This is a genomic window from Mycobacterium sp. PO1, assembly GCF_017312405.1.
In the GTDB taxonomy this organism is placed as follows: domain Bacteria; phylum Actinomycetota; class Actinomycetes; order Mycobacteriales; family Mycobacteriaceae; genus Mycobacterium.
On sequence record NZ_BLTG01000046.1, the window covers coordinates 57,165 to 114,648 of the forward strand.

At 68.3% G+C, this 57,484-nt stretch carries 57 protein-coding genes (2 of these 57 only partly in view); 50 read left to right on the plus strand and 7 right to left on the minus strand.

All coding sequences use genetic code 11. The features are described from left to right. The 10 genes from J3476_RS16460 to smc form a co-directional block, all read left to right on the plus strand. On the plus strand, positions 1-2,688 hold the 3' portion of the coding sequence (locus J3476_RS16460; protein WP_207067567.1) for a pyruvate carboxylase. It extends 741 nt beyond the left edge of the window; the window shows 2,688 of its 3,429 coding nt (coding positions 742-3,429); the start codon falls outside the window, past its left edge; the stop codon is at positions 2,686-2,688. Further along, positions 2,685-3,296, plus strand: a complete 612-nt coding sequence (gene rsmD / locus J3476_RS16465; protein WP_207067568.1) for a 16S rRNA (guanine(966)-N(2))-methyltransferase RsmD — start codon at positions 2,685-2,687, stop codon at positions 3,294-3,296. The genes J3476_RS16460 and rsmD overlap by 4 nt, the downstream gene beginning before the upstream one ends. Positions 3,297-3,307: 11 nt before the next feature. Then, positions 3,308-3,790 carry a pantetheine-phosphate adenylyltransferase gene (coaD, locus tag J3476_RS16470; protein WP_207067478.1) on the plus strand — a complete coding sequence of 161 codons (483 nt, stop codon included), beginning with the start codon at positions 3,308-3,310 and terminating at the stop codon, positions 3,788-3,790. Positions 3,791-3,943: 153 nt separating this feature from the next. After that, positions 3,944-4,681, plus strand: a complete 738-nt coding sequence (gene sepIVA, locus J3476_RS16475) for a cell division protein SepIVA (protein ID WP_152516608.1) — start codon at positions 3,944-3,946, stop codon at positions 4,679-4,681. A 65-nt stretch (positions 4,682-4,746) separates the two neighbouring features. Further along, on the plus strand, positions 4,747-5,361 hold the full coding sequence (locus tag J3476_RS16480; protein WP_207067479.1) for a DUF177 domain-containing protein: 615 nt from the start codon (positions 4,747-4,749) through the stop codon (positions 5,359-5,361). Continuing rightward, entirely contained in the window at positions 5,358-6,053 is a 696-nt protein-coding gene (gene rnc, locus J3476_RS16485) for a ribonuclease III (protein WP_152516610.1), read from the plus strand. The genes J3476_RS16480 and rnc overlap by 4 nt, the downstream gene beginning before the upstream one ends. Further along, complete coding sequence (mutM, locus tag J3476_RS16490) at positions 6,046-7,023, plus strand: bifunctional DNA-formamidopyrimidine glycosylase/DNA-(apurinic or apyrimidinic site) lyase (RefSeq protein WP_207067480.1); 978 nt, start codon at positions 6,046-6,048, stop codon at positions 7,021-7,023. Before rnc ends, mutM begins: the two co-directional genes overlap by 8 nt. Positions 7,024-7,119: 96 nt before the next feature. Further along, positions 7,120-7,536 (plus strand): OsmC family protein, encoded by a 417-nt coding sequence (locus J3476_RS16495; RefSeq protein WP_207067481.1) that lies wholly within the window; start codon positions 7,120-7,122, stop codon positions 7,534-7,536. After that, entirely contained in the window at positions 7,520-7,804 is a 285-nt protein-coding gene (locus tag J3476_RS16500; RefSeq protein WP_207067482.1) for an acylphosphatase, read from the plus strand. The genes J3476_RS16495 and J3476_RS16500 overlap by 17 nt, the downstream gene beginning before the upstream one ends. 26 nt (positions 7,805-7,830) lie before the next feature. Beyond that, on the plus strand, positions 7,831-11,418 hold the full coding sequence (smc, locus tag J3476_RS16505) for a chromosome segregation protein SMC (RefSeq protein WP_207067483.1): 3,588 nt from the start codon (positions 7,831-7,833) through the stop codon (positions 11,416-11,418). A 2-nt stretch (positions 11,419-11,420) separates the two neighbouring features. Here the strand turns inward: smc and fni are convergent, their stop codons facing one another. Beyond that, positions 11,421-12,449, minus strand: coding sequence for a type 2 isopentenyl-diphosphate Delta-isomerase (gene fni / locus J3476_RS16510; protein WP_207067484.1), 1,029 nt, complete (start codon positions 12,447-12,449; stop codon positions 11,421-11,423). A 28-nt stretch (positions 12,450-12,477) separates the two neighbouring features. On the opposite strand from fni, the gene ftsY reads away from it, so the two are divergent. The 6 genes from ftsY to J3476_RS16540 all read left to right on the plus strand — a co-directional run bounded on the left by ftsY (position 12,478) and on the right by J3476_RS16540 (position 21,282). After that, positions 12,478-13,962: a signal recognition particle-docking protein FtsY gene (ftsY, locus tag J3476_RS16515; RefSeq protein WP_286183229.1), complete on the plus strand. Its 1,485-nt coding sequence runs from the start codon at positions 12,478-12,480 to the stop codon at positions 13,960-13,962. A 342-nt stretch (positions 13,963-14,304) separates the two neighbouring features. Continuing rightward, complete coding sequence (locus tag J3476_RS16520) at positions 14,305-15,657, plus strand: ammonium transporter (protein WP_207067486.1); 1,353 nt, start codon at positions 14,305-14,307, stop codon at positions 15,655-15,657. Positions 15,658-15,690: 33 nt separating this feature from the next. After that, positions 15,691-16,029 carry a P-II family nitrogen regulator gene (locus J3476_RS16525; RefSeq protein WP_011779408.1) on the plus strand — a complete coding sequence of 113 codons (339 nt, stop codon included), beginning with the start codon at positions 15,691-15,693 and terminating at the stop codon, positions 16,027-16,029. Between the two features lie 82 nt (positions 16,030-16,111). Continuing rightward, positions 16,112-18,589, plus strand: a complete 2,478-nt coding sequence (locus tag J3476_RS16530; protein WP_207067487.1) for a [protein-PII] uridylyltransferase — start codon at positions 16,112-16,114, stop codon at positions 18,587-18,589. A 45-nt stretch (positions 18,590-18,634) separates the two neighbouring features. Next, positions 18,635-20,203, plus strand: a complete 1,569-nt coding sequence (ffh, locus tag J3476_RS16535) for a signal recognition particle protein (RefSeq protein ID WP_207067488.1) — start codon at positions 18,635-18,637, stop codon at positions 20,201-20,203. Then, entirely contained in the window at positions 20,203-21,282 is a 1,080-nt protein-coding gene (locus J3476_RS16540) for an amidohydrolase family protein (protein WP_207067489.1), read from the plus strand. The genes ffh and J3476_RS16540 overlap by 1 nt, the downstream gene beginning before the upstream one ends. A 72-nt stretch (positions 21,283-21,354) precedes the next feature. On the opposite strand, the gene J3476_RS16545 is transcribed toward J3476_RS16540, so the two are convergent. Together J3476_RS16545 and J3476_RS16550 are read right to left on the minus strand one after the other, a co-directional pair. After that, positions 21,355-22,185 carry a D-alanyl-D-alanine carboxypeptidase family protein gene (locus J3476_RS16545; protein WP_207067490.1) on the minus strand — a complete coding sequence of 277 codons (831 nt, stop codon included), beginning with the start codon at positions 22,183-22,185 and terminating at the stop codon, positions 21,355-21,357. 74 nt (positions 22,186-22,259) lie between these two features. Further along, the gene (locus J3476_RS16550) at positions 22,260-23,156 is read right to left on the minus strand and encodes a D-alanyl-D-alanine carboxypeptidase family protein (protein WP_207067491.1); all 897 of its coding nucleotides are present in this window, start codon (positions 23,154-23,156) and stop codon (positions 22,260-22,262) included. Between the two features lie 45 nt (positions 23,157-23,201). Between J3476_RS16550 and J3476_RS16555 the strand changes: the two genes are divergently transcribed. From J3476_RS16555 to trmD, 6 genes are all read left to right on the plus strand, one after another. Next, entirely contained in the window at positions 23,202-23,621 is a 420-nt protein-coding gene (locus tag J3476_RS16555; RefSeq protein ID WP_207067492.1) for a nuclear transport factor 2 family protein, read from the plus strand. Between the two features lie 51 nt (positions 23,622-23,672). After that, positions 23,673-24,986, plus strand: coding sequence for a magnesium transporter (gene mgtE / locus J3476_RS16560; protein ID WP_283633569.1), 1,314 nt, complete (start codon positions 23,673-23,675; stop codon positions 24,984-24,986). A gap of 175 nt (positions 24,987-25,161) precedes the next feature. Further along, positions 25,162-25,656: a 30S ribosomal protein S16 gene (gene rpsP / locus J3476_RS16565; protein WP_207067494.1), complete on the plus strand. Its 495-nt coding sequence runs from the start codon at positions 25,162-25,164 to the stop codon at positions 25,654-25,656. Positions 25,657-25,663: 7 nt separating this feature from the next. Further along, entirely contained in the window at positions 25,664-25,906 is a 243-nt protein-coding gene (locus J3476_RS16570) for an RNA-binding protein (RefSeq protein ID WP_003881089.1), read from the plus strand. A 6-nt stretch (positions 25,907-25,912) separates the two neighbouring features. Then, a complete protein-coding gene (gene rimM, locus J3476_RS16575) occupies positions 25,913-26,431 on the plus strand; it encodes a ribosome maturation factor RimM (protein WP_207067495.1) in 519 nt (172 codons plus the stop codon). A gap of 12 nt (positions 26,432-26,443) precedes the next feature. Beyond that, entirely contained in the window at positions 26,444-27,130 is a 687-nt protein-coding gene (gene trmD / locus J3476_RS16580; RefSeq protein WP_207067496.1) for a tRNA (guanosine(37)-N1)-methyltransferase TrmD, read from the plus strand. 1 nt (position 27,131) lies between these two features. Here the strand turns inward: trmD and J3476_RS16585 are convergent, their stop codons facing one another. After that, positions 27,132-28,070, minus strand: coding sequence for a hypothetical protein (locus J3476_RS16585; RefSeq protein ID WP_207067497.1), 939 nt, complete (start codon positions 28,068-28,070; stop codon positions 27,132-27,134). Positions 28,071-28,432: 362 nt separating this feature from the next. On the opposite strand from J3476_RS16585, the gene rplS reads away from it, so the two are divergent. The 8 genes from rplS to J3476_RS16625 all read left to right on the plus strand — a co-directional run bounded on the left by rplS (position 28,433) and on the right by J3476_RS16625 (position 34,531). Next, positions 28,433-28,774 carry a 50S ribosomal protein L19 gene (gene rplS, locus J3476_RS16590; RefSeq protein ID WP_043407602.1) on the plus strand — a complete coding sequence of 114 codons (342 nt, stop codon included), beginning with the start codon at positions 28,433-28,435 and terminating at the stop codon, positions 28,772-28,774. Between the two features lie 91 nt (positions 28,775-28,865). Next, the gene (lepB, locus tag J3476_RS16595) at positions 28,866-29,669 is read left to right on the plus strand and encodes a signal peptidase I (protein WP_373889083.1); all 804 of its coding nucleotides are present in this window, start codon (positions 28,866-28,868) and stop codon (positions 29,667-29,669) included. A 37-nt stretch (positions 29,670-29,706) separates the two neighbouring features. Next, the gene (locus J3476_RS16600) at positions 29,707-30,432 is read left to right on the plus strand and encodes a ribonuclease HII (RefSeq protein ID WP_373889084.1); all 726 of its coding nucleotides are present in this window, start codon (positions 29,707-29,709) and stop codon (positions 30,430-30,432) included. Then, positions 30,429-30,734: a DUF2469 domain-containing protein gene (locus J3476_RS16605; protein ID WP_152516630.1), complete on the plus strand. Its 306-nt coding sequence runs from the start codon at positions 30,429-30,431 to the stop codon at positions 30,732-30,734. The genes J3476_RS16600 and J3476_RS16605 overlap by 4 nt, the downstream gene beginning before the upstream one ends. 20 nt (positions 30,735-30,754) lie before the next feature. Then, entirely contained in the window at positions 30,755-31,528 is a 774-nt protein-coding gene (locus tag J3476_RS16610) for an HAD-IIA family hydrolase (protein WP_207067500.1), read from the plus strand. A 43-nt stretch (positions 31,529-31,571) separates the two neighbouring features. Further along, entirely contained in the window at positions 31,572-32,465 is an 894-nt protein-coding gene (locus tag J3476_RS16615; RefSeq protein ID WP_207067501.1) for an aldo/keto reductase, read from the plus strand. 45 nt (positions 32,466-32,510) lie between these two features. After that, positions 32,511-33,728: a CoA transferase gene (locus tag J3476_RS16620; protein ID WP_207067502.1), complete on the plus strand. Its 1,218-nt coding sequence runs from the start codon at positions 32,511-32,513 to the stop codon at positions 33,726-33,728. Next, positions 33,725-34,531, plus strand: coding sequence for an acyl-CoA thioesterase II (locus J3476_RS16625; protein WP_207067503.1), 807 nt, complete (start codon positions 33,725-33,727; stop codon positions 34,529-34,531). Before J3476_RS16620 ends, J3476_RS16625 begins: the two co-directional genes overlap by 4 nt. Here the strand turns inward: J3476_RS16625 and J3476_RS16630 are convergent, their stop codons facing one another. Together J3476_RS16630 and J3476_RS16635 are read right to left on the minus strand one after the other, a co-directional pair. Next, complete coding sequence (locus J3476_RS16630; RefSeq protein ID WP_207067504.1) at positions 34,532-35,359, minus strand: DUF1206 domain-containing protein; 828 nt, start codon at positions 35,357-35,359, stop codon at positions 34,532-34,534. Positions 35,360-35,423: 64 nt separating this feature from the next. Next, complete coding sequence (locus tag J3476_RS16635; RefSeq protein WP_207067505.1) at positions 35,424-35,801, minus strand: VOC family protein; 378 nt, start codon at positions 35,799-35,801, stop codon at positions 35,424-35,426. A 78-nt stretch (positions 35,802-35,879) separates the two neighbouring features. Between J3476_RS16635 and J3476_RS16640 the strand changes: the two genes are divergently transcribed. The 8 genes from J3476_RS16640 to J3476_RS16675 all read left to right on the plus strand — a co-directional run bounded on the left by J3476_RS16640 (position 35,880) and on the right by J3476_RS16675 (position 43,936). After that, positions 35,880-36,620, plus strand: coding sequence for a TetR/AcrR family transcriptional regulator C-terminal domain-containing protein (locus J3476_RS16640; protein WP_207067506.1), 741 nt, complete (start codon positions 35,880-35,882; stop codon positions 36,618-36,620). A 90-nt stretch (positions 36,621-36,710) separates the two neighbouring features. After that, positions 36,711-37,082 carry a YraN family protein gene (locus tag J3476_RS16645; protein ID WP_207067507.1) on the plus strand — a complete coding sequence of 124 codons (372 nt, stop codon included), beginning with the start codon at positions 36,711-36,713 and terminating at the stop codon, positions 37,080-37,082. Beyond that, positions 37,082-38,590: a YifB family Mg chelatase-like AAA ATPase gene (locus J3476_RS16650; protein WP_207067508.1), complete on the plus strand. Its 1,509-nt coding sequence runs from the start codon at positions 37,082-37,084 to the stop codon at positions 38,588-38,590. The genes J3476_RS16645 and J3476_RS16650 overlap by 1 nt, the downstream gene beginning before the upstream one ends. Then, positions 38,590-39,723 carry a DNA-processing protein DprA gene (dprA, locus tag J3476_RS16655; protein WP_207067509.1) on the plus strand — a complete coding sequence of 378 codons (1,134 nt, stop codon included), beginning with the start codon at positions 38,590-38,592 and terminating at the stop codon, positions 39,721-39,723. Before J3476_RS16650 ends, dprA begins: the two co-directional genes overlap by 1 nt. Positions 39,724-39,792: 69 nt before the next feature. After that, positions 39,793-40,650: a siderophore-interacting protein gene (locus tag J3476_RS16660; protein WP_207067510.1), complete on the plus strand. Its 858-nt coding sequence runs from the start codon at positions 39,793-39,795 to the stop codon at positions 40,648-40,650. Between the two features lie 36 nt (positions 40,651-40,686). Continuing rightward, positions 40,687-41,847 carry a lactate 2-monooxygenase gene (locus J3476_RS16665; RefSeq protein WP_207067511.1) on the plus strand — a complete coding sequence of 387 codons (1,161 nt, stop codon included), beginning with the start codon at positions 40,687-40,689 and terminating at the stop codon, positions 41,845-41,847. Then, complete coding sequence (locus tag J3476_RS16670) at positions 41,844-42,782, plus strand: tyrosine recombinase XerC (RefSeq protein WP_373889077.1); 939 nt, start codon at positions 41,844-41,846, stop codon at positions 42,780-42,782. Before J3476_RS16665 ends, J3476_RS16670 begins: the two co-directional genes overlap by 4 nt. Before the next feature lie 71 nt (positions 42,783-42,853). Beyond that, positions 42,854-43,936, plus strand: a complete 1,083-nt coding sequence (locus J3476_RS16675; RefSeq protein ID WP_207067513.1) for a beta-mannosidase — start codon at positions 42,854-42,856, stop codon at positions 43,934-43,936. 7 nt (positions 43,937-43,943) lie between these two features. On the opposite strand, the gene J3476_RS16680 is transcribed toward J3476_RS16675, so the two are convergent. After that, a complete protein-coding gene (locus J3476_RS16680; RefSeq protein WP_207067514.1) occupies positions 43,944-44,432 on the minus strand; it encodes a M23 family metallopeptidase in 489 nt (162 codons plus the stop codon). Between the two features lie 295 nt (positions 44,433-44,727). Here J3476_RS16680 and rpsB point away from each other — a divergent pair, with 295 nt between their 5' ends. The 12 genes from rpsB to J3476_RS16740 form a co-directional block, all read left to right on the plus strand. Continuing rightward, positions 44,728-45,555, plus strand: coding sequence for a 30S ribosomal protein S2 (gene rpsB, locus J3476_RS16685; protein WP_207067515.1), 828 nt, complete (start codon positions 44,728-44,730; stop codon positions 45,553-45,555). A 27-nt stretch (positions 45,556-45,582) separates the two neighbouring features. Continuing rightward, positions 45,583-46,398, plus strand: a complete 816-nt coding sequence (gene tsf, locus J3476_RS16690; protein WP_207067516.1) for a translation elongation factor Ts — start codon at positions 45,583-45,585, stop codon at positions 46,396-46,398. A gap of 430 nt (positions 46,399-46,828) precedes the next feature. Next, positions 46,829-48,289 carry a sugar transferase gene (locus J3476_RS16695; RefSeq protein ID WP_373889085.1) on the plus strand — a complete coding sequence of 487 codons (1,461 nt, stop codon included), beginning with the start codon at positions 46,829-46,831 and terminating at the stop codon, positions 48,287-48,289. A gap of 36 nt (positions 48,290-48,325) precedes the next feature. Further along, a complete protein-coding gene (locus tag J3476_RS16700) occupies positions 48,326-49,732 on the plus strand; it encodes an amidase (RefSeq protein ID WP_207067518.1) in 1,407 nt (468 codons plus the stop codon). A gap of 129 nt (positions 49,733-49,861) precedes the next feature. Next, positions 49,862-51,037, plus strand: a complete 1,176-nt coding sequence (locus J3476_RS16705; protein ID WP_207067519.1) for an FtsX-like permease family protein — start codon at positions 49,862-49,864, stop codon at positions 51,035-51,037. Next, positions 51,037-51,600, plus strand: a complete 564-nt coding sequence (locus tag J3476_RS16710) for an ABC transporter permease (RefSeq protein ID WP_207067520.1) — start codon at positions 51,037-51,039, stop codon at positions 51,598-51,600. Before J3476_RS16705 ends, J3476_RS16710 begins: the two co-directional genes overlap by 1 nt. A gap of 3 nt (positions 51,601-51,603) precedes the next feature. Then, positions 51,604-52,332: an ABC transporter ATP-binding protein gene (locus tag J3476_RS16715; RefSeq protein ID WP_207067521.1), complete on the plus strand. Its 729-nt coding sequence runs from the start codon at positions 51,604-51,606 to the stop codon at positions 52,330-52,332. A 24-nt stretch (positions 52,333-52,356) separates the two neighbouring features. Beyond that, positions 52,357-53,898, plus strand: a complete 1,542-nt coding sequence (locus J3476_RS16720; RefSeq protein ID WP_207067522.1) for an APC family permease — start codon at positions 52,357-52,359, stop codon at positions 53,896-53,898. Next, positions 53,895-55,910: a primary-amine oxidase gene (locus J3476_RS16725; RefSeq protein ID WP_207067523.1), complete on the plus strand. Its 2,016-nt coding sequence runs from the start codon at positions 53,895-53,897 to the stop codon at positions 55,908-55,910. Before J3476_RS16720 ends, J3476_RS16725 begins: the two co-directional genes overlap by 4 nt. Before the next feature lie 162 nt (positions 55,911-56,072). Continuing rightward, the gene (gene pyrH / locus J3476_RS16730; protein WP_221360774.1) at positions 56,073-56,828 is read left to right on the plus strand and encodes a UMP kinase; all 756 of its coding nucleotides are present in this window, start codon (positions 56,073-56,075) and stop codon (positions 56,826-56,828) included. Positions 56,829-56,904: 76 nt separating this feature from the next. Beyond that, positions 56,905-57,462, plus strand: a complete 558-nt coding sequence (gene frr / locus J3476_RS16735; protein ID WP_163674123.1) for a ribosome recycling factor — start codon at positions 56,905-56,907, stop codon at positions 57,460-57,462. 2 nt (positions 57,463-57,464) lie between these two features. Beyond that, positions 57,465-57,484, plus strand: the beginning of a protein-coding gene (locus J3476_RS16740) for a phosphatidate cytidylyltransferase (RefSeq protein ID WP_207067524.1). 859 nt of this gene lie beyond the right edge of the window; the window shows 20 of its 879 coding nt (coding positions 1-20); its start codon is at positions 57,465-57,467; its stop codon lies beyond the right edge, outside the window.

The following is a 57,484-nucleotide window of genomic DNA, read 5'->3' on the forward strand; positions in this document are numbered from 1 at the left end:
GAGGAACTGCGCACCAGGATCTGCCAGGACGCGGTGGCGTTCGCCCGCCAGATCGACTACACCTGCGCGGGCACGGTCGAGTTCCTGCTCGACGAGCGCGGGCATCACGTGTTCATCGAGTGCAATCCGCGGATCCAGGTGGAGCACACCGTCACCGAGGAGATCACCGACGTCGACCTGGTCTCCAGCCAGCTGCGTCTGGCATCGGGGGAGACGCTGGCGGATCTGGGCCTGTCCCAGGAGGGGATGCGGATCCGCGGGGCGGCCATGCAGTGCCGCATCACCACCGAGGACCCGACGAACGGGTTCCGTCCCGACACCGGCCGGATCACCGCCTACCGGTCGCCGGGAGGCGCCGGTATCCGCCTGGACGGCGGGGCGGTGCTGGGCGGGGAGATCGGCGCCCACTTCGACTCGATGCTGGTCAAACTCACCTGCCGGGGCCGCGACTTCGGCACTGCGGTCGCGCGTGCGCACCGCGCGCTGGCCGAGTTCCGCATCCGCGGGGTCTCGACGAACATCCCGTTCCTGCAGGCCGTCATCGACGACCCCGACTTCCGGGCCGGACGGGTGACCACGTCGTTCATCGACGAACGGCCCTACCTGCTGACGGCGCGCTCCCCGGCAGACCGCGGCACCAGGATACTGAACTACCTGGCCGATGTGACCGTCAACCAGCCGCACGGGCCGCGGCCGTCGACGGTCTATCCGCACGACAAGCTGCCCCAGATCGATCTGGACGCGATGCCGCCGCGGGGCAGCAAGCATCTGCTGACCGAGGTGGGTCCTGAGGCGTTCGCGCGCTGGATGCGGGAATCCAAGGCGATCGGGGTGACCGACACGACGTTCCGAGATGCGCACCAGTCGCTGCTGGCCACCCGGGTGCGTACGTCGGGACTGCTGATGGTCGCGCCCTACATCGCGCGGATGACGCCGCAGCTGCTGTCGATCGAGTGCTGGGGCGGGGCGACCTACGACGTCGCGCTGCGGTTCCTCAAGGAAGACCCGTGGGAGCGCTTGGCGGCGCTGCGCGAGGCCGTGCCCAACATCTGTCTGCAGATGCTGCTGCGGGGACGCAACACCGTCGGTTACACGCCGTATCCGGAGTCGGTGACCCACGCCTTCGTGCAGGAGGCCACGGCGACGGGCATCGACATCTACCGGATCTTCGATGCGCTCAACAACGTCGACTCGATGCGGCCGGCGATCGATGCGGTGCGCGAGACCGGCACCGCGGTGGCCGAAGTCGCGATGTCGTACACCGGTGACCTGTCGGACCCGGGGGAGAATCTCTACACGCTGGACTATTACCTCAAGCTCGCCGAGCAGATCGTCGACGCCGGCGCGCATGTGCTGGCGATCAAGGACATGGCGGGTCTGCTGCGCCCGCAGGCCGCCGCCACGCTGGTCGGGGCGCTGCGCAGCAGGTTCGACCTGCCGGTGCACGTGCACACCCACGACACCCCGGGCGGGCAGTTGGCCACCTATCTGGCGGCCTGGCAGGCCGGGGCGAACGCCGTCGACGGGGCGTCGGCGTCGCTGGCGGGGACGACGAGCCAGCCGGCGTTGAGTTCCATCGTCGCCGCGTCTGCTCACACCGAATACGACTCGGGGCTGTCGTTGTCGGCGGTCTGTGACCTGGAGCCGTACTGGGAGGCGCTGCGAAAGGTGTACGCGCCGTTCGAGTCCGGGCTGCCCGCCCCGACGGGCCGGGTGTATCACCACGAGATCCCCGGCGGGCAGCTGTCGAATCTGCGTCAGCAAGCCATCGCGCTGGGTCTCGGTGACCGCTTCGAGGAGGTCGAGGCGGCCTACGCCGGGGCGGACCGGATCCTGGGCCGGCTGGTCAAGGTGACGCCGTCGTCCAAGGTGGTCGGTGATCTGGCGCTGGCGCTCGTCGGCGCGGGCATCAGCGCCGACGAGTTCGCCGCCGACCCTGCGCGTTTCGACATCCCGGACTCGGTGATCGGCTTCCTGCGCGGGGAGCTGGGTGATCCGCCCGGTGGCTGGCCCGAGCCGTTGCGCAGCAAGGCGCTGGCGGGCCGGGCGCCGGCCAAACCGCAGGAGGAGCTGTCCGCCGAGGACACCGAGGCGCTCAGCCAGTCCGGTCCGGTCCGTCAGGCCACGCTGAACCGGCTGCTGTTCCCCGGTCCGACAAAGGAATTCGAGGCCCACCGGGAGCTCTACGGAGACACCTCGAGCCTGTCGGCCAACCAGTTCTTCTACGGCCTGCGCCACGGCGACGAACATCGTGTCACCCTCGAACGCGGTGTCCAGCTGCTCATCGGTCTGGAGGCGATCTCCGACCCCGACGAGCGGGGTATGCGCACGGTGATGTGCATCATCAACGGCCAGCTGCGCCCCGTCGTGGTGCGCGACCGCAGCATCGCCAGCGACGTTCCCGCCGCCGAGAAGGCCGACCGGACCAACCCCGACCACGTCGCCGCCCCGTTCGCCGGGGTGGTCACGGTCAGCGTCAGCGAGGGCGAGTCGGTCCAGGCGGGCCAGACCATCGCCACGATCGAGGCGATGAAGATGGAGGCTGCGATCACCGCTCCCAAGGCCGGTTCGGTCGCTCGGGTGGCCGTGTCGGCCACCGCCCAGGTCGAGGGCGGGGACCTGCTGGTGGTGGTCGACAGCGATGGGTCCACGCGCGACGCGCAGGCGACGACCGGGGGATCAGCCTGACCCGCATCGTGGCCGGCAGCCTGGGCGGGCGTCGCATCGCGGTGCCGCAACAGCGGTCCGGGCTGGGGACCCGGCCCACCACCGACCGGGTGCGGGAGTCGCTGTTCAACATGCTGGCCGCGCGCATCGACTTCGCCGGCATTGCGGTGCTCGACCTGTATGCCGGGTCCGGCGCGCTCGGCCTGGAGGCGTTGTCGCGCGGCGCCGCCTCGGCGCTGTTCGTGGAATCTGACGCCAGGGCGGCTGCGGTGATCGAACGCAACATCGCCGCGCTGGGGGTCGACGGTGCGACGGTGCGCCGGTCGGCCGTGGCCGCGGCGTTGAGCACCGGGGCGCCTGTGCCCGTGGACCTGGTGCTGGCCGACCCGCCCTATGAGGTCGAGGACGCGCAGGTGCTCGACATGCTGGCCGCGCTGGCGACCGGGCGGTGGGTCACCCCGGGCAGCGTGGTCGTCGTGGAGCGGTCGGCGTCAGGACCCGAGATCGCCTGGCCCGACGGCTGGACCCCGTGGCGGACCCGCCGCTACGGCGACACCCGTATCGAGCCCGCGCAACGGGACCGACGCGGCCTGTCGGGCACCCGGCCGGGCCGGGTGCCGCCCTGCTAGCGTCGCAATCCATGAGCGGTGCGGTATGCCCGGGGTCCTTCGATCCGGTGACGCTGGGTCACATCGACATCTTCGAACGCGCCGCGGCGCAATTCGACGAGGTCGTCGTCGCGATCCTGGTCAACCCCAACAAGAAAGGGATGTTCACCGTCGATGAGCGCATCGCGCTGATCGAGGAGTCGACGACCCATCTGCCGAACCTGCGCGTCGAGTCGGGGCAGGGGCTCGTCGTCGACTTCGTCAAGGACCGCGGGTTGACCGCCATCGTCAAAGGCCTGCGCACCGGCACCGATTTCGAGTACGAGCTGCAGATGGCGCAGATGAACAAGCACATCGCCGGGGTGGACACGTTCTTCGTCGCGACCACGCCGCGCTACTCGTTCGTGTCGTCGTCGTTGGCCAAGGAGGTTGCCTCGCTCGGCGGTGACGTCACCGAGTTGCTGCCGGCCGCGGTCAACGCCCGCCTGCGCGACAAGTTGGCCGAACGCTCCTGAGCCAGTGCATCCGCTTGTCGCGTTGTCCGTCCATGAGTTGACATAATGGGCGTCACCAGCAATTCACCACGACACACCGGTGCCGGTAGCTGAGTCACAGGCGTAACACCAGGCACACTGGTCACTGTCAAACTACGCCTGGAGGGTGTCGCCGTGTACCGAGTTTTTGAAGCGCTCGATGAATTGGGCGCAATCGTCGAAGAAGCGCGCGGCGTGCCGATGACGGCCGGTTGCGTGGTGCCCCGCGGTGACGTCCTCGAATTGATCGACGACATCAAGGACGCCATCCCGGGTGAGCTCGACGACGCCCAGGACGTGCTCGACGCGCGCGACGGGTTGCTGCGCGAGGCCAAGGATCACGCCGAGTCGACGGTGTCCACGGCCAACGCCGAAGCCGACTCGATGGTCAACCACGCCCGCGCGGAAGCCGACCGGTTGCTCTCCGACGCCAAAGCGCAGGCGGACCGGATGGTCGCCGAGGCGCGCCAGCACAGCGAACGCATGGTCGGGGAGGCCCGCGACGAGGCGGCGCGCATCGCGGCCACCGCCAAGCGGGAGTACGAGGCCAGCGTCGGGCGGGCCAAGTCCGAGGCCGACCGGCTGATCGAAAGCGGCAATCTCGCCTACGAGAAGGCTGTTCAGGAAGGCATCAAGGAACAGCAGCGGCTCGTGGCGCAGACCGAGATCGTCGCCACCGCCAACGCCGAGGCCACCCGGATGATCGACTCGGCGCACGCCGAGGCCGACCGGCTGCGCGGCGAATGCGACATCTACGTCGACAGCAAGCTCGCCGAGTTCGAGGACTTCCTCAACGGCACCCTGCGGTCGGTGGGCCGGGGCCGGCACCAGCTGCGCACCGCTGCGGGCACCCACGATTACGCGGCCCGCTGACCGGTTCGCAGCCACGACCGCGAGCACGCGATCGTTAGCCGGATTCCGGCCCGTACGATACGTGCATGGCGACGCATGCAAAGGCAGCGGCGCACCGCGGGTCACGGTCGCCCCTCGTGATCGACATTTCCCGGCTCGGTAGGCGCCCCGGTTCGATGATGACCGTCGAGACCACGGTGCCCAGTCCGTTGCGGATCGGCGTGGAGTTGATCGCCGTCGACGAGGGCGCACCCCTGGATCTGAACCTGCGGCTGGAGTCGGTGTCGGAGGGGGTTCTGGTCACCGGCACGGTGTCCGCGCCGACGTCGGGGGAGTGCGCGCGATGCCTGAACCCGCTCAGCGGTGACGTGGAGATCGACCTCACCGAACTGTTCGCCTACCCCGACAGCACGACCGACGAGACCACCGACGACGGCGAGGTCTCTCGTGTCAGCAGCGTCCGCGGCGCCGAGTCGGTGGACCTGGAGCAGCCGATCATCGACGCGATCGGACTGGTATTGCCGTTCTCCCCGGTGTGCGGCGACGACTGCGCCGGGTTGTGTCCCGACTGCGGTGTGCCGCTGGCCGACGCCGAACCTGGCCACCAGCACGAGAAGATCGATCCGCGCTGGGCCAAACTGGCGGAGCTCCGCGACCAGACGGCAGGTGGATCGCGGGAGCCCAGCGGAGACGAGCAGTGACGGCGGACCGTGCGCCTCTGCTGGCGGCGCTCGGCGTCGACCTGCCCGAAGAGTTGCTGACGATCGCGCTGACGCATCGCAGCTATTCCTATGAGAACGGTGGCCTGCCCACCAACGAACGCCTCGAGTTCCTCGGCGACTCGGTGCTCGGCCTGACGATCACCGAGGAGCTCTACCACCGTCACCCGGACCGCTCCGAGGGCGATCTCGCCAAGCTGCGAGCCAGCATCGTCAACACCCACGCACTCGCGGATGTCGGCCGCGCGCTGCCGCCCGAGGGGCTCGGCTCGTACCTGCTACTGGGCAAGGGCGAGGAGAACTCCGGCGGTGCGGACAAGTCCAGCATCCTGGCCGACGGCGTCGAATCCCTGTTGGGTGCGGTGTATCTGGAGCACGGCGCGAGCATCGCGCGCAAGGTCATCCTGAAGTTGTTCGGAGACCTGCTGGACACCGCGCCGACGCTGGGCGCCGGTCTGGACTGGAAGAGCAGCCTGCAGGAGCTGACCGCGTCGCGAGGGCTGGGCGCGCCGACCTACCTGGTGAGCTCCACCGGACCGGACCACGACAAGGAGTTCACCGCTGTGGTGGTCATCGCCGGGGTGGAGTACGGCAGGGGTGTGGGACGGACCAAGAAGGAGGCCGAGCTGCGCGCTGCCGCCGCGGCGTGGAACGCGCTGAACCCGGATGCCTGAGCTCCCCGAGGTCGAGGTCGTCCGGCGCGGGCTCGCGGCGCATGTCACCGGCAAGACCATCACCGCGGTGCGGGTGCATCACCCTCGGGCGGTGCGCCGTCACGAGGCGGGGCCGGCCGACCTGACCGCCCGGTTGCTCGGTAGCCGGATCAGCGGCACGGGCCGGCGGGGCAAGTATCTGTGGCTGACCCTCGACGAGGGTCCCGATGAGCCGCTTGCGCGAAGAGCATCTGCTTCCGATGAGCCGCTTGCGCGAAGAGCATCTGCTTCCGATGAGCCGCTTGCGCGAAGAGAATCTGACTCCGCCCTGGTCGTGCACCTGGGTATGAGCGGGCAGATGCTGCTGGGATCGACGCCCGGAGCGGGTGGCCCACAGCGTCAGCCCAACGAGAACCACCTGCGCATCGCGGCCCTGCTCGACGACGGGACGACAGTGAGTTTCGTCGATCAACGGACTTTCGGCGGATGGATGGTCACCGAGCTGGTCGATGTCGACGGCGCGCGGGTGCCCGAGCCGGTCGCCCACATCGCCCGGGATCCTCTGGACCCTGGGTTCGACCGCGACGCCGTGGTGGATGTGTTGCGGCACAAGAACTCCGAGATCAAGCGTCAGCTGCTGGACCAGACTGTCATCTCCGGCATCGGCAACATCTACGCCGATGAGGCCTTGTGGCGCGCCAAGGTCAACCCGACCAGGCTGGCGTCGGGTCTGTCGCGACGGAAGCTGGCCGAGTTGCTCGACGCCGCGGCCGCGGTGATGTCCGATGCGCTGGGCCAGGGCGGGACGTCGTTCGACTCGCTCTACGTGAACGTCAACGGTGAGTCGGGCTATTTCGACCGGTCGCTGGACGCGTACGGGCGTGACGGGCAGCCGTGCCGGCGATGCGGCGCGGTGATGCGCCGGGAGAAGTTCATGAACCGCTCGTCGTGCTACTGCCCTCGGTGTCAGCCCCGTCCCCGAGTCCGTTGAGTCTGGCCCACCGCCCGCCGGACCGCTGTCGGGTCGTCGTCTGCGCCCGAAGCGCGACCGGGAATCTCCGTTCGGAGAACGTTGTAGAAAGAGAGCATGACCGAACTATGGGTTGAGCGCACCGGGGTGCGGCGTTACACGGGCCGCAGCTCCAGGGGCGCGGAGGTGTTCATCGGGTCCGAGGATGTCGAGGGTGTATTCACCCCGGGCGAGTTGCTCAAGATCGCGCTCGCCGGGTGCAGCGGGCTGTCCAGCGACCAACCTCTGCGCCGCCGACTCGGGGACGACTACCCGGCCACCATCCGGGTATCCGGCCAGGCGGACCGCGAGCAGGAGCGCTACCCGCTGCTCGAGGAGTCGTTGGAGCTCGACTTGTCGGGGCTCTCGGCCGACGACCTGACCCGGCTGCTCACTGTCGTCGAACGAGCCGTCGACCAGGTGTGCACGGTGGGGCGCACGTTAAAGACTGGTACCAAAGTGAATTTTGAGGTGAAAGATGTTGGGGGAAAGTGACGTCCGGCTCACCGCCTGGGTGCACGGATACGTGCAGGGCGTGGGTTTCCGCTGGTGGACGCGCTCCAAAGCCCTGGAGCTGGGCCTGACGGGGTTCGCGGCGAACAAACCCGACGGTCGCGTCCAGGTGGTTGCGCAGGGCTCGAAAAATGCCTGTGAGCAGCTGCTCGGCGCGCTGGAGGGTGGAGACACGCCGGGAAAGGTGGACAAGGTGATCGCCAACTGGTCGGAACCGGCCGACGCGTTCACCGGCTTCACCGAGCGCTGAGCTCCGCGACGGTAGGGTGGCACGTCATGCATCTGAAGAGTCTGACGCTGAAGGGCTTCAAGTCCTTCGCCTCGCCGACGACTCTGCGCTTCGAACCCGGCATCACCTGCGTCGTCGGTCCGAACGGGTCGGGCAAGTCCAACGTCGTCGACGCGCTGACCTGGGTGATGGGTGAACAGGGCGCCAAGACCTTGCGCGGCGGCAAGATGGAGGACGTCATCTTCGCCGGGACGTCTTCGCGAGCCCCGCTCGGGCGGGCCGAGGTCACGCTGACGATCGACAACTCCGACAACGCGCTGCCGATCGACTACTCCGAGGTCTCGATCACCCGCCGGATGTTCCGTGACGGTGCCGGTGAATACGAGATCAACGGCAGCAGTTGCCGTTTGATGGATGTGCAGGAGTTGCTGTCCGACTCGGGCATCGGGCGCGAGATGCACGTCATCGTCGGGCAGGGCAAGCTCTCGGAGATTCTCGAGTCGCGCCCCGAGGACCGGCGCGCCTTCATCGAGGAGGCCGCCGGAGTGCTCAAACACCGCAAACGCAAGGAAAAAGCGGTGCGCAAGCTCGACTCGATGCAGGCCAACCTGGCCCGCCTCACCGATCTGACCACCGAGCTGCGACGCCAGCTCAAACCGCTGGGTCGGCAGGCCGAGATGGCGCGGCGCGCCCAGACCATCCAGGCCGACCTGCGCGACGCCAGGCTGCGGTTGGCCGCCGACGACCTGGTCACCCGCAGGGCGGAGTTCGACAACACCAATCAGACCGAGACGACGCTGCGCCGTGAGCATGACGAGCTGAGCACACGGCTGGAGACCGCCACCGCCGAGCTGGATGCGCACGAGAGCGCCGTCGGCGACCTCAGCGAGCGCGCCGACGCCGCCCAGCAGCGCTGGTTTCGGCTCTCGGCGCTGGCCGAGCGGGTCGGCGCGACCGTCCGGATCGCCAGTGAACGCGCCCAGCACCTGGATGCCGAACCCGAGACCTCCGGCGGTCCTGACCCCGACGAGTTGGAGGCCCAGGCCGACGAAGTCGCCGAACGCGAACGCCGGCTACTCGAGGAACTGGCCGAATCCCGCGAACGTCTCGACGCGGCCCGTGCCGAGCTCGCCGAACGCGAGCAGGTCGCGGCTGAAGCGGAACGGGCGCACCTGGCCGCGGCCCGCGCCGAAGCCGACCGTCGCGAGGGTCTGGCCCGACTGTCGGGGCAGGTCGACACGATGCGCACCCGCGTCGAGTCCATCGACGAGACGGTCGCCCGGCTGAGCACCGGGATCGACGATGCCGCCGCGCGCGCCCAGCAGACCCAGGCCGAGTTCGAGACCGTGCAGAGCCGTGTCGGCGAACTCGACGCCGGGGAGGTCGGCCTCGACGAACACCACGACCGCACGGTGACGGCATTGCGGTTGGCCGACGAACGGGTGGCCGAACTACAGGCCGCCGAACGCGCCGCGGAGCGTCAGGTCGCCTCGTTGCAGGCCCGCATCGATGCGTTGTCCGTAGGCCTCGAACGCAAGGACGGCGCCGCCTGGCTACAGGAAAACCACAGGGGCGCAGGACTTCTCGGGTCGATCGCAGGTCTGGTCAAGGTGCGGGCCGGACATGAAGCCGCCGTGGCCGCTGTGTTGGGCGCCGCCGCGGACGCGCTGGCCGCGCAGGACTCGCGGGCGGCCGGCGACGCGCTGGCCGCCCTCAAGGAAGCCGACGGCGGACGGGCGGCCATCGTGCTGGGCGACTGGCCCGTTCCGGCCGCCCCCACGCCCGGCTCGCTGCCCGGCGGTGCGGTCTGGGCCGCCGATGTGGTCGACGTCGATCCCAGCGTGCGCAGTGCGGTGACGTCGATGATCTCCGGGGTGGCGGTCGTCGCTGATCTCTCGGCCGCCCTCGATCTCGTTGCCGCCCAGCCTGAATTGCGCGCGGTGACCGCCGATGGTGATCTGGTCGGCGGAGGTTGGGTCAACGGCGGCTCCGACCGGCGGCCCAGCACGCTGGAGATCGCCTCCGAGGTCGACAAGGCGCGCGCGGAGTTGGCCGACGCCGAACGCCAGACCGATGAGTTGTCGGCCGCTCTGGCCGGGGCGCTGGCCGAACAGACCGCGCGCCAGGACGCCGCGGAACAGGCGCTGGCCGCCCTCAACGAATCGGACGCGGCGATCTCCGCGATCTACGAACAGTTGGGTCGACTGGGCCAGGACGCCCGAGCCGCCGACGACGAGTGGCAGCGGCTGATCAAGCAGCGCGACGAACTCGAGGCCGGACGCACCCAGACCGTCGACGAACTCACTGCGCTCGAGGCGCGTCTGCACAATGCGCAGCAGGAGCCGATGTTCGAGGTCGCTCCCGTCGACCGCGAGGAGTCCACCGCGGCCGCCGACGCTGCGCGCTCGGCCGAAGTGGAGGCCCGGCTGACTGTGCGCACCGCTGAGGAGCGCGCCAACGCTGTTCGCGGAAGGGCGGATTCACTGCGTCGCGCCGCGGCCGCCGAGCGAGAGGCCCGGGTACGGGCCGCGCGGGCGCGGGAAGCGCGGGTGCATGCCGCGGCGATGGCGGCCGCCGTCGCCGAATCCGGTCGAGCGGTTGCCGAGCGGTTGAGCCAAGCGGTGGCGGTGGCGTCACGGATTCGCGACGAGGTCGCCGCCGAGCGGCAGACCCGGGCGGCGGCACTGGGCCGGGCGCGCGACGAAGTCGGTGAGCTGTCCACCCGGATCGCCGCGCTGACCGATTCGCTGCACCGTGACGAGGTGGCCAAAGCTCAAGCGGCGCTGCGAATCGAGCAGCTCGAGGAGCAGGTGCTCGAACAGTTCGGCATGGCCGCCGCCGATCTTGTGGCCGAGTACGGGCCGACGGTGCCGTTGCCGCCGTCGGAGTTGGAGATGGCCGAGTACGAGCAGGCCAAAGAGCGCGGCGAGCCTGTCACCGCGCCGGCCCCGATGCCTTATGACCGGCCTACCCAGGAGCGGCGCGCCAAGCGCGCCGAGCGTGAGTTGAACCAGCTGGGCCGGGTCAACCCGCTGGCGTTGGAGGAGTTCGCCGCGCTGGAGGAGCGCTACAACTTCCTGTCCACCCAGCTCGAGGACGTCAAGGCCGCCCGCAAAGACCTGCTCGACGTGATCTCCGATGTCGACGGCCGGATCCTGCAGGTGTTCACCGAGGCCTACGCCGATGTCGAGCGCGAGTTCGCCCAGGTCTTCTCGACGCTGTTCCCCGGTGGGGAGGGCCGGCTGCTGCTCACCGACCCGAGCGACATGCTCACCACCGGAATCGAGGTCGAAGCGCGGCCACCGGGCAAGAAGATCAAGCGGCTGTCGCTGCTGTCGGGCGGTGAGAAGTCCCTGACCGCCGTCGCGATGCTGGTCGCGATCTTCCGGGCCCGCCCTTCCCCGTTCTACGTCATGGACGAGGTCGAGGCGGCGCTCGACGACGTCAACCTGCGCCGGCTGATCAGCCTGTTCGAGCAGCTCCGGGAGCGCTCGCAGCTGATCGTGATCACCCATCAGAAGCCCACGATGGAGGTGGCCGACGCGCTGTACGGCGTGTCGATGCGCGGTGACGGCATCACGACGGTCATCTCGCAGCGCATGCGCGGCCAGGAACTGGTCAGCAGCCGGACCTGAGTTCAGCCCGCAGCGCAGACGCCCCTGCGCCGCAGCGCGGTCAGGTCGGCCGCGCCGCATCCGTGCAGGCAGATCAGCAACTCGTGAAGGAAGCACTGCAACCAGTCGACGACCGCCTCGACGGACTCGATGGCCGGCGCCAGCAGCGGTCGCGCCACGGCGACCATCTGGGCGCCCATCGCCAGCGCCTTGGCCGCATCCATCCCCGTCCGGATACCGCCCGAGGCGATCAGCGGCATGTCAGGGAGCAGCTGGTGCACCTCGGCCAGCGCCTGCGCGGTGGGGATGCCCCACTCGGCCAGCGCCGGATAGCGCACCTCGCCGTAGCGGACGAACTGTTCGATGCGGGCCCATGACGTGCCCCCGGCGCCGGCGACGTCGACCGCGGCGAGCGGGCAGTCGACGAGTTCGGCCGCCGCTGCTGCACCGATCCCGTGGCCGACCTCCTTGAGCACGACGGGATAGCCGATTGCCTCGACCACCTCGCGCAACCGCCCGATCGAGCCGGAGAAGTCGGTGTCGCCCTCGTGCTGCATGGCTTCCTGCAGCGGATTGGTGTGCACCGCCACCGCGTCGGCGCCGACCTCGGCCAGCGCGTCTCGGAGGCCGGGCACCAGGTCCGGGCCGAGCTGGGCCAGCCCGATGTTGCCGATGACGGGGATGTCGGGCGCCACGCCCCGCACGTCGAAGCTCACCGCGGTGGCCGGGTCGTCGATCATCACGCGCTGGGATCCCAGCATCATCCCGATACCCAGCTGCTGAGCTGCGGCGGCCAGGTTGCGGTTGATGATGCCGGACAGCTCGGCCCCGCCGGTCATCGCGCCGATCAGGACCGGAGCGCGCAGCCGGGCGCCGAGGAACTCCGTGCTCAGATCCACACTGTGCAGGTCGGTCTGGGTCAGCGCGTTGTAGGGCAGCCGGTAGCGCTCCAGGCCGGTGCGAACGGACTGGTAATCGACCTCTTCGGTCAGGCAGACGTCGATGTGTCTGCGCTTGCGGTGTGCCGCGGTGAACGTGGGGTCGGGCGTCATCGTTCAGGCCCCCTGCGACAATGGCGTGGTGTCTGAGGGTCTCTGGATCGCGATAGCGGTCATCGCCGTTCTGCTTGTTGCTGCACTCGTGGTCGGATTGCTGCGGTACCGCAAGCGGCGGATCAGCCTCTCCCGTCCAGACACTGCTACTCCTGTAGATCGCTCGGGCGGCTACACCGCCTCGTCGGGCATCACGTTCAGTCAGTCCACCCCGACCGTGACCCCGCCGGAGGTGAAGCCGCCCAGCCGGCCGGAGCCGACGCCGGCGAGCCGGCCAGAACCAACGCCGGCGAGCCGGCCAGAACCAACGCCGGCGAGCCGGCCAGAACCAACCGCCCCGCCGCAGCCCGAGCGCATCGACACCACCGGGCTACCCGCCGTCGGCGATGATGCCACCATCCCGAGGGACGCGCCGAAGCGTCCGATCGCCGATGTCACCCTTCCTGAGCCACCGACCGCGCCGCCGCTCGAGAGGCCCGCGCCGCCGGCCGAGACACCCGCGCCGGTCGCACCGGCTGGACCGCCTGTGCCGGAGGCCCCCGCCCCTGCGGAAACCCCGACCGGCGCCGAGGCGCCGGACATCGAGGCCATCGCGCCGCCGGAGGGCCGGCTGGATCGACTGCGTGGGCGGCTGGCCAAATCTCAGAACACCCTCGGTCGCAGCATGCTCGGCCTGCTCGGTGGCGGCGATCTCGACGAGGACTCCTGGGAGGAGATCGAGGACACCCTGCTGATCGCCGACCTGGGCCCGGTCGTGACCGAATCGGTGGTGGCGGCGTTGCGCGCCAAGATGGCCAGCAGCCAGGTGCGCACCGAGGCCGACGCCCGCGCCGTGCTGCGCGACGTGCTGATCACCGAACTGCAACCCGACCTCGATCGCTCCATCCGAGCGCTGCCGCATGACGACAAGCCCTCGGTTCTGCTGGTCGTCGGCGTCAACGGGACCGGCAAGACCACCACCGTCGGCAAGCTGGCCCGCGTGCTGGTCGCCGACGGCAGGCGGGTTGTCCTCGGAGCCGCTGACACGTTCCGCGCCGCCGCCGCCGACCAGCTGCAGGCCTGGGCGTCGCGGGTCGGCGCGCAGGTGGTCCGCGGCGCCGAGGGGGCCGACCCGGCCTCGGTGGCGTTCGACGCCGTCGACACCGGCATCAACTCCGGTGCCGACGTCGTCGTGGTCGACACCGCCGGGCGGCTGCACACCAAGAGCGGGTTGATGGACGAGCTCGGCAAGGTGAAGAGGGTGGTGGGCCGCCGGGCGGCGGTCGACGAAGTGCTGCTGGTGCTCGACGCCACGATCGGCCAGAACAGTCTGCCGCAGGCCCGGGTGTTCGCTGAAGTCGTCGACATCACCGGTGTCGTGCTGACCAAGCTGGACGGTACGGCCAAAGGCGGCATCGTCTTCCGCGTCCAGCAGGAGTTGGGTGTGCCGGTCAAGCTCGTCGGACTCGGAGAAGGGCCCGACGACCTCGCGCCGTTCGAACCCTCGGCCTTCGTCGACGCGCTGCTCGGCTGACTGTCCTTCGTGGCGCTACGCCGCAACACCGGTTCGTGGCGCTACGCCGCAACACCGGTTCGTGGCGCTACGCCGCAACACCGGTTCGTGGCGCTACGCCGCAACACCGGTTCGTGGCGCTACGCCGCAACACCGGGGACGAAAATTGTTCCACGGCGCGACCGTTTTTGCTGAACGTGCCTGGTGAAACCTGAGCGTAACCGGATGTGTGAACCCGTTCACGTAGCTGAAACACGAACGAATCACAGGTGAAACGCGCGCACAAGAGTCTCTTCGGGAGGCCGATCATGTCGGCTCACGTCCCAAGGAGGTTCAAACAAAGTGGTTTTTGGCTTGCATGACGTGGCCCTAGCCATACCAGATGATCAGTTCCTGCCGTTCGGTGAAGGCGGCCTGAGCGCGGGCGATACGGCGTGGATCATCACCGCCGCTGCGCTGGTGTTGTTCATGACCCCCGGCCTCGCCTTCTTCTACGGCGGGCTGTCGCGGCAGAAGTCCGTCCTGAACATGATGATGATGTCGTTCGGCTCCCTGGGTGTCGTCAGCGTCATCTACGTGTTGTGGGGCTATTCGATGTCCTTCTCCTCCGCGCACGTCGGCGGTGGAAACTATTTGGGCCTGTTCGACAACCCCTTTGCGTTGTTCGGGGTGAACCAGCTCACCGAAACCCGCGAGATCGACGGGGTCGACACCTTCGTGCTCGGTGGATTCGGCACCGTGCCCGCCATCGTGTGGGTGGCCTTCCAGCTGACCTTCGCCGTCATCACCGTCGCCCTGATCAGCGGCGCGGTGGCTGAGCGGATGAAGTTCGGCACCTGGCTGCTGTTCGGCGGCATCTGGGTCACCCTCGTCTACTTCCCACTGTCGCACATGGTTTGGGGCGGCGGCCTGCTCTCGGGTGCCGAGGGTGGCATCGCGGCGATGATGTTCGGCACCGATGAGGAAGGTGGCGCCAACGTGGCGCCCATCGACTTCGCCGGTGGCACCGTGGTCCACATCAACGCCGGTATGGCCGCACTGGTACTGGCGCTGCTTCTCGGAAAGCGCAGTGGCTTCGGCAAGTCCGCCTTCCGTCCGCACAACGTCCCGTTCGTGCTGTTGGGCGCGGCCATCCTGTGGTTCGGCTGGTTCGGCTTCAACGTCGGCTCCGAAGGCGCCGCGGACGTGCTCGCCGGTCTGGTGTGGGTCAACACCACCGCGGCGACCGCGGCCGCCATGCTGGCCTGGTTGCTGGTGGAGAAGATCCGGGACGGCCACGCCACCAGCGTCGGCGCCGCGTCGGGTATCGTCGCCGGTCTGGTCGCGATCACCCCGGCGTGCGGTAACTTGACCCCGATCTGGTCGATCGTGGTCGGCGCGATCGCGGGTGTGCTCTCGGCGCTGGCGATCGGTCTGAAGTACAAGTTCGGTTATGACGACTCCCTCGACGTGGTCGGTGTGCACCTGGTCGCGGGTCTGTGGGGAACCATCTCGCTCGGCTTCTTCGCGACCGACGCCGGCCTGTTCGTCGGCGGCGGCTTCGAGCAGCTCGTCGTGCAGTTCGTCATCGCGCTGGTGGCCGTGATCTTCACCGCGGTCATGACCCTCATCATCGCCTTCATCGTCAAGCCACTGGGCTGGCGGGTGTCCAAGGAAGACGAGGACACTGGTATCGATGAAACCGAACATGCCGAAACGGCTTACGAGCTCGCCTGATCGGCGACAATTTCATCGGAAGGGATCAACTACATGAAGCTGATTACTGCGATCGTCAAGCCGTTCACTCTCGAGGACGTCAAGACTGGTCTCGAGCAGACGGGTATCCTCGGAATGACCGTGAGCGAGGTTCAGGGTTACGGTCGCCAGAAGGGCCACACCGAGGTGTACCGCGGTGCCGAGTACTCCGTCGATTTCGTGCCGAAGGTGCGGGTCGAGGTCGTCGTGGACGATGCCGCCGTCGACAAGGTCGTGGACGTCATCGTCCAGGCCGCCCGTACCGGGAAGATCGGCGATGGCAAGGTGTGGGTAAGCCCGGTCGAGACCGTGGTCCGAGTCCGCACCGGTGAGCGGGGGGCCGACGCCCTGTAATCGCCCATCCATCTGAAGACGTCGTCTCCCGGCTCTGCGCCGTGTGAGCGCTGGATCGTTAAGTGCCGGGAGGACAACAGTCATGACAGAGCGGAAAGCAGACCCCGCCGCCGGAGCGCCCCGATGGGTGCGCCCGGCGGCGGGTTCGTCTCGGCCGGCGACCGATCTGGCAGCGGCCGCCGAGCAACTGCTGGTCGGAGGCTCTCGCCAACTCGAGTCGGCCGCCCTTCGCGACGCCCTGCTCGATCTGTACGACTTCTGGTTGACCACAAAGGCCACCGAGATCGGCATCACCGCGAGCAGCGGGTTCGCCATCGTCGCCACCGGTGGGCTCGGCCGGGGCGAGTTGTTGCCGTATTCGGATCTCGACCTGATGCTGGTGCACGACGACATGCCGACCGACGTCGTCGCCGAGGTCGCCGAGTTGTTGTGGTATCCGCTGTGGGACGCCAACATCCGCATCGACCACAGCGTGCGGACGGTCGAGCAGGCGCTGACTGTGGCCGGGGAGGACATGTCGGCCGGGTTGGCGATGCTCGAGGCGCGCCACATCGCCGGTGACCCCGACTTGTCGGCGATGTTGATCGGGGGTGCGCGCAGGCAGTGGCGCACCGGGATCGCTTCGCGGTTCGACGAACTGGTCGAGCACACCAAAGCGCGTTGGGAACGCAGCGGTCAGATCGCCCACCGGGCGGAACCCGACCTCAAGTGCGGCAGGGGAGGACTGCGCGACGTTCAGCTGCTCAACGCGCTGGCCATCGCCCAGCTCGCCGATGTCTATCCCTCCCGCTCACTGGTCTCACCGACCGAAACCCTTGGTGACGCGCATCTCTCGCTCCTCAACGTGCGCACCGAACTGCATCGGGTGGCGGGCAAAGGCCGCGAACTGCTGCTGGCCCAGTATGCCGACGAGATCGGCGCCGCACTGCGCATCGGCGATCGATTCGACTTGGCGCGCATGCTCTCCGACGCCGCACGCACCGTCAGCTACTACGTCGATGCCGGAATCCGGACGGCCGCCAACGCCTTGCCTCGCCGCGGGCTGGCCGCGCTGCGTAGGCCGGTGCGCCGTCCGCTCGACGAGGGGGTGATCGAGTTCAACGGCGAGGTGATCCTCGCCCGTGACGCGCGTCCCGAGCGTGATCCCGGACTGATTCTGCGCGTCGCCGCCGCGTCGGCGACGACCGGTCTGCCGATGGCTTCCTCCACGCTGAGTCGCCTCGTCGAGAATGCGCCGGAGCTGCGCACTCCATGGCCCCGGCAAGCGCTCAAGGACTTACTCGTGATGCTTGCGGCCGGCCCGACCGCGGTGGCGACCATCGAGGCGCTCGACCGGACCGGGCTGTGGGGCAGATTGTTCCCCGAGTGGGGTGCGGTGCGGGATCTGCCGCCCCGCGACGTGGTGCACATCTGGACGGTCGACCGTCACCTCGTCGAAACCGTCTCTCGGGCAAGTGCTTTCACTACCCGGGTGGCCCGCCCGGATCTCCTGGTCCTCGGCGCGTTGGTGCACGACATCGGCAAGGGGCGTGGCGGCGACCACAGCGTCATCGGCGCGGAGTTGGCCACCCAGATCGGAAATCGGCTGGGGTTGTGGCCCTCGGACATCGACATCCTCGCCAAAGTGGTGCGCCACCACCTGCTCCTGGCCCAAACCGCGACCCGTCGAGACCTGCAGGACCCCAACACGATCGCCACCGTGGTGGACGCCCTCGGCGGCGATCTGGTGGTGCTCGAGCTGCTCCACGCTCTGGCCGAAGCCGACTCACTGGCCACCGGTCCCGGGGTGTGGGGCGACTGGAAGGCCTCACTGATCGGCGACCTGGTGCGTCGGTGTCGGCTGGCGATGGCCGGTGAACCGCTGCCGCAACCCGATCCCGTGGACCCGCGGTTCATGTCGCTGGCCGCGCAGCACAAAGTCCATGTCGAACTCACCCCGGCCGACACCGCACACATCTTCAACGTCACGATGATCGCCCCTGATCGTCGAGGACTGCTGTCGAAGGCGGCGGGGGTGCTGGCGCTGAACTCGTTGCGGGTGCACTCGGCGTCGGTCAACGGTCACCAGGGCGCGGCGATCAACACCTTCGTCGTCTCACCGCGCTTCGGTGCCCCGCCGGCGGCGGAGCTGCTGCGTCAACAACTGATCCTGGCCCTCGACGGCGACCTGGACGTGGTCCGAGCGCTCGAGCAGAAGGACGCCGAGAGCGCCGGACCGGGCCGGGCGGGCGAAGTACGTGCCGCGGTACCGATCAACGCGCCGGCGGCGCCACCGCGTGTGCTCTGGCACCACAGCGACGGCACCGACCAGGTGGTCGCCGAGATCCGGGCCACCGACCGGGCCGGTCTGCTGGCTCTGCTGACCGCGGTTTTCGAGCGCGCCGACGTCGACATCTCGTGGGCGAAGGTGACCACGTTGGGATCCTCGGTGGTCGACGCCTTCGGCATCGTCCTGGCCGCCGGGGCCGACGAGACGGCAGTGCGCCAGAACCTGGAGGCCGAGTTGTTCGCGGTGCTGCCGACTCCGCCGCCCGCCAAGCCGGCCGAACAGGCCAGCTGACGCCGCGTTCGAGCGGGCAGACCCACTACAAGTAGTCTTGGGTGCGTGTTTGAATCGCTGTCCGACCGGTTGACCGGAGCTCTCTCGGGACTGCGTGGCAAAGGTCGGCTCACCGACGCCGACATCGACGCCACCGCCCGCGAGATCCGATTGGCCCTGCTGGAAGCCGACGTGTCGCTGCCGGTGGTGCGGCAGTTCGTCACGCGCATCAAGGACCGGGCCAAGGGCGCGGAGGTGTCGGCGGCGCTCAACCCGGCCCAGCAGGTCGTCAAGATCGTCAACGAGGAGCTCATCGGCATCCTCGGCGGAGAGACCCGCCAACTGGCGTTCGCGCGCAACCCACCCACCGTGATCATGCTGGCCGGCCTGCAGGGCTCGGGTAAGACCACGCTGGCGGGCAAGCTGGCCCGCTGGCTGAAGGGCCAGGGGCACACACCGCTGCTGGTGGCGTGCGACCTGCAGCGCCCCGGGGCGGTCAACCAGCTGCAGATCACCGGTGAGCGCGCGGGCGTGCACGTCTTCGCCCCGCATCCCGGCGTCGCGCCCGGCGATGCCGAACTCGAACAGATGACCGCCGGCGACCCGGTGGCCGTCGCGGCGGCGGGCCTGAACGAGGCCAAGTCCAAGCACTACGACGTGGTGATCGTCGACACCGCGGGTCGACTGGGCATCGACGAGGAACTGATGCGTCAGGCCGCCGCCATCCGCGATGCGGTCAATCCCGACGAGGTGCTGTTCGTCCTCGACGCGATGATCGGTCAGGACGCGGTGACGACGGCCGACGCGTTCCGGGAAGGCGTCGGGTTCACCGGCGTCGTGCTCACCAAGCTCGACGGTGACGCGCGAGGCGGCGCCGCACTGTCGGTCCGCGAGGTGACCGGCGCACCCATCCTGTTCGCCTCGGCGGGGGAGAAGCTCGAGGACTTCGACGTCTTCCACCCGGACCGCATGGCCAGCCGAATTCTCGGCATGGGCGATGTGCTGACGCTGATCGAGCAGGCCGAGCAACACTTCGATCAGGCCCAGGCCGAGGCGACCGCGGCCAAGATCGGCAGCGGTGAGCTGACGCTGGAGGACTTCCTCGAGCAGATGCTGGCGATCCGCAAGATGGGTCCGATCGGCAATCTGCTGGGCATGCTGCCCGGCGCAGGCCAGATGAAGGACGCGCTGGCCGCCGTCGACGACAGCCAACTCGACCGGGTCCAGGCGATCATCCGGGGCATGACGCCGCAGGAGCGCGCCGACCCCAAGATCATCAACGCGTCGCGTCGCCTGCGCATCGCCAACGGCTCCGGGGTGTCGGTCTCCGAGGTCAACCAGCTCGTCGACCGCTTCTTCGAAGCGCGCAAGATGATGTCGTCGATGGCGGGCCAGATGGGAATGCCGTTCGGCCGCAAGAACACCCGCAAGGCGGCCAAGGGTAAGGGCAAGAAGGGCAAGAAGGGTGGCAAGGGTCCCACCCCGCCCAAGACGCGCAATCCGCTCGGGGCCGGCATGGGCGGTATGCCTGCCGGTTTCCCCGATCTGGCCAACATGCCCAAGGGTCTCGACGAGTTGCCTCCGGGTCTCGCCGACATCGATCTGTCGAAGTTGAAGTTCCCGAAGGGGAATTGATGCGGCTGCACGTTCGCGGCAGAAGCCTGCCCGACGGTGAGCCGGTGCAGTGGTGGACAATCGACGGCGTATTGAGCGCCGAACCGGTCGCCGGCGCGGAAACCGTGTTCGGGGCCGACGGGGATGGCGGCTGGATCCTGCCGGGTCTGGTCGACGCGCACTGCCACGTCGGACTCGGACCCAGCGGTCCGATCGAGATGGACGAGGCAGTCGAACAGGCCGAAACCGAGCGTGGGGTCGGGGCGCTGCTGCTGCGCGACGCCGGCTCACCCACCGACACACGCAGTTTCGACGACCGTGCCGATCTGCCCCGGATCATTCGGGCCGGCCGCCACCTGGCGCGGCCCAAGCGTTACCAACGCGGCTTTGCGATTGAACTCGAAGACGAGTGGCAACTGCCTGATGCGGTCGCCCAACAGGCGCGGTGGGGTGACGGCTGGGTGAAGCTGGTCGGTGACTGGATCGACCGCGACCTCGGCGAGCTGGCTCCGCTCTGGTCGGATGAGGTGCTCAAAGCGGCGATCGATGCCGCGCACGCCAACGGCGCGCGGGTCACCGCGCACGTGTTCAGCGAAGACGCGCTCCCGGGGTTGATCCGGGCGGGCATCGACTGCATCGAGCACGGCACCGGCCTGACGGAGGACACCATCGACCTGATGGTGGAGCACGGCACGGCCCTGGTGCCGACGCTGATCAACATCGACAATTTCCCCGACATCGCCGCCGGCGCGGGGAAATACCCCAAGTACCAGCAGCACATGCTGGCGCTGCACCGATCGTGTGCCCAACGCATCGGCGCCGCCCGGGAAGCCGGGGTTCCCATCTACGCCGGCTCCGATGCGGGCAGCGCCGTCGCGCATGGCCGCATCGCCGACGAGGTCGAGGCGCTCAAAGGCATCGGCATGACTCCGACCGACGCGCTCGGCGCGGCCTGCTGGGATGCCCGCCGGTGGCTCGGCCGTCCCACGCTCGAACACGGTGCATCAGCGGATCTGGTGTGTTTCGACGACGATCCCCGCGGCGGGCCCGAGGTGCTGGGCAATCCTGCGCTGGTGATGTTGCGCGGCAAGGTTTTCTGACGCCGCGAGCGTGCACCTACCGTAGCGTCGCGTGTGCACCGGCTACCGGGAACGCACGTTCGCGGCACCCGATCAGTGGCTGAAGCCCCAATCGAGGAGTTCGATGGCCTGACCGTAGAGGTCCCCGCTGCCGTACATCTGCACCACGACAAGACGGCGGTTGCCGCGCTGCGCGGCGCCGACATAGGTCTTGCGGGCCAAGTTGGTGTACCCCGTCTTACCGCCGAGATCACCGGGGTATCGGGTCAGCAGTTCGTTCTGGTTGTGAATCGTCTTGCCGGGGAACTGCGCTGACGGAGAGCGCATGATGTGGGCGATCAACGGATACTGCAGCGCCGCGCGCATGATCACCGCGAGGTCGTGCGGTGTGGTCACCGACTCCCACCCGGGACCGTCGAGGCCCGACGGTGACGAGGCCTTCGTGGCCCGCGCGCCGACCAGAGCCGCCTTGCGGTTCATCGCCGCCACAGCGACCTGCTGACCCCCCAGCATGTCGGCGAGCATGTTGGCGGCGTCGTTGCCCGACACCATGAGGATGGCTTCGAGCAGTTGGCGAGTGGTGTAGGCCTGCCCCGGTTCCAGGCCTACGCAGGAGCACTCGACGGTGGTGTGTGACGCGTTGGCCCTGGCGAAGCTGTCCGGACTCAACCGGTCCAGCACCGTCATCGCCAGCAGCACCTTGATGGTGCTGGCCGGGGCGTAGCGCCCGTAGGGATCACGGCTGGCCAGCACACGTCCGGTGTCGAGGTCGGCCACCAACCAGGCCTGGGCCGGACCCCCGGCCGGGACAGACTGGGCGGCAGCGGGTTCGGGCTGGGCGTGGGCCCAGGGTGCCGACGACAGCTGCGCGCCCGGCAGGACCGCGCAGAGGGCGAGCGCCAGCCCCGCGAATCGTCGTCGCACGTGTCGCGACGCTAGTGACGTCAGGACTCGCTAAGCGCGCGATCCGGTCACCATCGGGTATCGGGAGTTTGAGCTCACAGACGGCCGACGCCGGAACCGGCCGGCACGGCGAAGCCCCAGTCGAACAGGGCGGCCGCCTGGTCCCAGTACGTGGGCTCGCCTTCCTTGTTGAGTCCGTGCATCATCGCCACGACCAGATTTCGCCCGCCCCGGTGGGCGCCGCCGACGAACGTCTTGCGGGCCAGGTCGGTATAGCCGGTCTTGCCCCCGAAGGTGCCCGGGTAGCGGACCAGCAGTTCGTCCTGGTTGACCAGCACGCGGTCGCCGTCGCGGGTCGGGAAGACCGCGCTGGGTTGGGCGGTGATCTGCGCGAACACCGGGTTGGCCATGGCGGCGCGGAAGATGACGGCCAGGTCTCGCGGCGTCGACCAGATGTCGATCCCGGGGCCGTCGATGCCCGACGGCGAACCGGCGTTGGTGCCGTACGCGCCGAGCAGAGCGGCCTTGCCGTTCATCTTCATCAGCGCCGCCTCCCGGCCGCCGAGCATCGTGGCCAGCGTGTTGGCCGCATCGTTGCCCGAGACGAGCAGCATGGCTTCCAGCAGCTGCCGGGCGGTGTACGTCATGCCGGGGGTGACGCCGGCACAATTGCACTCCACGCGGGTGTCGGCCTCGTTGGCCACGACCGTCGCGTCGAGCGGCAGCTCGTCGAGGACCGTCAGCGCGGTGAGCACCTTAATGGTGCTGGCCGGGGCATAGGCCGCATGTTCGTTGCGTCCGGCCAGGATCTCGCCGGTGTCCATGTCGGCGAGTACCCAGGCCTCGGCGGGGCCACCCGGGACCGGCACCGATCCGGCGGGCTGGCTGACCCCGGCAGCGGGTATGGCAGTCGCCGTCGGTGCGGTGGGGCCCAGGGTCACGCCGGCGAGCAGACACAGCGTCGTCCCCAGACACGCGAGAAGCCTTGTCATGTCCGGTGAGCCTAAACCCGGGCGTGGATCGTGTTCAATCGATGCATGCTGAGCCTCGAGGAGATTTCCGACCGGATGGAGATCCAGCAGCTGCTGGTCGACTATTCGACCGCGATCGACCGCCGTCGGTTCGACGACCTCGACGCGGTGTTCACCCCCGATGCGTACATCGACTACCGCGCGATGGGGGGCATCGACGGCCGCTATCCCGAGGTCAAGGCGTGGCTGGCCGAGGTGTTGCCGAACTTCCCGGTGTATTCGCACATGCTGGGCAACCTGTCTGTGGTGTTCGACGGGGACACCGCGAGCTCCCGGGTGATCTGCTTCAACCCGATGGTGATCGACGCCGAGGCGAAGCAGATCCTGTTCTGCGGGCTGTGGTACGACGACGAGTTCATCCGGACCCCGCAGGGCTGGCGGATCACCTCTCGGGTCGAGACGAAGTGCTTCGACAAACTACTCTGACCTGATGTGACCGACGTCGATGACCTCGTCCCCGACTCCACCGTCAGGAACATCGAACAGGCAATAGCGCGAAGCGCTTTCGCGGAACTCACCGCGTTCATCAGCCCGTTACCCACCGGCCAGATCGTGGCCATCCTGGAGCGACTCGACAGCAACGAGCGCGCGGTCGCCTACCGGATGCTGCCCAAGGGACGCGCGCTGGAGGTGTTCGAGGTTCTCGACCCCAGCCTGCAAAGCGACCTGGTCCTCGCCCTGCAGGACGAGCAGACCGCCGAGCTGTTCGCCGATCTGGATCCTGACGACCGGGTCGAGCTGCTCGACGAACTGCCGGCGAACCTGGCCCGCCGACTGCTTCAGGGCCTGCCGGCCGACGAGCGGGACATGACCGCCGAGATCCTCGGCTACCCGCAGGGTTCGATCGGGCGGCGGATGAGCCCGGAGTTCGTGCGGGTGCGCCCCGAGTGGACCACCGCCACCGCGTTGACCAAGCTCAGCGACCACCTCGACGACGCCGAGACGGTCTACACGCTGCCGGTGACCGCCGACGATCGGACCCTGATCGGGGTCGTCAGCCTGCGCGAACTGCTCAAAGCGGCTCCGGGGACGACGGTGGGGCAGGTGATGCAACCCGCCCAGTGGGTTCACGCGACCGACGACGCCGAGACCGCCGCCCGGCGCTGCGCCGACCTGAAGATGCTGGCGCTGCCGATCGTCGACCACGAGACGCGGATCGTCGGAATCCTGACCGTCGACGACGCCCTGTCGATCCTGGAGGACGCCGACTCCGAGGACCAGGCCCGCATCAGCGGCGTCGAGCCGCTGCGCCGCCCTTACCTGACGGCCCCGGTGCTGGGGCTGATGCGATCGCGGGTGGTCTGGCTGTTGGTGCTGGCGGTCGGCGCGACGCTGACCGTCCAGGTCCTCGAGGTGTTCGAGGAGACGCTCGCCGAGGTCGTGACGTTGGCGTTGTTCATCCCGCTGCTGATCGGCACCGGTGGCAACACGGGAAACCAGGCGGCCACGACCGTGACCAGGGCGCTGGCACTCGGCGACGTCAGACCGCAGGACCTGGGCAAGGTGCTGTTCCGCGAGTTCCGGGTGGGCCTGTCACTGGGTGTGGTGCTCGGGGGGCTGGCGTTCACGATCGTCTCGCTGATCTACGGCGTCGACATCGGGACCGTGATCGGGCTGACCTTCCTGGCGTTGTGCACGATGGCAGCCACGGTGGGCGGGGTGATGCCGTTGATCGCCCGGGCGATCCGCGCCGATCCGGCGGTGTTCGCCAACCCGTTCATCTCGACGTTCGTCGACGCCAGCGGTCTGCTGGTCTACTTCTTCATCGCCAAGGCGGTTCTCGGGATCTGACCGTCGCGATTTTCTGCCGAGCGCCGTGGTCTGGCACAATGGGCGGCTGTCCGGGCGCGGTGTCCTTCGTGGACGTGCCGTGCTCTGGTCACACACGTCAAGCAAAACCGGGTCCCGGCATCCCGCCGGCGATCGCTGAATTGCAGCGTGGCAACCACAGGAGAAGTAGTTCGACATGGCTGTCAAGATCAAGCTCACCCGTCTCGGGAAGATCCGCAACCCCCAGTACCGCATCGCCGTCGCCGACGCGCGCACCCGTCGTGAGGGACGCGCCATCGAGGTCATCGGCCGTTACCACCCCAAGGAAGATCCGAGCCTGATCGAGATCGACTCCGAGCGTGCCCAGTACTGGCTCGGCGTCGGTGCCCAGCCCACCGAGCCGGTTCTGCAGCTGCTCAAGATCACCGGTGACTGGCAGAAGTTCAAGGGCCTGCCCGGCGCCGAGGGCACGCTGAAGGTCAAGGAGCCCAAGACCAGCAAGCTGGATCTGTTCAACGCTGCGCTGGCCGAGGCCGAGAGTGGTGCGACGACCGAGGCCACGACGCCGAAGAAGAAGAAGGCGCCGGCCAAGGGCGCAGAGGCAGCCGCCGAGTCCGCAGCCGCCGAGCCCGCCGCTGCTGAGCCGGCCGAGGCCACCGAGCAGGCCGACTCCGCCACCGCCGAAAACTGAGCCCCCGATGAGCTCTGTTGTCGTCGACGCTGTCGAACACCTGGTCCGCGGGATCGTCGACAATCCCGACGATGTCCGCGTCGACATGGTGACCAGCCGCCGCGGCCGCACGGTCGAGGTCCACGTGCACCCCGATGACCTGGGTAAGGTCATCGGGCGCGGTGGACGCACCGCGACCGCACTGCGCACGCTGGTCGCCGGTATCGGCGGGCGCGGTATCCGCGTCGACGTGGTGGACACCGACCAGTAGCCGCACATGGACCTCGTGGTCGGGCGGGTCGTCAAGGCGCATGGCGTCACCGGCGAACTCGCTGTCGAGATCCGCACCGATGATCCGGACGGCCGGTTCGCCCCGGGGGTCACGCTGCGCGGCCGCGCCCCCCGCGGGGGAGCCGAGACCGAGTACGTGGTCGCGTCCGTCCGTGAGCACGGCGGCCGCCTGCTGGTGCGGCTGGACGGTGTCGGCGACCGTGACAGCGCTGACCGGTTGCGCGGCACGGTGTTCCTGGTCGATTCGGCGGACCTGCCTCCCATCGAGGAACCCGACGAGTTCTACGACCACCAGCTCGAGGGCATGACGGTGTCGACCTCCGGGGGACGTGTCGTCGGAACCGTCACCGAGGTCCTGCACACCGGGGCGGGGGAGTTGCTGGCCGTTCGCGCGGGTGACGGAGCCGAGGTGCTGGTGCCCTTCGTCTCGGCCATCGTGGTGTCGGTGTCGCTGGCGGACAACGCGATCGAGATCGACCCGCCCGACGGTCTGCTGGATCTCTAGGGAGTCGCTGCGGTGCGCATCGACGTGGTGACGATCTTTCCCGAGTACCTCGAGCCGTTGCGGCAGTCGTTGCCGGGCAAGGCGATCGAGGCGGGCATCGTCGAGTTGGGCGTGCACGATCTGCGCACCTGGACCCATGACGTGCACCGCTCGGTGGACGACTCGCCGTACGGCGGCGGGCCCGGGATGGTGATGCGGGCTCCGGTGTGGGGTGAGGCGCTCGACGAGGTCTGTTCACCCGAAACGCTTCTCGTCGTTCCCACGCCCGCAGGCCGGCTGTTCACCCAGTCCATGGCCCACCAGTGGGCCGGGGAAGCCCATCTGGTGTTCGCCTGCGGCCGCTACGAGGGCATCGACCAGCGGGTCGTGGACGACGCCGCGCGCCGGATGCGCGTCGCCGAGGTGTCGCTGGGGGACTACGTCCTGCCCGGCGGCGAGTCGGCGGCACTGGTCATGATCGAGGCGGTGGTGCGCCTGCTTCCCGATGTGCTCGGCAATCCGGTTTCGCATCAGGACGATTCGCACTCCGCGTTGGTCGGCGGCCTGCTGGAGGGCCCCAGTTACACCAGGCCGGCGAGCTGGCGCGGGCTGGAGGTTCCGCCGGTCCTGCTCTCCGGCGACCACGCCCGCGTCGCCGAATGGCGACGCGAACAGCGACTGCAACGCACCCGGGAGCGGCGTCCGGACCTGCTCGACTGAATCAGGCCAGCCCCTGCGGGAACATCGTGCGCACCGCTTGGGTGATGGTCTCACGGGCAGTGCCGGCATCGGTGGCCTGCATCGAGCCGATCGCCATCACGAACCGGCGGTCGCGGCCGATCACCCCGGTGGACAGATGCAGCCAGTCGGATCCGATGCAGCACATCCAGCCCTGCTTGACCGCGACCGGCTCGCCGGGCAGACCCTCGGGAATGCCGAACCGCTGGGGATACACGCCGCCGGGAACCATGCCGTCGGGTGCCGTCGGCGTCGAGGCGGCCAGATTGGTCAGGATGACGTCGGCCTGCTCGGCGGGCAGTCCGCCGGTCCCGGCGAGCAACATGTCGTAGTAGCGCACCAGGTCGGTGACCGTGCTGATGGTGTTGTACCAGCGTCCGTTGCTCGGCGCGCGGGTCTGTGCCAGGCCGTAGCGGGACACCACGCGGTCGATGATCGCGGTCCCGCCGCTGCGATTCCAGAACACCTCCGCGGCGCTGTCGTCGGACGACCGCAGCATCACGTCGAGGGACTGCCAGTCCTCGGGGCTCAGCGTCGTCGAACCCTGCGCGACCTGCAGCAGCAGATCATCGGCGATGAACAACTTGACGACCGAGGCGACGGCGATGGTCCTGCCGTTGCCGTTGGTCACCAGTTGGCCGGTGTTGCGGTCGAGCACCGCCGCGGTGATGTCGGCACCTGCGGCGGCGGCCTCGGCGGTGGCCTGTTCCTCGCGCTCGGCCAGGCCGGTGAACGCGGAGGTCGGGGCGTCGGGTGGGGCCTCCGGCAGCGGGGCCATGCCGCCCAGCGGCGCCACCACCGTCATCTGTGGTCCCGACGGCGCCGGCGCACTGCCGTGCACGGCGGCTTCGCACGCGGTCATGACCATCACGGCGCCCACCAGGGCCGCGGTCGTCCGCGCCAGCCGCCACGGCCGTTGCATCACTGGATCCTCCAAAGGCGTCCGTACCATCGCTCGTAAGAACATCGCTGCCGTCCGCCGTTCCGGCGCCCGCGCACCAGGGTATCGCCCGGATACCCACTTTGCGCTGGGGCGACGACTGTGGTCATGGACACGCAATGGCCCGGTGCCCGGTCACCGCGACGCCGGATTTCGGGGATCGGGGCTGCGTCTGGCACAATTGGGCAGTTGTCTGTGCACGGCCGGAGACGACGCAGCGCGATCTACGCGGTGATGTCGCTTCGCCGCAGGACTCGCCCCAGACGCCCGAACACACCATCGGCTCGGCATGCGCCCCTCGAGGCGTCTGCCACGAGCCGCCAAACAACGAGGAAGTGCCACCGATGAACACCCTGGATTTCGTCGACCAGACGTCGTTGCGTGACGATGTCCCGGAGTTCGGCCCCGGCGACACCGTCAACGTCCACGTGAAGGTCATCGAGGGCTCCAAGGAGCGCATCCAGGTCTTCAAAGGTGTCGTGATCCGGCGCCAGGGTGGCGGGATCCGTGAGACGTTCACGGTCCGCAAGGAGAGCTACGGCGTCGGCGTCGAGCGCACGTTCCCGGTGCACTCGCCCAACATCGACCACATCGACGTCGTCACCCGCGGTGACGTCCGGCGTGCCAAGCTCTACTACCTGCGCGAGCTGCGCGGCAAGAAGGCCAAGATCAAGGAAAAGCGCTGACTCTGACCGGGCGTGCCGACATGCTCGGCACCCTGGCTACGCTGATTCCGTGACCGGACCTTCCGTACCCGACGACTCGCCCGAGCGCACGATCGAGAACCCCGATCCCGAGCACCCCGCCGATACGGCGGACCCGGACGCTGAGGCCGAGCAGGAATCCGGCAAGAAGAAGCGTGGCGCGCTGCGCGAGTTCGCGATCCTGGTCAGCATCGCGCTGGTGCTGTACTACGTGATGTTGACGTTCATCGCGCGGCCCTACCTGATCCCGTCGGAATCCATGGAGCCCACGCTGCACGGCTGTAACGGCTGCGTCGGCGATCGCATCATGGTCGACAAGCTCAGCTACCGGTTCGGCTCCCCGCAACCGGGCGACGTCGTCGTCTTCAAGGGCCCGCCGAACTGGAGCATCGGCTATCAGTCGATCCGGTCGGACAACACCGCGATCCGGTATCTGCAGAACGCGCTGTCGTTCGTCGGGTTCGTGCCGCCGGACGAAAACGACCTGGTCAAGCGAGTCATCGCGGTCGGCGGGCAAACCGTGCAGTGCCGCGCCGACACCGGGCTGACCGTCGACGGTAAACGACTCGACGAGCCCTACCTGGACCCGACCACGATGATGGCCGACCCGGCGGTGTACCCGTGCCTGGGGCCGGAGTTCGGACCGGTCACGGTGCCGGAGAACCGACTGTGGGTGATGGGCGACAATCGCACCCACTCGGCGGATTCGCGCACGCACTGTGCCAACGTGCCCGCCGACGCCCAACGCGGTCTGATGTGCACCGGCGACCCCACGCCCGGGACCATCCCGGTGGACAATGTGATCGGAAAAGCACAGTTCATCGCGTGGCCGCCCGGTCGCTGGGGTGGCGTGAACTCGGTGAACCCGCAGACCTGACAGGAGGCCCTGACACGTGCCGGCGTGGCCCCCGAGAATGGTGATCCGCAGATCATCGGGCCTGCGCACTCTGGAGTCCGCCCTGTACCGAGCGGGCCTGGGCCCGGTGGCCGGGGTCGACGAGGTGGGCCGCGGGGCGTGCGCGGGGCCGCTCGTCGTGGCGGCATGCGTGCTCGGTCCGAACCGGCTCGAAAGCCTCGCCGCGCTCGACGATTCCAAGAAGCTCAACGAGGCCGAGCGGGAGCGGCTGTTTCCCGTGATCAGGCGCTACGCGCTGGCGTATCACGTGGTGTTCATCCCCTCGGCGGAAGTGGATCGTCGCGGGGTGCACGTGGCCAACATCGAGGGAATGCGCCGGGCGGTGGCGGGGTTGTCGGTGCGGCCGGGCTACGTCCTGTCCGACGGGTTTCGGGTACCGGGTCTGCCGGTGCCGTCGCTCCCCGTGATCAGTGGCGATGCCGCGGCGGCATGCATCGCCGCGGCCAGCGTGCTGGCCAAGGTCAGCCGGGACCGGTTGATGGTCGCGATGGATGACGAACATCCCGGCTACGGATTCGCCGAGCACAAGGGATACAGCACGCGAGCGCACAGCGCCGCGCTGAACAGGCTGGGGCCGTCGCGCCAGCACCGCTATTCGTTCATCAATGTGCGGCGGTTGGTCGGAAACGGGGAACCCAGGGCGCATGTGGAACTGGACTGCGAGAGGATGCCTGAGGACATGCCGCGCGACGGCGAACTACACGAAGGACAGCTGAGTCGATGAGTGCCGAAGATCTCGAAAAGTACGAAACCGAGATGGAGCTCTCGCTGTACCGCGAGTACAAGGACATCGTCGGGCAGTTCAGCTATGTCGTCGAAACGGAGCGGCGGTTCTACCTGGCCAACAGTGTGGAGATGGTGCCGCGCAACTCCGACGGTGAGGTCTACTTCGAGCTGCGACTCGGCGACGCGTGGGTGTGGGACATGTATCGACCTGCCCGTTTCGTCAAGCAGGTCCGGGTGATCACGTTCAAGGACGTCAACATCGAAGAGGTGGACAAGCCCGAGTTGCGGTTGCCGGAGTAGCCGCCTGACACACTGGTCGGGTGCGCACCACACCCCAGTGCTGGCTGACCGACATGGACGGCGTGCTCGTCCGCGAGGAACACGCGCTGCCCGGAGCGGCGGAGTTCCTGCAGACGCTCACCGAGCGTGAGCGGCCCTTCCTCGTCCTAACCAACAACTCGATCTTCACGCCGCGCGATCTGGCCGCCCGGCTGCTGCGCTCCGGGCTCGCGGTGCCTGAAGAGGCGATCTGGACCTCGGCGCTGGCGACCGCGACGTTTCTCGCCGACCAGCAGCCGGCCGGTTCGGCGTATGTGATCGGTGAGGCCGGCTTGACCACCGCGCTGCACGAGGCCGGCTACACGCTCACCGACACGTCACCCGACTTCGTCGTGCTCGGCGAAACCCGTACCTACTCGTTCGAGGCGATCACCAAGGCCGTGCGCCTCATCCTCGGCGGGGCGCGGTTCATCGCCACCAACCCCGATGTCAGCGGCCCTTCGGCCGAGGGACCGCTGCCGGCCACCGGATCGGTGGCCGCGATGATCACCAAGGCCACCGGACGCGACCCGTACTTCGTTGGCAAGCCGAACCCGATGATGTTCCGCAGCGCCCTCAACCGGATCGAGGCGCATTCGGAGAGCACGGTCATGGTCGGCGACCGGATGGACACCGACGTGGTCGCCGGCATCGAGGCCGGCCTGGAGACGATCCTGGTGCTGACCGGGTCGACGACGATCGAGGACGTCGACCGCTATCCGTTCCGGCCCAGCCGGGTACTGCCGTCCATCGCCGAGGCGATCGAGCTCATCTGATCTGTGCCGGTATCCACCGCAGCAGGGCGGGTACACCCCGACGATGAGCAGTACGACAATCCCCACCCTGGCCCTGAACAACGGCGTGCACATCCCCGCGATCGGGTTCGGCGTCTATCAGACCCCGCCCGAGCAGACGGTCGATGCCGTGGTGACCGCGCTGCAGACCGGATACCGCCACATCGACACCGCCGCGGTCTACGGCAACGAGCGTGAGGTCGGCGAGGCCATCCGACGGTCCGGTGTGAGCCGCGACGAGGTCTTCATCGAGACGAAGACCTGGATCACCGACTACGGCTACGACGCCGCGCTGCACGCCTTCGACAAGAGCGCGGGCAAGCTCGGTGTCGATCAGATCGACCTGCTCATCCTGCACCAGGCCTTGCCGGGGGAGTTCCACCTCACCGTGGCGGCCTACAACGCCCTGGAAAAGCTCTACGCCGACGGCAAGGTGCGTGCCATCGGGGTGTCGAACTTCATGCCGGCACATCTGCGCCGGCTGCTGGCCGAAACCGCCACCCCTCCCGCGGTCAACCAGATCGAGGTGCATCCGTACTTCCGCCAGTCCGAGTTGCTGGTCTTCGACAACTCGCACGGCATTCTCAATCAGGCCTGGTCGCCGATCGGCGGCATCACGTTCTATCGCGACGGCCCGCACACCTCGACGCTGGACAATCCGGTGATCGCCGACATCGCCGCCGCGCACGGCAAGACTCCGGCGCAGGTGATGCTGCGCTGGCACCTGCAGCAGGGTCGACAGGTCATCCCCAAGTCAGTCACTCCGGCCCGCATCGCCGAGAACTTCGACGTCTTCGATTTCGCGCTGACCGCCGATCAGCTCACCGCGATCGACGGGTTGGACACCGGGGTCCGCGGCGGCCCCGAGCCCGAGGACGTCACCCGGGAGAAATTCGGGGTGTCGATTCCCGAAGCCTGAGGTACTGCGGTCGGACCCCGGCGCCGCTCCCTAGACTCGGACCCCGTGACCGAATCAGTATCTGCTGAGGCTGACCCCACCCGCCCGCTGGCGGGGGTGCGCGTCGTCGAGATCTCCAGCTTCGTCGCCGTCCCGCTGGCGGGTATGACACTGGCGCAGCTCGGGGCGGACGTGTTGCGGGTCGACCCGATCGGCGGCGCCGCCGACTATCACCGGTGGCCGCTGACCGAATCCGGCGACAGCATCTACTGGGCCGGGCTGAACAAGGGCAAGCGGTCGCTGGCGGTGGACATGCGCGCCGAACAGGGGCGCCAACTCGTCGCGCAACTGATCGGTGACTGCGGAGTGTTCATCACGAACGTTGCTGGCCGGCAATGGCATTCCTACGAGACGCTACGGGCGGTGCGGCCGGATCTGATTCAGGTCGAGGTGTCCGGCCGCGCTGACGGCGGCACGGCCGTCGACTACACCGTCAACGCCGCCATCGGTTTCCCGCTGGTCACCGGGCCCGCGGAGCTGGCCGACCCGGTGAACCACGTGCTGCCGGCATGGGACGTCACCTGCGGTGTCTACTCGGCACTGTCGGTCGTGACGGCGCTGCGGCACCGTGATGCCACCGGCCGCGGCCAGCACATCACCATCCCGCTGGAGAACGTCGCGCTGGCCACCGCCGGCAATCTGAGCCTGCTCACCGAGGCCATGGTCAACGGCACCTCGCGGCAGCGCATCGGCAACGCGGTCTACGGCACCTACGGCCAGAACTTCACCAGTCGCGACGGAGTCGCGTTCATGGTCGTCGCGCTGACCAGCCGGCACTTCCGTGACCTGACAGAGTTGACCGGAACCGCTGAATCGGTTGCGGCGCTGGCAGATTCGCTCGGAGCTGACTTCTCCGACGAAGGGGACAGGTACCGCCACCGCGAGGCGTTGTCGGGACTGTTCGGCGAATGGTTCGGCGCGCACACCGGAGCCGAGATCGGCGCGGCGCTGTCGGCGTCCTCGGTGCTGTGGGAGCGCTACCAGACGTTCGCGGACACCGCCGCCGACGCCAAGGTGACCGCGAACCCGATGTTCACCGAACTGGACCAGCCCCGCGTGGGCCGGTACCTGGCCGCCGGTCTGCCGGTGTCGATCGACGGGACCTATCCCGCCGCGGAGCCCGCTCCGGCGCTGGGTGAGGACAGTGCGACGGTGCTGGGCGAGTGGCTGTCTCTCGACGGCGGTCAGATCGACGCGCTCTTCGCTGCCGGAGTGGTGGCGTGAGTGCACTGCTCGACCTGATCGAGGTGACCGAGGCCGGTTCCGACACCTGGCGGGGACGGGCCAGCGGCCCGGCCGGCAAGCGCGCCTACGGCGGTCAGCTGATGGCCCAGAGCCTGGCCGCGGCCAGTCGAACGGTGGACCCGGTCAAGGCATTGACATCGGTGCATCTGCAGTTCCTGCGCGGCGGTGATGCCGGTGAGCCGGTCGACTACCGCGTCGAGGCCGTGTTCGACGGGCGCACCGCGGCGTCGCGCAGGGTCGAAGGACGCCAGGGGGATCGGTTGCTCACCACGGCATCGGTGTCGTTCGCCGCCGCGCTGCCAGGCCCGGAGCACGGCCACCGGGCATTACCCGGTGACCCGGCCGAGCTGGCGCCGACCGGACCGCCGGGACCGGCCCCGTCGTTGCCGCTCGACGAGCTCGACATCCGCTTCGCCGACGTGGCCGATGACGACGGGTTCGTCAGGCGGCTGTGGTGGCGGGCCACCGTCGAGGTGCCCGCCGATCCGCTGGTGCATCTGCTGGTGGCGGCCTACGTCACCGACATCTACCTCATCGACCCGGCTCTGCAGGTACATGGTCACTCGATGCGCTCACGCAGCCACCGCAGCGGTACCACCGATTCGTCGATCTGGTTCCACCGCCCCGTGTGCGCAGACCGGTGGAACCTGCTGGAATGCCGCTCGCCTGCGGGGGCACGGGGCCGCGCGGTGGTCACCGCGGATCTGCTCGGCGCGGACGGCGACCAGGTGGCCACCCTGGTGCAGGAGGGCCTGATCGCCGAGCGTGAACCGGCCGGGTGATCACATGCGGTTGTAGCGGCTGCGCACGAAGCTGTATGCGCCGTACGCGGCCAGCCCGAGTGCGGCCAGGATCAGCAGGAACTTGCCGAACGGAGCCTGGCCGAGCGTCTTGACGGCCGCATCGATCCCGCTGGCCTTCGACGGGTCGGCCTGCAGTGTGGCGACGATGACGAGGATGCCGGCGCCACCCAGCACCACGCCTTTGGCCGTGTATCCGGCGACGCCGGTCGCCACGATCGCCGATCCGCCGGAAACCCGCAGCTCGTCGAGGAACTTCTGGGAGACACCCTTGTAGACGTGGTATCCGCCGATGGCCAACACGCCGATGCCTACGGCGATGAGCAGCGCCTTGCCCCAACCGGATTGCATCAGCTGCGCCGACATCCCGCTGTTCTGCCGGCTGTCGGATTGCCCGCTACCCATGGCGAAGCGCGCGGCCGAGAAGGCGAGAGCGAAGCTGACGATGGCCAGGCCTGCGGCCTTGCCCCGCTTCCACCAGCCGCTGTCGTCGCCGCTGCCGCCCTGTTCGCCGGGCCGTGATCCGATCACCGCTTCGGCGACACGCCACAGTCCCAACGCGGCCAACCCGATCGCCACGACCCAGAGCATGATCTTGCCGCCGGTCTGGCCCGCGAGCGTCGCCAGAGCCCCGGACTGGTCGGCGTTTCCGCCGCCGCCGAGCGCGATTCGCAACACGATGTAGGCAAGTAGCAGGTGCAGCACGCCGCTGGCGGCGAACCCCACCCGAGCCGTGTTCTCGAAGGCGCTGCTGTCGGTGGCACGGTCGGCGATGCCGTGCGCTGATCGGGGTGCGCTCTTGGTGCCCATCACGTCCTCCTGGTCGGCGATGGGTGGCTGGTACCCCCTTTTTGACGATGCCGAAACCGGTGCGTCACACCCACTGCACGAACTGGACGATGACGCCGTTGGGGTCCTCGAACTGACAGAAGCGCTCGCCCCACGGTTCCGTCTCGGGTGCGGTGACCACTTCGGCGCCGGCGGCGTGCAGGGCCCGGTATGCGGCGTCGACATCATCGACGACGAACGCCAGCAACAGGCCGTCGCCGGCCCCTCCGGCGCGGTGCGCGGGCTTGAAGCTGGGGAGGCCGGTACGTAGGTAGACGATGTTCGGCCCACCGTCCGGGTGGGTCAGCGAGACGAACCCGTCGGCCTCCATGGCGACGGTGTGACCGACGTGGCGGCACAGGAAGTCCGCCGATGCCTGCGGGTCGGCGACGTTGAGCGAGATGGCTGTGGCCGAGACCTTCATGGACTCTCCTCTTTCCGTATTGCGTACGAAAACTAGTATCCGTACTTTGTACGAAAATGCAATGACCGGGGGTGATCCGTGAACACCGTCGACCTGTTGTGGCGCCACGAACTGCCGTCGGCGCCCCGCCGCGGCCGACCGCCCAAACTGACCCACGACCAGGTGGTCACCGCCGCCGTCGCGGTGGCCGACCGCATCGGCGCCGCGTTCACGCTGCGTCACGTGGCGGAAGCCCTTGGTGTGCCGGTGATGTCGCTCTATTCGTATGTGGATGGCCGCGAGCAACTGCTGGAGCTCATGGTCGACGACTGTCGGGCGACGATGGCAGTTAGTGCCGTCCCCGGCGATGTCCTCGGTGATGGCGATGGTGATTGGCGCGCCCGGCTCACCGCGGTGGCGGCCGACAACCTCGCGCTGTTCGCCGACCATCCCTGGCTGGCCGACATCGAGTCGGAGCGCGCCGTTCTGGGGCCGGGGACACTCGCCAAGTACGAGCGGGAGCTCACCGCCGTCGAGTCGCTGGCCGTCGGTGATGTGGAAAAGGATGCGGCGCTGTCTCTGGTGCTGGACTTCACCCGGTCGGCGGCGCGCGCGTTGAGTCACGCCGCCCGGGAACGCGACGGCGAGACACCCGGAGACTGGTGGGACCGCGAGGGCGCGGAACTGGGCCGGCTCGGGGTGACCGACCGATTTCCGCTGGCGTCTCGGATCGGCACGGCCGCCGGCCGGGCTCACGGTGCCGCGCACGACGCGCGCCACGCGTACCACTTCGGCCTGCAGGTCATCCTCGACGGTCTCGGCTGCACCGAATCGCGGTGAAGCCCCTCGCGCCTGGGGATGAACTCGCGATTTGGGATGAGCGCTGACGAACGCATCGTTTCTGTCGGGACCTGGATGCAGCGTGAGCGCATGACCACAACAGGAGACCGCGCCGAGATCGGGGCGCTCGGGGAACAACTCGCTGCCGACCATCTGGAGAGGCTCGGGCTGCGGATCGTGGCCCGCAATTGGCGGTGCCGGTACGGCGAACTTGATGTCATCGCCGCGGACGACGCGACCGCCACCGTGGTGTTCGTCGAAGTCAAGACACGCACCAGCGATCGTTTCGGTGGGGTGGAGCAGGCGGTGACCCCGGCCAAGGTTCGTCGGCTGCGGCGGCTGGCCGGGCTGTGGTTGTCCCAGCAGCGGACCGGCTGGGCGGCCGTGCGTATCGACGTCGTCACCGTCCGGATCGGGCGGCGGCGCACCCCCGAACTGATCCACCTGCAGGGGGTGGCGTGATGGCACTGGGCAGAGCATTCTCGGTAGCGGTGTGCGGGGTGGACGGTCAGATCGTCGAGATCGAGGCCGACATCGCGTCCGGTCTGCCGGGTGTCCACATGGTCGGCCTTCCCGACGCGGCCCTGCACGAGTCGCGGGACCGGGTTCGCGCCGCGATCACCAACTGCAAGTTCGAATGGCCGATGTCGCGGCTGACGTTGGCGTTGTCGCCGGCGACGTTGCCGAAGGCGGGCTCGATGTACGACCTCGCCCTGGCCACGGTCGTGTTGTCGGCACATGCGAAGAAATCGCCGCCGCGCCTGGAGAAGACGGTCCTGCTCGGCGAGCTCGCGCTCGACGGCCGGGTACGGCCGGTCAACGGGGTGCTGCCCGCCGTACTGGCTGCCCAACGGCAGGGCTGGCCCACGGTGGTGGTGCCCGTCGACAATCTCGCCGAGGCCAGCCTGATCGGGGGAGTCGAGGTGTTCGGCGTGCGGACGTTGCGTCAGTTATGGGGCTGGCTGGCCGGCAAGCGTGAACTCGATCCCCGCATCGACACGCCCGCGCCACCGTCCGATCCCGCCGCCGATCTGGCCGATGTGGTCGGTCAGCATCAAGCGCGCTACGCCATCGAGGTGGCTGCCGCGGGCGCGCACAACGTGATGATGACCGGGCCGCCGGGAATCGGCAAAACAATGCTGGCACAACGCCTTCCCGGACTCCTGCCGGATCTCTCTCAAGAGGAGTCTCTGGAGGTGACCGCCATCCACTCGGTGGCCGGTCTGCTCGCCGGTGATCGGCCGCTGATCACCCGACCGCCGTTCGTCGCGCCCCATCACACCTCGAGCGTGGTTGCGCTCGTCGGTGGCGGCGTCGGGATGGCGCGACCTGGTGCGGTCAGCCGTGCTCACCGCGGCGTGTTGTTTCTCGACGAATTCGCCGAGATCAACTCCGGAGCACTCGAGGCGCTGCGGACACCGCTCGAGGACGGTGAGATCTTCCTGGCTCGTCGCGACGGGGTGGCGCGCTACCCGTGCCGGTTCCAGTTGGTGCTGGCAGCCAACCTGTGTCCCTGCGCCCCGCCCGACCCTCGCGACTGCGTGTGCGGTGCGGCCGACAGGCGGCGATACCGCAGCCGTCTGTCGGGTCCGCTGCTCGACCGGGTGGACCTGCGCGTCGAGATGCACGCTTCACGGGCGGGCTCCTTCATCACCGAGGACGGAGAGTCGACCTCCGCCGTCCGAGAACGGGTCTGGGCGGCGCGACGGGCTGCCGAAGAACGTTGGCGTCCTTATGGATTCGCGACCAACGCAGAGGTGAGCGGCGCTCTGCTGCGACGCAGGTTCCGGCCCGGGGGTGAGGCGATGAAACCCATCCAGACAGCCGTAGACCGCGGGGCGTTGAGCATTCGGGGGATGGACCGGACGGTGCGCGTCGCGTGGACGCTGTGCGATCTCGGGGGCCGCACCGCACCCAACGTCGACGACGTCGCGCGCGCCCTGTCCTTCCGTCAGTCAGGAGCACACTGATGGACGCCGTCACCCGCAGGGCGTGGGCCTACCTGTCCCGGGTCGCCGAACCGCCCAACCCTCTTCTGGCGCAGCTGGTGTCCGCGGTCGGCGCGGTGGAGGCCGCCGACCGCATCCGTCGCCGCCACCCACATCTCGGTGAGCATTTGGCGCGCAGCACCCGCGCGCGGCACGAACTCGACTGCGCCGAGGCCGATCTCGACATCCTGGACCGGATGGGGGGACGACTGGTCACCGTGGACGACGACGAGTACCCCGGACTCGCCTTCACCGCATTCCCCCATGTCAAGGTCGACGACAAGCGGGCGCAGGCGCATGCCCCGCTGGTGCTGTGGACAGTCGGTCCGGCGTCGATGGTCGACGTCGCGGAACGATCAGCGGCTCTGGTCGGCACGCGGGCGGCGTCAGCCTACGGCGAGTACGTGGCCGGGGACCTGGCAGTCGGACTGGTGGAGCGCGACGTCGCGGTGGTCTCCGGCGGTGCCTACGGCATCGACGGTGCCGCGCATCGGGCCACACTCGCCGCCGACGGCGTGACGGTTGCGGTACTGGCCTGTGGCGTCGACGTCCCGTACCCGTCGGGACACTCTGCACTGTTCCACCGCATCAGCCGCAGCGGCCTGCTGGTCAGCGAGTATCCGCCCGGAATGCGGCCCACCCGGCGACAGTTCCTGTCCCGCAATCGCCTCGTCGCCGCGCTGGGCAGGGCCACGGTGGTCGTCGAGGCCGGGGTACGCAGCGGTGCGGCCAACACCGCGGCCTGGGCGGATGCGTTGGGTCGGATAGTGGGTGCGGTGCCCGGGCCGATCACCTCGGCGTCGTCAGTCGGTTGCCACGCGCTGATCGCCGGAGGCGACAAGGTGATCACCCGGGCGGCCGACATCGTGGAGCTGATCGGGCGGATGGGGGAGTTCGCCCCCGAACTGGAACGCCCGGTATCCGAGCTCGACGCCCTCACCGGCACCGAGCTCGCGGTGTACGAAGCGCTTCCACGCCGCGGTGGTCGCACGGTCGACGAGATCGCTGTCACAGCCGGCCTGCCGGTCACCGATGTGCTGGGGCCGTTGACCATGCTGGACGTACGTGGGCTGGTCACCCAGGTCGACGGCTGCTGGAAGCTGGCCAAACGCTAGGACCCTGCGACGCTGACCGCGCTCGTATAGTCGGGTGCAGACAACCCGACGCGCAGCAAAGGACATCAAGTGGCAGGACGTCCCGTGCACACCTTCGAAGTCGTGCGCACCGAGCAGCTCACCCCGCACGTCGTCCGCGTGGTGCTCGGCGGTGCGGGTGAAGGCACCGGCTTCGACACGTTCACCCCGAACGACTACACCGATGCCTACGTCAAGCTGGTCTTCGTCGACGACGATGTCGACGTGTCCGAACTGCCGCAGCCGTTGACGCTGGACAGCTTCACCGAGTTGCCCGCCAATCGGCGGCCCACCGTGCGCACCTACACCGTGCGCGACGCCGACCCGGAACGGCGCGAGCTCACCATCGACTTCGTCGTGCACGGCGAGCACGGTGTCGCCGGTCCGTGGGCCGCGTCCGCCGCCCCCGGGACAAGGATGTTCGTGATGGGCCCCAGCGGCGCCTACTCACCGGACCCCGCAGCCGACTGGCACCTGCTCGCCGGTGACGAAGCTGCCCTGCCGGCCATCAGCGTGGCGCTCGAGGCGCTGCCCGAGGATGCGGTGGGGAAGGTCTTCATCGAGGTGGCCGGCCCGGAGGACCAGGTCGAACTCGCGGCCCCGGCCGGAGTGGACGTGTTCTGGATCTACCGAGGCGGCCGCGCCGACCTGGTGCCCGAGGACAACGCCGGCGACCACGCCCCGCTGATCGCCGCGGTCAAGGAGACTTCGTGGCTGCCCGGTCAGGTGCAGGTCTTCATCCACGGTGAGGCGCAGGCCGTCATGCACAACCTGCGTCCCTACATCCGCAAGGAACGCGGCGTCGACGCCAAGTGGGCGTCCTCGATCTCGGGGTACTGGCGCCGTGGCCGCACCGAGGAGACGTTCCGGCAGTGGAAGAAGGAACTCGCCGAAGCGGAGTCGAAATAGCCCTGTCGCAGCGAGAGCCGATGGCACGCTGGGCCCATGACATTCGGTAACTACCAGCTCGAAATCTACCTGCAGGGCCTGTCCGGGATACTGCCGACGCTTCCGATGGACTACGCGGGCTGGGAAGCCAAGGCCGAGGTCGCCATGCCCCCGTCCATCTGGTCCTACGTGGCGGGCGGCGCCGGCGACGAGAACACCCAGCGCGCCAACCGAACCGCATTCGACCGGTGGGGGCTGATGCCGCGCATGCTGGTCGGCGCCACCGAGCGAGACCTGAGCGTCGAACTGTTCGGCATGACGCTGCCCTCACCGTTGTTCATGGCGCCCGTCGGCGTCATCGGGTTGTGCGCGCAGAACGGTCACGGCGATCTGGTCGCCGCCCGGGCCGCGGCCAGGACCGGCATCCCGATGGCCGTCTCCACCCTCACCGAGGATCCACTCGAGGACGTCGCCGCCGAATTCGGTGACACGCCAGGCTTTTTCCAGCTCTACACGCCGACCGACCGCGAACTGGCCGCCAGCCTCGTCTCGCGCGCGGAAGCCGCCGGGTACAAAGCCATCATCGTCACCCTCGACACCTGGATCCCCGGTTGGCGTCCCCGCGACCTGACGATGTCGAACTTCCCGCAGCTGCGCGGACGGTGCCTGGCGAACTACCTCAGCGACCCGGTGTTCCGCGCCTCGCTCGCCCAGCCGCCCGAAGAAAACATGCAGGCCGCTGTCCTGCAGTGGGTGCAGCTCTTCGGCAATCCTCTGACCTGGGACGATCTGCCCTGGCTGCGGTCGCTGACCGATCTGCCGCTGATCCTCAAAGGGCTCTGCCACCCCGACGACGTCCGGCGTGCCCGCGACGGCGGCGTCGACGGCATCTACTGCTCCACCCACGGCGGTCGGCAGGCCAACGGGGGGCTGCCCGCGCTCGACTGTCTGCCCGGCGTGGTCGAGGCCGCCGACGGGATGCCCGTGCTGTTCGACTCGGGCATCCGCAGCGGCACCGACATCGTCAAGGCACTCGCCCTCGGCGCCACCGCGGTGGGTGTCGGTCGTCCCTATACCTACGGGTTGGCGATCGGGGGGGAGGACGGACTCGTGCACGTCCTGCGCTCGCTGCTGGCCGAGGCCGACCTGACGATGGCCGTCGACGGCTACCCGACACTGGCCGACCTGACCCCCGACGTGCTGCGGCGCGTCACATGACCGCGACCCGCGCGGTCTGCCACCGTAGGGGAGTGCAGGACGTTCTCGAGCAGTTCGACGAGTACCTCGCCCTGCAGCGGGGGCGCTCCGAGCACACCCGGCGCGCCTACCTCGGTGACCTGCGCTCCCTGTTCGCGTTTCTCACCGACCGTAAACCCGGTGCCGGGCTCGACGAGCTCAGCCTGCCGGTGCTGCGGTCCTGGCTCGCCGCCCAGGCGGCATCCGGGACCGCCCGCGCGACGCTGGCCCGCCGCACCTCGGCGGTCAAGACGTTCACCGCATGGGCACAACGCCGGGGTCTGCTGACAGACGACCCCGCGACCCGGCTGCAGGTGCCCAAAGCGGGCCGCACGCTGCCGTCGGTGTTACGCGCCGACCAGGCGACCGACGCCATGAACGCCGCGGAATCCGGTGCCCAGCAGGGTGATCCGCTGGCGCTGCGGGACCGCCTGATCGTCGAGATGCTCTACGCCACCGGCATCCGGGTCAGTGAACTGTGCGGCCTGGACATCGACGACGTCGACCGCTCCCGGCGCGTGCTGCGGGTGCTCGGCAAGGGCAACAAGCAGCGGACCGTGCCCTATGGGCAGCCGGCGCACGACGCGTTGTCGGCGTGGCTGACCACCGGGCGACCGGCCCTGGCCACCGCCGAGTCGGGTCCGGCACTGCTGCTCGGGGCCCGCGGCCGGCGACTGGACCCGAGGCAGGCGCGCACCGTGGTGCATCAGACGATGTCTGCCGTACCCGGCGCGCCCGACATCGGGCCGCACGGATTGCGGCACAGCGCCGCGACGCACCTGCTGGAGGGCGGCGCCGACCTGCGCGTCGTTCAGGAGCTGCTGGGCCACTCCACTCTGGCCACGACGCAGCTCTACACCCATGTCACCGTCGCTCGGTTGCGGGCCGTCCACGACCAGGCCCACCCACGCGCGTGACCCTCGGCGAGAGCGCATACCCGGTAGCCGCCAGGTGCTCGGCGCTACCGGGTGCGCACCCTCGGCGACGGGTGGCCGCGTTCGCCACCGGCGTCCTCGTCGCCCTCTTGCTCGTCACGTCGTGCGCCAACGGCACACCGCCGGAGGGGGAGCAGCGCCGTCCTTCGACAGGGACGGCCTCGACGTCGCTGACTCTCGACGACGAGCCGTGGTGGCCGGTCGGCCTCAACGCCTACCAGCTGGGCACCGATTGGCGGGTCAACACGGGGTGCGGGGCGCAGGTGGATCTCGACGACTACTTCGCCCGGCTGCCGCCCAACACCCTGACCCGGTTCAACGCCTACTCCAGCATGGCGGTCGACGAGGACACCGGCGAACTCGACTTCGGTCCGCTCGACGCGGTCTTCGACGCCGCCGAGCGGCACGGGCAACTGCTCAACGCCGTCCTGGCCAACAGCGAAGGTTCCTGTGAGGGAGGCGAATTCAAGGGGCACGGCTGGTTCGCGGGTCAGTGGCGCACGCGGGTGCTGCCGGGCGAGCCGATGTCGTACGGCTCCTGGGTCGACACGGCGGTCCGGCGCTGGCGGGACTCGGCTGCGGCGGCGGCCTGGACTCCGGTGGGGGAACCGGAGCCGTCGATCTGTGCGGCGCAGGGGTGCGACTGGCAGGCCAGGGTCTGTCCCGCGGATGCGGCAGCCGTCGTGCGCGCCTTCGTCGACGAAGTCGGCGAACGCATCCGTGCGCTGGATCCGGACGCGCTGATCTGGGAGGGCAGAGCAGGCGGCGGCCAGTGTGGATCGGCGGGCGACGACTACGCCTATGTCGGCGCCTCACCTGGCGTCGACGTCTTGGAGTACCACGATTACGAAGTCGGCCGTGAACTGCCCGGCGACCCGGTCAGCGGGCTCGGCCGCCGGCTCGCGCAGGCCCGCGCGTTGGACAAGCCGCTCGTCATCGCCGAACTCGGGGTGCATGCCGGAACCTGCCTGCCGGCCACCGAACGCCGGGAGCTGGTCTCGCGATCCGTTGCGCAACTGCGCGCTGCCGGCGCCGCCGGTGTGCTGTTCTGGGCATTCGTCCCTGATCCGCGCGCCGACCAGTGCACCTACGACATCGGGCCCGAGGATCCGCTGATGACACTCGTCGGGCGGTGAGGCGGTCTCATCGAACCGGCTTGAGCCGGATCGGGGTCTCGGCGACCAGGCCGAGCGGATCGACATAGTCGGCCCGCGCCGCCGGACCCCACATCGCGCCCCAGTGCAGACAGGCTTGTGTGGCGCAGCCCACGTGGCCGGCGACGACCGCGCCGATCGTCGTGGCGGCGTCGACGGCCTGCCCGCGCCGCACCGCCGGTCGGACCGGCTCGTAGGTGGTGCGCAGCCCGCCGGGGTGGGCAATCGATATCAACGGCCGCCCCGCCAGGTACCCGGCGAACACGACCGTGCCCGCGGCAGCGGCGTAGACCGGCTGACCCGCCTGTGCCGCCAGATCCACACCGCGATGCCCCGGCTGCCAGTTCGGCGCCGGCGCGTCGAACGCACGCACCACGGCCGGCCGGGGCCGTAGCGGCCACCCGAGCCGTCCGCCGTCACCCCACGCGGGGGCCACACCCAGCGCCGTCAGGGCGACGAACACGGCGATCAGTCGCATCCGAGCAGTTCAGCGCGTTCACCGTCGCCGGCGCCAGGCCCCACGGCCCGGCCTGTGGACAACCTGCAGGCCCTGTTCAGCGGTGGTCAAAGCACCCTGTTACACGGTGTAAACTGCTAACCGCAGCTCGCATCTGCGAGCTGACTTCGCGCGTCTGCGACACGGCCCCACTGGTCCGTTACCTCGCATGCCGGGCGGTCCCGTCCCCAGGTCGGGTCCGGCATCGAAGCAGTCGCCAGGGTCCGGCTCACCCCGATGCCGGACGACAACCGACAACTGAAGGTAAAGCACAACCATGGCTGTTGTAACCATGAAGCAGCTGCTCGACAGCGGCACCCACTTCGGGCACCAGACCCGTCGCTGGAATCCCAAGATGAAGCGGTTCATCTTCACCGACCGCAACGGCATCTACATCATCGACCTGCAGCAGACGCTGACCTACATCGACAAGGCCTACGAGTTCGTCAAGGAGACGGTCGCGCACGGCGGGTCGATCATGTTCGTCGGCACCAAGAAGCAGGCCCAGGAGTCCATCGCCGAAGAAGCCACCCGCGTCGGCATGCCGTACGTCAACCAGCGCTGGCTCGGCGGCATGCTCACCAACTTCTCCACCGTGCACAAGCGGCTGCAGCGGCTCAAGGAGCTCGAGGCGATGGAGCAGACCGGTGGCTTCGAGGGTCGCACCAAGAAGGAAATCCTGATGCTGACCCGCGAGAAGAACAAGCTCGAGCGCAGCCTCGGCGGTATCCGGGACATGCAGAAGGTCCCGTCGGCGATCTGGGTCGTCGACACCAACAAAGAGCACCTCGCGGTCGCGGAAGCGCGCAAGCTCAACATCCCGATCATCGCGATCCTCGACACCAACTGCGACCCGGACCTCGTCGACTACCCGATCCCGGGCAACGACGACGCCATCCGGTCGGCCGCGCTGCTGACCAAGGTGGTGGCCTCCGCGGTGGCCGAGGGTCTGCAGGCTCGGGCCGGCGGTGGCGCCGACAAGGCCGAAGCCGGTCAGGATGGGGCGGCCGCCGAACCGCTGGCCGAGTGGGAGCAGGAGCTGCTCGCGGGCGCTACCACGTCTGCCCCCGAGACCGCGGCGGACGGGGCCCCGACCACCTCTTAATTCGAACCTCGTCGACGAAAGGCTGAAATGGCTAACTACACCGCTGCCGACGTCAAGCGCCTCCGGGAGCTGACCGGTGCCGGAATGATGGACTCGAAGAACGCGCTCGTCGAGGCCGACGGCGACTTCGACAAGGCCGTCGAACTCCTGCGCATCAAGGGCGCCAAGGACGTCGGCAAGCGCGCTGAGCGCGCCACTGCCGAAGGTCTGGTGGCGGCCAAGGACGGTGCCCTGATCGAGCTCAACTCCGAGACCGACTTCGTCGCCAAGAACGCGGAGTTCCAGGGGGTCGCCGACCAGATCGTCGCGGCCGCCGCCGCGGCCAAGGCCACCGACCTGGACGCGCTCAAGGCTGCCAAAGTGGGGGACACCACCGTCGAGCAGACCATCGCCGACCTGTCGGCGAAGATCGGCGAGAAGCTCGAACTGCGTCGCGTGGCCTATTTCGACGGCACGGTCGAGACGTACCTGCACAAGCGGGCTGCTGATCTGCCGCCGGCCGTGGGTGTGCTCGTGGAGTACCAGGGCTCGGACAAGGAGGCGGCGCATGCCGTCGCTCTGCAGATCGCGGCGCTGAAGGCCCGCTACCTCACCCGTGAGGACGTGCCGGAAGACATCGTCGCCAACGAGCGCCGGATCGCCGAGGAGACGGCCCGCAACGAAGGCAAGCCGGAGCAGGCGCTGCCGAAGATCGTCGAAGGCCGGGTGAACGGCTTCTACAAGGACGTCGTGCTGCTCGACCAGCCGTCGGTGTCCGACAACAAGAAGACCGTCAAGGCGCTGCTCGACGAGGCCGGCGTGACCGTGACGCGGTTCGTGCGCTTCGAGGTCGGTCAGGCCTGACGAGCTCGCCGAGGCGTCCGGCCCATCGGGCTCACACCCGATGACGGGCGCCGCCTGATAGCTCAGACACGCGGCCCCGGGACTTCGGTTCCGGGGCCGCGTTCTTGTTTGCGGCAACCTGGAGATCCCGGGCCTGGGCTCCTGCGCTTTGCCATCTGTACTGACATCGGGGCGGCAAATCGTTCTCGCACGGCGACAGCGAGGTCCGATACCCGGTGCGCGGCCGAGCGGCGGATGCGGCGAGGATTTGCCACGTGTCCGCTATCCTACATCTGGCAAACCAGCTTTCATTATTGTCGATCGACATTTGGCTGTTCAGGGCGCAAACGTCTGCTTCCTCCGCAAACGCGGGTTACCCTTTTCACGTGAATGGGGCGCAGCGGCCGTCGTGGCGCACATGACGGGCCTGCTGGACCGGCCTACCGTGCCGATGGCACGCGCTCGCCGTGTGGCGGTCCCTGCAGTGCCCGCTCCTTCCGGCACGCGCCGCCGCATGAGGTGGGAGCCGATCGTCGGCGCACTGGTCGACCTGACGTCGGCGTCCGCGGCCGTCGCGGTCGGCATGACGTGGGCCAACCACCTGGGCTACGAGCTGCCCCCGGCGTGGATGGTGTGCTTCTTCGCGCCCACCGTCGTGGCGCTGTCGGCGATGGGCTCGCTGTACCGCCGTTCCTTGAAACGCAGTTTCCTCGACGAGCTGCCCATGCTCGAAGCGATCGCCGCACTGGCCGCGATGCTGATGCTCAGTGGACTGGTGTTCAGGTCGGGTGTGGAGGGTTCACTCGGCAGCGTCGGCAGCGCTGTGGCGCGGGTCTGGATGTGCGCGGCCGTGTTCGTGCCCGCAGGCCGGTTGCTGTGGATCGTGGCTCGACGCCGAGGATTCCGCCGCGAGGCCCTCAAAGCGCCGATGTTGATCGTCGGCAACGGCCGGATCGCGGCGAAGGTGGTCGAGCGGATCAACGACAACCCGGAGTACGGGTTGGTGCCCATCGGGCTGGTCGACGACGACGTGCCGATGATGGGCGCACAGCGCAACGAACCTGCGTGTATCCCCTACCTCGGCACGTTGGCCGACCTCGACGACATCATCACGCGGACCGAGGCGCAGTGCATGGTGGTCGCGTTCTCGCGGACCCGTGACGAGGTGATGAGCGACGCGGTCAGGGTCGCGCACCGCCATGGTCTGGCCGTGTGGGTGGTCCCTCGGATCTTCGACACCATCGGCGTGCGGGCACGCATCGACCACGTGGGCGGACTGCCACTGATCGCGGTGCCGCACACCGACCCCCGCGGGTGGCAGTTCGTCGCCAAACATGTCTCCGATCGGATCTTCGCCGCCGCTGGGCTGCTGGTGATCTCACCGGTGTTCCTGCTGTTGATGCTGTTGGTTCGCCTGAGCTCGCCGGGGCCGATTTTCTTCGGTCAGCCCAGGGTCGGCCGCGACGGCCGGGTCTTCGGCTGCCTGAAGTTCCGGTCGATGCGTCCGCCCCGCGACTCTGATGCGGTGTTCACACGCGACGGTGCATCGGCGCCGGGAGGCGTGGAGGGCGAGGACCGCCGCACGCCGATCGGCAAGATTCTGCGGGCCACCTCACTCGACGAGCTGCCGCAGTTGGTGAATGTCGTGCGAGGCGAGATGAGCCTGGTGGGCCCGCGACCCGAGCGGCCCGAATACGTCGACCTGTTCAACGTCCAGATCGCCCGGTACGGCGAACGGCACCGGGTGAAGGCCGGGATCACCGGCTGGGCGCAGGTGCACGGCCTGCGTGGGCAGACGTCGATCGCCGATCGCGCCGAGTGGGACAACTTCTACATCGAGAACTGGTCGCTGTGGCTCGACTGGAAGATTCTCGCGATGACCGTCGTCGCGGTACTGCGTCGCGCCGAGTGACCCCGACCGGCCGGTACGCTTTGGTACCGTCGAGCCATGGATCGCATCAGCGCTGTTGCCGACGACGCCCTGGGTGAGCTCGACGCCGTCGGGTTGGTGGAGGCGCTGCGCACCGGCGCGGTGTCGTCGACCGAGGTGATCGAGGCCGCCGTCGCGCGCACCGAAGCGGTGAACCCGGCGCTGAACGGACTGGCGTACGAGGCCTACGACCGGGCCCGGGCCCGTACCCGGCTGTCGCACCCATACGGCGGCTTCTTCGACGGGGTACCGACCTTCATCAAGGACAACGTCGCGGTCGCGGGGATGCCGACGATGGAGGGAACCGATGCGTGGGAGCCGCGAATCGCTTCGGAGGACGGTGATTTCGCGCGCGCGTACCTGGCGACCGGTCTGGTTCCACTGGGCAAGACGCTGCTCTCGGAGTTCGGTTTCAGCGCCTCGGCCGAGCATCCGCGGCTGGGCCCGGTGCGTAACCCCTGGCACACCGAGCACACCGCTGGTGCATCGTCGTCGGGCTCTGCGGCCTTCGTCGCGGCCGGGGTGGTGCCCATCGCCCACGCCAACGACGGCGGCGGATCGATCAGGATCCCCGCTGCCTGCAACGGGCTGGTCGGGCTGAAGCCGACCCGCGGCCGGCTGCCGCTGGACGCCAACATGCGTCAGATGCCGTTGCACATCGTGCACAACGGTGTGGTGACCCGCAGCGTGCGCGACACCGCGGCCTTCTACCGAGAGATGGAACGCGTCCAGCGCAACCCCAAACTTCCTGCCATCGGCGACGTGTCCGGGCCGAGCGCCGACCGCCTGCGAATTGCGGTGTGCACGCGCTCCATTGCCCGCGAAGCCAGCCCCGAGGTCACCGAACTGACCCACAAGACCGCCGCTGTGCTCGAGCGACTCGGCCATCACGTGACGACCATCGAGAATCCGGTACCCGAGCGGTTCATGGATGACTTCCTGCTGTATTGGTCGTTCCTCGCGTTCGCGTTGGTGCGTGGCGGCCGCCGGACCTTCGGGCAGAGTTTCCAGCGCAGTCAACTGGACAATCTGACACTGGGCCTCGAACGCCACGCGGCGCGGCGGTTGCATCGGCTACCTGCGGCGCTTGCCCGCCTCGCCCGCATCCGACGTGTCACGTCACGTCTCACAGCAAGCTACGACATCGTCCTGACACCGACCTTGGCCGATGTCACGCCCCGCATCGGTCATCTCGATCCAACGGCGGACTTCCAGCAGATCATCGACAGACTCATCGACTGGGTCGCCTTCACCCCGCTGCAGAACGCGACGGGTGAACCGGCCATCTCGCTGCCAGTTGCGGAATCCGCGTCGGGTCTGCCCGTCGGCATGATGTTCTCTGCCGCGCATGGCGAAGATGCGCGCCTGCTTGAATTGGCCTTCGAGCTCGAACAAGCGCAGCCGTGGCCGACGCTCTGGACCTGAGGTCCGCGAGCGGTCGACGAAATTCGTTGCTGCCCTGATACATCGCGTTAACGGGACCGCGGTCCTGTTAACCCCCTCGACACGTCGCACGGCCGTCGGTGAAACGTTGCCGTCTCACCATCGCTTCTTGTGGAGACCAGTCCGGTCGCAAACACGGCCCCGCACACACGATCGCCGCAGATCCCCACCGGCTCGCAGAACACGTTCGTCTGCCTGGTTCGGTTCGCTCTGGCCAACATTCGGCGCCGGCCGGAGCGCTTCGTGCTGTCAGTGGTGGGCATCGCGCTCGCGATCGCCTGTGTGACGGTCGTGCGGACGATCTCGGCAGGCTTCGCGATCACCGGTGCCGAATCGATCACCGATGTACTCGGCGGAGGTCAGCTGTGGGTGGTTCCGGCCGCCGGCACACACTTCGACCCGCAGGCGCAGGCCCTGATCGCCGCCGGCCCCGCCCCCGCGCTCACGGTGCCGGCAGGCTGGTCGGCCACCCGCACGCTGTCGGGCGTCGTCGAGGTCGACGGAGAGCCGGTGGCTGTTCAGGGCAGGGACGGGATCGCCGGTGGCGAAGCAATTCTGGGATCCGACCTGGCTGAACGGCTGGGGGTCGGGCGGGGTGACGACGTCACCGTGGGCACGCAGCCGTTGCGCGTCGTGGTGGCCGGGGACGGGCACTCGCTGACGGTGTCGACCGCGCTGGCCCGCTCACTGGTGGGAGACAACGGATGGTGGGTGGTGTCCGCTCCGCCGGGCCAGGAGAACCGACGCGACCTCGCCGCGACGTTCGGCGCTGCGGTGGGCCTGCCCTACAACGCGGATCCGGCCGTGCGACCCGATCCCGCAGGCGCCGGCATGATCTACGACACCGTGGGTGGGTCGGGGCCCTTGACCTTCGAGCAGAAGTTCTCGGCACTGTTCTCCGGCAAGGTCACCGGATCCACCCTCGGGTTGATCTCCATGATCGGACTGGTACTGGGGTTCGTGATCGCGGTCTCGTCGTTCCTGGCGGCGGTCACCGAGCGCAAGCGGGAGTTCGGCATCATGTCCAGCATCGGATTGGCCGACGAAGTGCTCTACTTCTTCCTCGTCGAATCGGCGATCGTGTTCCTGACGTCGTATGTCGTCGGCGTGATCGTAGCGGGTATCGCTGTCGCGCTGGTCATCCCCGGCATCGCCACGGTGACGGCGTGGCTGCAGGGAGCGGCGTTGACCGCCATGTTCCTGCCCGCGATGGCGATCGTCGGAGCGTTGGTGCCGGTACATCGTCTGCTGCAGCACCGGCCCGTCTCACTGTTGGGGGACCGCTAGTGATTCGCAAAGGCCTGTCCTACGGCTGGCTGTCCGCTCAGCGGCGGGCCAGGGAGATGATGCTGCCGGCGGTGACCACCGCGACCGGCGCGTTCCTGGTCGTGATCGTGTTCGGGATGGCCGACGGAATCCGCACCCAGTCAGCGGCTTTGGGGCATGCCGACGAGATCGGGCGTGCCGTGGTGTTGATCGCGGTGACCGTGTTGCTCGTCGGTGTCGCCGAGGTGGCCGTTGCGACCACCCGGACGGTCGCCCACCGGACCCGGGAACTCGGCGTCCTGGCTGCCAACGGCGTACCGCGGGCCCCGGTGGTGGCTGCACTGCTCGTCGAACCGGTGATCGCCGCCGCTGTCGGTGCCTTCGCCGGCGCGATCCTTGCGGTTCTGACCGGCGCGGGGCTCGGCGTCGCCGGCGTCGTGGCGACCGGCGTGTCCTACGGCGGCCTGGCGGTCGGCACCGCGATCGCGCTGGCGGTCAGCGTCGTGGCTGCGCTGGGCACCAGCGCCGTCCCGACGTGGAAGGCCGCCTCGCGCCCACCCATCCGTTCGCTGGCAGGAGGCTGACCTGTGACCACGCTCGACGAATCATCCGACACCACCGCCGAGGTCCCGGCCGGAGGGCAGACGCCGGTCATCGAGATCGCCGACGTCTGGAAGCTGCACAAGCTCGGCGACGAGGTGGTCAAGGCGCTCATCGCCGCCGAACTGACTGTCACGCCCGGAGAGTTCGTCTGCCTGATGGGTCCCAGCGGCAGCGGAAAGTCCACCCTGCTCAACATCATCGGGGGCCTCGACCGGCCGACCAAGGGCAGCGTCATGATCGCCGGCAAGGACACCGCCACGCTCACCGAGAGCCAGTACGCCGCGCTGCGCCACGACACCATCGGGTTCATCTTCCAGAGCTACAACCTGATCCCGTTCCTCTCGGCGGTGGAAAACGTCGAATTGCCGCTGATGTTCGAGCCCTTCGACCGTCAAGCATTGCGGCAGCGAGCGATCGAGTTGCTGGAACTCGTAGGGCTCGGACACCGGATCAACCACCAGCCCACCAAGATGTCGGGCGGCGAACAGCAGCGCACCGCGATCGCGCGCTCGCTGATCAGCAACCCCACCTTGGTGCTGGCCGACGAACCGACAGCCAACCTCGACCACCGCACGGGGGAAACGGTGGTGCGCATGCTGCGCGACCTGTGCTCGACCATGGGCGTCACCGTGGTCGCGAGCACCCACGACCCCACGGTGGCCGACGAAGCGAGCCGTGTCGTCCGGATGAAAGACGGACAGATCGTCAACTGATCCACTCTGTTGGAAGGCGAACCGATGACACAAGAACTGAGCGCTTCACCGCCTGCGGGATCGAGTCCCACTGGCGGCTCCGCCGAGCGTGACAAACTGATGACCACCGAGCTCGTCCCCGAACAGATCCTGCCGAAGGTGATGACCACGTTCGGGCTCACCGCGGCCTACGTCTTCATCATCTGCTGGATCACCGGCTCGTCGGTGCTGGCCGGCGGCGGCTGGACGGCGATCCCGATGTGGGTGCTGGGCATCCTGACGTTCCTGGTTCCGGCGGGTATGGCGGTGGTCGAACTCGGCAACCTGTGGCCGGGCCAAGGTGGTGTGTACATCTGGGCCACCCGGACCATGGGGGAGACGTGGGGTTTCATCGGCGGATATCTGTCGTGGGTACCGGTGATCCTCAACGCCGCTTCGTCGCCCGCGATCGTGCTGCAATTGCTGCTGTTGGCTTTTCACACCGAACTCGGGCTGACGACGAGCATCATCCTGCAGCTGGTGATCCTGTGGACGGTGATCGGTCTGGCGCTGGCCAAGCTGTCGGCGAGCCAGAAGATCATGAACGTGGTGTTTGTCGTCTACGGTGCGTTGACCCTGACGATCTTCATCGCCGGCCTGCTCTTCGCGGTGAACAACGGTTCGGCTACGCCGTTCAGCTGGGCTGAGGCGACCATCCCGAATTTCGCCGTGGCGGGCTTCCTCTACGGCACGGTGCTGCTCTATCTGCTGGGCGTGGAAACCCCGTACAACATGGGCGCGGAGTTCCTGTCGGTACGGAAGAGCGGACCGAAGATGATTCTCTGGGGGTCCGCCGCCCTGGTCGCGATCTACCTGTTGACCACACTGGGCACCATCATGGCGCTGCCCGTCGGTGAGATCGATCCGGTCACCGGCATCATCGGCATGCTCGACGTCGCGGGGTTCCCGGGCCTGATGGAAATCTGCGCGGTCGTGCTGGCGTTCATCGTGATCGTCGCGTTGATGACCTATCAGGTGGCCTACTCGCGGCTGATCTTCGTCTCCGGTCTGGAACGCCATCTGCCGCGGATCTTCACCCACCTCAACCCGCGCACCCGGAATCCGGTGTCCGCCATCCTGATCCAGGGTGTGATCTCCTCACTGATCCTGGTCGGACTGTACTCGCAGAGCAGCATGGCCAACGTGACGGTCTACCTGCAGGGCGGGTTGTCCACGGTGTGGTTGATCTCGGGCTTCTTCTTCCTGTTCCCGGTGATCATCGCCCGCAGAAAGTACGCGGATCGCTATGCCAACGAGCAGTTCTGGCGGATTCCGGGCGGAATGGCCGGCGTCTGGACCGCCGTGGTGGTCGGGACGCTGGGCACCATCGGCGGCATCTACTACTCGTTCGTGACGCCCTGGATCGACGTCCCCTCGAGCACCTGGATGACGTGGGTCGGTCTGATCAGCCTCGGCATGTTCGCGCTCGGCCTCATCGTCTACATCTTCGGCCGGCGCTCTGCGCACAAGACCTCCCAGGAGGACGCCCTGGCTCACCTCGCGGTGTTCGACCTCGGTACCGATGATGCAAAGGATTCCGCTCGATGACGATGGACAGCACCGCACTGCGCTCCGACGCGGCCGCCGGCCACACCGGCTACCCCCTGGACCCGCTGAACGGGGCGGAGATCGAGTCGGCCGCCGCGATCGTGGCGGCCAGTGAGTACGCCACCGAGACGTTGCGGTTCGTCATGATCCAGCTCGCAGAGCCGGAGAAGAACGCCGCGCTGACGTTCGAGGGAATGGCCGACATTCCCCGACGGGCGTTTCTGACGATGTACGACTCAGCGGCGAAGATGGTCTACGAGGCAACCGTCGACCTCGCCGCCCGGGTGGTCGACTCGTGGACCCCTGTCCCCGGCCGGTTCCCGTCCTATCTTGTCGAGCACATGACCGGTGTCGAGGAGAAGGTGCGGGCCGATCCGCGCTGGCAGGAGGCGATGCGCAAACGGGGGGTCACCGACTTCGATCTCGCGATGATCGATCCCTGGCCGGCGGGTTACTACGGCGCCCAGGACCACTACGACAACTCTGCGCTGATCTGCCGGCCGCTGACCTTCATGCGGGCTGCGCCGTCCGAGCACGGCTACGCCCGGCCGGTCGAGGGACTGATCGTGACATTCGATCTGGACGCCATGAAGGTCATCGACATCGAGGACCACGGCGTGGTGCCGTTGCCCCCCACCGCGGGCAACTACACCGAGCAGTTCATGTTCGACCCCAACAACCGGCCGGCGTTCACCGCCTTCCGAGACGACGTCAAGCCGATCGAGATCACCCAACCGGAGGGCCCCAGCTTCACGGTCAACGGGTGGCAGGTGCAGTGGCAGAAGTGGTCCATGCGGCTGGGTTTCAATCCGCGCGAGGGCATCACGCTCCACGAGGTGACCTACACCGACCGCGGCCAGACGCGACCCATCATGTATCGGGCGTCGCTGGCCGAGATGGTGGTGCCCTACGGGGACACCTCGCCGACGCACTGGAACAAGAACGTCTTCGACATGGGCGAGGTCGGGATGGGATTCTCAGCCAACCCGCTGACCCTCGGATGCGACTGCCTCGGCGAGATCCACTACTTCGACGGTACGGTCAACGACTCCGCGGGCAACGCGGTCACGATCCCGAACGCGATCTGCATGCACGAAGAGGACTACGGTATCTCGTGGAAGCACACCGACTTCCGGACCGAGGAGGTCGAGGTACGTCGGTCGCGCCGCCTGGTCATCTCGATGATCTGCACTGTGGGCAACTACGAGTACGGCTTCTTCTGGTACTTCTACAACGACGCGTCGGTCGAGGTCGAAGTCAAGCTGTCCGGTGTGCTGACCACCGGCGCGGTGCCCGACGGTGAAACTCCGCGATGGGGAAAGATGGTCGCGCCCAACATCTACGGACCCAACCATCAGCACTTCTTCAACTTCCGCCTCGACATGAGCGTCGACGGCCCGGGCAACAGCGTCTACGAAGTGGACTCGATTCCCGAACCCGATCCGGCTCTCAATCCGCACCGCAACGCATGGATCACCCAGGACACGCTGGTGGCCTCCGAAGCGCAGGGCGCGCGGGACTGGAACTGGCAGACCGGCCGGTACTGGAAGGTGGTCAACCCGGCGAAGCGCAACGAGCTCGGCCAACCCGTCGGGTACAAGCTGTTGCCCCGGGAGGTGGTGCCGGTGATGGTGCAGGAGGGCTCTTTCATCTACGACCGCGCCCGTTTCGTGCAGCACAATCTCTGGGTCACCAAGTACGACCAGAGCGAGCGATTCCCTGCGGGGGACTACATGTACCAGAGCGGCGAGGCCCAGGGGTTGCCGCAGTACATCGCCGACGACGCCGCGCTGGAGGACACCGACGTGGTGCTGTGGTACACCGTCGGCGCCCACCACGTGGTGCGGCCGGAGGACTGGCCGGTGATGCCGTGCGCCTACACCGGCTTCCATCTCAAGCCGGTCGGCTTCTTCGACGGCAATCCGGCATTGGACCTGCCGCCGTCGCCACCCAAGGCGTGCCACATGAATGCGGGCGGCTTGCCGGTGGCCGAGCGGGCCCGGGAGTCCTGACCGCCGCGCAGACTTGACCGCGGCGTGCCGCGCAGACCCGACCGCGGCGTGCCGCGCAGACCCGACCGCGGATTCTCGGCGGGGATGAGGCAGGATGTGGGTAGCCGTCCGCGGCACTGAAAAGGGGGCGGTGATCGCACGCGAGAACCGCAAAGGAGTCCGATGGCGGATCCCACCAGCCTCAACGGAGCCGGTGCGTCGGCGCTGATCCGACCCGCCTACCGTCGCGTGCTGCTCAAGCTGGGCGGTGAGATGTTCGGCGGCGGCGAAGTCGGCCTCGACCCCGACGTCGTCGCCCAGGTTGCTCGTCAGATCGCCGAGGTCGTCCGAAGCGGTGTCCAGGTCGCGGTGGTCATCGGCGGCGGGAACTTCTTCCGCGGCGCGCAGCTGCAGCAACGCGGCATGGAACGGACCCGCTCGGATTACATGGGCATGCTCGGCACCGTCATGAACAGCCTTGCGCTGCAGGATTTCCTCGAGAAGGAAGGCATCCAGACCCGGGTGCAGACCGCCATCACCATGGGGCAGGTCGCAGAACCGTACATCCCGCTGCGCGCGCAACGGCATCTCGAGAAAGGCCGGGTGGTCATCTTCGGGGCCGGGATGGGGCTGCCGTACTTCTCCACCGACACCACCGCGGCCCAGCGGGCCTTGGAGATCGGTGCCGACGTGGTCCTGATGGCCAAGGCGGTCGACGGAGTGTTCACCGCCGATCCGAAGGTGCATCCCGACGCCGAGTTGCTCACCGCCGTCAGTCACCGCGAGGTCATCGACCGCGGCCTCAAGGTCGCCGACGCCACGGCATTCAGCTTGTGTATGGACAACGGTATGCCGATCCTGGTGTTCAACCTGCTCACCGATGGCAATATCGCCCGTGCCGTCGCAGGTGAGAAGATCGGGACACTGGTCACCACTTGACAGGCGTGGCGGCGCGGTGAGCGACAGAGGAGGGCGAGGGCGCCCAGGTGAGTGACAGCGACGGGAGACGAGCACAGTGATCGACGAAACACTCTTCGATGCCGAGGAGAAGATGGAGAAGGCCGTGTCGGTGGCACGCGACGACCTGGCGTCGATCCGCACCGGCCGCGCCAACCCGGCGATGTTCAACCGCATCACGGTGGACTACTACGGCTCACCCACCCCGATCACGCAGCTCTCGAGCATCAACGTTCCCGAGGCCCGGCTGGTCGTCATCAAGCCCTACGAGGCCGGCCAGCTGCGCAATATCGAGGATTCGATCCGCAATTCCGACCTGGGCGTCAACCCGAGCAATGACGGCAACGTGATCAGAGTGGCGATTCCGCAGTTGACCGAGGAGCGTCGCCGCGACCTGGTCAAGCAGGCCAAAGCCAAGGGCGAGGACGCCAAGGTCTCGATCCGCAACATCCGGCGGAAGGCGATGGAGGAACTGGCGCGGATCAAGAAGGACGGTGACGCCGGCGAGGACGAGGTCACCCGGGCCGAGAAGGATCTGGACAAGACCACCCACCAGTACACCGCCCAGATCGACGACCTGGTCAAGCACAAAGAAGGCGAGTTGCTGGAGGTCTGAGAGTGACCGATCAGCAATCGAC

Bases quoted from the DNA above. Each gene is read 5' to 3' on its own strand.
- J3476_RS16550 (WP_207067491.1), bottom strand. From the start codon at position 23,156: ATGACAAGGCTTCTCGCGTGTCTGGGGACGACGCTGTGTCTGCTCGCC.
- J3476_RS16680 (WP_207067514.1), bottom strand. From the start codon at position 44,432: ATGCGACTGATCGCCGTGTTCGTCGCCCTGACGGCGCTGGGTGTGGCC.
- J3476_RS16480 (WP_207067479.1), top strand. From the start codon at position 4,747: ATGGCGACGCATGCAAAGGCAGCGGCGCACCGCGGGTCACGGTCGCCC.
- J3476_RS16700 (WP_207067518.1), top strand. From the start codon at position 48,326: ATGGATCGCATCAGCGCTGTTGCCGACGACGCCCTGGGTGAGCTCGAC.
- J3476_RS16695 (WP_373889085.1), top strand. From the start codon at position 46,829: ATGGCACGCGCTCGCCGTGTGGCGGTCCCTGCAGTGCCCGCTCCTTCC.
- pyrH (WP_221360774.1), top strand. From the start codon at position 56,073: ATGGCGGATCCCACCAGCCTCAACGGAGCCGGTGCGTCGGCGCTGATC.
- J3476_RS16495 (WP_207067481.1), top strand. From the start codon at position 7,120: ATGACCGAACTATGGGTTGAGCGCACCGGGGTGCGGCGTTACACGGGC.
- rimM (WP_207067495.1), top strand. From the start codon at position 25,913: ATGGACCTCGTGGTCGGGCGGGTCGTCAAGGCGCATGGCGTCACCGGC.
- fni (WP_207067484.1), bottom strand. From the start codon at position 12,449: ATGACGCCCGACCCCACGTTCACCGCGGCACACCGCAAGCGCAGACAC.
- J3476_RS16720 (WP_207067522.1), top strand. From the start codon at position 52,357: ATGACACAAGAACTGAGCGCTTCACCGCCTGCGGGATCGAGTCCCACT.
- tsf (WP_207067516.1), top strand. From the start codon at position 45,583: ATGGCTAACTACACCGCTGCCGACGTCAAGCGCCTCCGGGAGCTGACC.
- rplS (WP_043407602.1), top strand. From the start codon at position 28,433: ATGAACACCCTGGATTTCGTCGACCAGACGTCGTTGCGTGACGATGTC.
- rpsP (WP_207067494.1), top strand. From the start codon at position 25,162: ATGGCTGTCAAGATCAAGCTCACCCGTCTCGGGAAGATCCGCAACCCC.
- J3476_RS16540 (WP_207067489.1), top strand. From the start codon at position 20,203: ATGCGGCTGCACGTTCGCGGCAGAAGCCTGCCCGACGGTGAGCCGGTG.
- smc (WP_207067483.1), top strand. From the start codon at position 7,831: ATGCATCTGAAGAGTCTGACGCTGAAGGGCTTCAAGTCCTTCGCCTCG.
- rpsB (WP_207067515.1), top strand. From the start codon at position 44,728: ATGGCTGTTGTAACCATGAAGCAGCTGCTCGACAGCGGCACCCACTTC.
- coaD (WP_207067478.1), top strand. From the start codon at position 3,308: ATGAGCGGTGCGGTATGCCCGGGGTCCTTCGATCCGGTGACGCTGGGT.
- J3476_RS16605 (WP_152516630.1), top strand. From the start codon at position 30,429: ATGAGTGCCGAAGATCTCGAAAAGTACGAAACCGAGATGGAGCTCTCG.
- J3476_RS16630 (WP_207067504.1), bottom strand. From the start codon at position 35,359: ATGGGCACCAAGAGCGCACCCCGATCAGCGCACGGCATCGCCGACCGT.
- J3476_RS16725 (WP_207067523.1), top strand. From the start codon at position 53,895: ATGACGATGGACAGCACCGCACTGCGCTCCGACGCGGCCGCCGGCCAC.
- J3476_RS16585 (WP_207067497.1), bottom strand. From the start codon at position 28,070: ATGCAACGGCCGTGGCGGCTGGCGCGGACGACCGCGGCCCTGGTGGGC.
- J3476_RS16530 (WP_207067487.1), top strand. From the start codon at position 16,112: ATGACAGAGCGGAAAGCAGACCCCGCCGCCGGAGCGCCCCGATGGGTG.
- J3476_RS16670 (WP_373889077.1), top strand. From the start codon at position 41,844: ATGACCGCGACCCGCGCGGTCTGCCACCGTAGGGGAGTGCAGGACGTT.
- J3476_RS16645 (WP_207067507.1), top strand. From the start codon at position 36,711: ATGACCACAACAGGAGACCGCGCCGAGATCGGGGCGCTCGGGGAACAA.
- J3476_RS16570 (WP_003881089.1), top strand. From the start codon at position 25,664: ATGAGCTCTGTTGTCGTCGACGCTGTCGAACACCTGGTCCGCGGGATC.
- J3476_RS16500 (WP_207067482.1), top strand. From the start codon at position 7,520: ATGTTGGGGGAAAGTGACGTCCGGCTCACCGCCTGGGTGCACGGATAC.
- J3476_RS16525 (WP_011779408.1), top strand. From the start codon at position 15,691: ATGAAGCTGATTACTGCGATCGTCAAGCCGTTCACTCTCGAGGACGTC.
- J3476_RS16665 (WP_207067511.1), top strand. From the start codon at position 40,687: ATGACATTCGGTAACTACCAGCTCGAAATCTACCTGCAGGGCCTGTCC.
- dprA (WP_207067509.1), top strand. From the start codon at position 38,590: ATGGACGCCGTCACCCGCAGGGCGTGGGCCTACCTGTCCCGGGTCGCC.
- mutM (WP_207067480.1), top strand. From the start codon at position 6,046: ATGCCTGAGCTCCCCGAGGTCGAGGTCGTCCGGCGCGGGCTCGCGGCG.
- J3476_RS16650 (WP_207067508.1), top strand. From the start codon at position 37,082: ATGGCACTGGGCAGAGCATTCTCGGTAGCGGTGTGCGGGGTGGACGGT.
- J3476_RS16555 (WP_207067492.1), top strand. From the start codon at position 23,202: ATGCTGAGCCTCGAGGAGATTTCCGACCGGATGGAGATCCAGCAGCTG.
- J3476_RS16615 (WP_207067501.1), top strand. From the start codon at position 31,572: ATGAGCAGTACGACAATCCCCACCCTGGCCCTGAACAACGGCGTGCAC.
- J3476_RS16600 (WP_373889084.1), top strand. From the start codon at position 29,707: ATGGTGATCCGCAGATCATCGGGCCTGCGCACTCTGGAGTCCGCCCTG.
- J3476_RS16635 (WP_207067505.1), bottom strand. From the start codon at position 35,801: ATGAAGGTCTCGGCCACAGCCATCTCGCTCAACGTCGCCGACCCGCAG.